This is a genomic window from Helcobacillus massiliensis (assembly GCF_014191425.1).
Lineage (GTDB): Bacteria > Actinomycetota > Actinomycetes > Actinomycetales > Dermabacteraceae > Helcobacillus > Helcobacillus massiliensis.
In genome coordinates this window covers 112,261-169,931 of the sequence record NZ_JACHWP010000001.1, presented here as the reverse complement: position 1 = coordinate 169,931, position 57,671 = coordinate 112,261, and the positions used below count along the sequence as shown (strand labels likewise).

General features: G+C 67.2%; 46 protein-coding genes (2 of these 46 only partly in view). 17 read left to right on the top strand and 29 right to left on the bottom strand.

Annotated elements, in window-relative coordinates:
- From tyrS to pheS, 12 genes are all read right to left on the bottom strand, one after another.
- Positions 1–450, bottom strand: the beginning of a protein-coding gene (gene tyrS / locus FHX50_RS00770; RefSeq protein ID WP_183373578.1) for a tyrosine--tRNA ligase. Its footprint begins 825 nt before the window's first position; only the first 450 of its 1,275 coding nucleotides appear in the window; it begins with the start codon at positions 448–450; its stop codon lies off the left edge, out of view.
- Between the two features lie 137 nt (positions 451–587).
- Positions 588–2,042 carry an argininosuccinate lyase gene (gene argH / locus FHX50_RS00765; RefSeq protein ID WP_183373577.1) on the bottom strand — a complete coding sequence of 485 codons (1,455 nt, stop codon included), beginning with the start codon at positions 2,040–2,042 and terminating at the stop codon, positions 588–590.
- The gene (locus FHX50_RS00760) at positions 2,042–3,292 is read right to left on the bottom strand and encodes an argininosuccinate synthase (protein WP_183373576.1); all 1,251 of its coding nucleotides are present in this window, start codon (positions 3,290–3,292) and stop codon (positions 2,042–2,044) included. The genes argH and FHX50_RS00760 overlap by 1 nt, the downstream gene beginning before the upstream one ends.
- A gap of 59 nt (positions 3,293–3,351) precedes the next feature.
- Positions 3,352–3,885, bottom strand: coding sequence for an arginine repressor (locus tag FHX50_RS00755; RefSeq protein ID WP_183373575.1), 534 nt, complete (start codon positions 3,883–3,885; stop codon positions 3,352–3,354).
- Entirely contained in the window at positions 3,882–4,940 is a 1,059-nt protein-coding gene (gene argF, locus FHX50_RS00750) for an ornithine carbamoyltransferase (protein WP_183375221.1), read from the bottom strand. The genes FHX50_RS00755 and argF overlap by 4 nt, the downstream gene beginning before the upstream one ends.
- Entirely contained in the window at positions 4,937–6,271 is a 1,335-nt protein-coding gene (locus tag FHX50_RS00745) for an acetylornithine transaminase (protein WP_183373574.1), read from the bottom strand. The genes argF and FHX50_RS00745 overlap by 4 nt, the downstream gene beginning before the upstream one ends.
- Complete coding sequence (gene argB / locus FHX50_RS00740) at positions 6,264–7,193, bottom strand: acetylglutamate kinase (RefSeq protein ID WP_183373573.1); 930 nt, start codon at positions 7,191–7,193, stop codon at positions 6,264–6,266. Before argB ends, FHX50_RS00745 begins: the two co-directional genes overlap by 8 nt.
- Complete coding sequence (argJ, locus tag FHX50_RS00735; protein ID WP_183373572.1) at positions 7,190–8,371, bottom strand: bifunctional glutamate N-acetyltransferase/amino-acid acetyltransferase ArgJ; 1,182 nt, start codon at positions 8,369–8,371, stop codon at positions 7,190–7,192. The genes argB and argJ overlap by 4 nt, the downstream gene beginning before the upstream one ends.
- 156 nt (positions 8,372–8,527) lie before the next feature.
- Positions 8,528–9,604, bottom strand: coding sequence for an N-acetyl-gamma-glutamyl-phosphate reductase (argC, locus tag FHX50_RS00730; RefSeq protein ID WP_183373571.1), 1,077 nt, complete (start codon positions 9,602–9,604; stop codon positions 8,528–8,530).
- Between the two features lie 277 nt (positions 9,605–9,881).
- Positions 9,882–11,939, bottom strand: a complete 2,058-nt coding sequence (locus FHX50_RS00725) for a PTS sugar transporter subunit IIABC (RefSeq protein ID WP_183373570.1) — start codon at positions 11,937–11,939, stop codon at positions 9,882–9,884.
- A 151-nt stretch (positions 11,940–12,090) separates the two neighbouring features.
- Positions 12,091–14,721: a phenylalanine--tRNA ligase subunit beta gene (pheT, locus tag FHX50_RS00720; RefSeq protein WP_183373569.1), complete on the bottom strand. Its 2,631-nt coding sequence runs from the start codon at positions 14,719–14,721 to the stop codon at positions 12,091–12,093.
- Positions 14,722–14,723: 2 nt separating this feature from the next.
- Complete coding sequence (gene pheS / locus FHX50_RS00715) at positions 14,724–15,836, bottom strand: phenylalanine--tRNA ligase subunit alpha (RefSeq protein WP_183373568.1); 1,113 nt, start codon at positions 15,834–15,836, stop codon at positions 14,724–14,726.
- An 82-nt stretch (positions 15,837–15,918) separates the two neighbouring features.
- Between pheS and FHX50_RS00710 the strand changes: the two genes are divergently transcribed.
- From FHX50_RS00710 to FHX50_RS00700, 3 genes are all read left to right on the top strand, one after another.
- On the top strand, positions 15,919–17,025 hold the full coding sequence (locus FHX50_RS00710) for an S-(hydroxymethyl)mycothiol dehydrogenase (protein ID WP_183373567.1): 1,107 nt from the start codon (positions 15,919–15,921) through the stop codon (positions 17,023–17,025).
- A 26-nt stretch (positions 17,026–17,051) separates the two neighbouring features.
- Entirely contained in the window at positions 17,052–17,684 is a 633-nt protein-coding gene (locus FHX50_RS00705) for an MBL fold metallo-hydrolase (RefSeq protein ID WP_183373566.1), read from the top strand.
- 247 nt (positions 17,685–17,931) lie between these two features.
- Positions 17,932–18,732 carry a DUF6199 family natural product biosynthesis protein gene (locus FHX50_RS00700; RefSeq protein WP_183373565.1) on the top strand — a complete coding sequence of 267 codons (801 nt, stop codon included), beginning with the start codon at positions 17,932–17,934 and terminating at the stop codon, positions 18,730–18,732.
- A gap of 23 nt (positions 18,733–18,755) precedes the next feature.
- Here FHX50_RS00700 and FHX50_RS00695 read toward each other — a convergent pair whose 3' ends face one another.
- Both FHX50_RS00695 and FHX50_RS00690 read right to left on the bottom strand, forming a co-directional pair.
- The gene (locus FHX50_RS00695; protein WP_183373564.1) at positions 18,756–19,898 is read right to left on the bottom strand and encodes a GNAT family N-acetyltransferase; all 1,143 of its coding nucleotides are present in this window, start codon (positions 19,896–19,898) and stop codon (positions 18,756–18,758) included.
- Positions 19,899–20,002: 104 nt separating this feature from the next.
- On the bottom strand, positions 20,003–20,839 hold the full coding sequence (locus FHX50_RS00690; RefSeq protein WP_183373563.1) for a protein phosphatase 2C domain-containing protein: 837 nt from the start codon (positions 20,837–20,839) through the stop codon (positions 20,003–20,005).
- 188 nt (positions 20,840–21,027) lie between these two features.
- Here FHX50_RS00690 and FHX50_RS00685 point away from each other — a divergent pair, with 188 nt between their 5' ends.
- The 3 genes from FHX50_RS00685 to FHX50_RS00675 are packed head-to-tail and all read left to right on the top strand — an operon-like array spanning position 21,028 to position 24,349.
- Positions 21,028–21,990: a carbohydrate ABC transporter permease gene (locus FHX50_RS00685; protein WP_183373562.1), complete on the top strand. Its 963-nt coding sequence runs from the start codon at positions 21,028–21,030 to the stop codon at positions 21,988–21,990.
- Positions 21,987–22,940 (top strand): carbohydrate ABC transporter permease, encoded by a 954-nt coding sequence (locus tag FHX50_RS00680; RefSeq protein ID WP_183373561.1) that lies wholly within the window; start codon positions 21,987–21,989, stop codon positions 22,938–22,940. Before FHX50_RS00685 ends, FHX50_RS00680 begins: the two co-directional genes overlap by 4 nt.
- 59 nt (positions 22,941–22,999) lie before the next feature.
- Positions 23,000–24,349, top strand: a complete 1,350-nt coding sequence (locus tag FHX50_RS00675; RefSeq protein WP_415829939.1) for an ABC transporter substrate-binding protein — start codon at positions 23,000–23,002, stop codon at positions 24,347–24,349.
- Between the two features lie 205 nt (positions 24,350–24,554).
- Here the strand turns inward: FHX50_RS00675 and speB are convergent, their stop codons facing one another.
- Together speB and FHX50_RS00665 are read right to left on the bottom strand one after the other, a co-directional pair.
- Positions 24,555–25,517 (bottom strand): agmatinase, encoded by a 963-nt coding sequence (gene speB, locus FHX50_RS00670; RefSeq protein ID WP_183373560.1) that lies wholly within the window; start codon positions 25,515–25,517, stop codon positions 24,555–24,557.
- A gap of 81 nt (positions 25,518–25,598) precedes the next feature.
- Positions 25,599–26,972, bottom strand: a complete 1,374-nt coding sequence (locus FHX50_RS00665) for an MFS transporter (RefSeq protein WP_183373559.1) — start codon at positions 26,970–26,972, stop codon at positions 25,599–25,601.
- A gap of 114 nt (positions 26,973–27,086) precedes the next feature.
- Between FHX50_RS00665 and FHX50_RS00660 the strand changes: the two genes are divergently transcribed.
- The 3 genes from FHX50_RS00660 to FHX50_RS00650 all read left to right on the top strand — a co-directional run bounded on the left by FHX50_RS00660 (position 27,087) and on the right by FHX50_RS00650 (position 34,348).
- Positions 27,087–28,646, top strand: a complete 1,560-nt coding sequence (locus FHX50_RS00660) for a PucR family transcriptional regulator (protein WP_183373558.1) — start codon at positions 27,087–27,089, stop codon at positions 28,644–28,646.
- A gap of 91 nt (positions 28,647–28,737) precedes the next feature.
- On the top strand, positions 28,738–33,594 hold the full coding sequence (locus FHX50_RS00655) for a DEAD/DEAH box helicase (protein WP_183373557.1): 4,857 nt from the start codon (positions 28,738–28,740) through the stop codon (positions 33,592–33,594).
- Positions 33,595–33,616: 22 nt separating this feature from the next.
- Entirely contained in the window at positions 33,617–34,348 is a 732-nt protein-coding gene (locus FHX50_RS00650; protein ID WP_183373556.1) for a CBS domain-containing protein, read from the top strand.
- A 95-nt stretch (positions 34,349–34,443) separates the two neighbouring features.
- Here FHX50_RS00650 and FHX50_RS00645 read toward each other — a convergent pair whose 3' ends face one another.
- The 7 genes from FHX50_RS00645 to FHX50_RS00615 form a co-directional block, all read right to left on the bottom strand.
- The gene (locus tag FHX50_RS00645; RefSeq protein WP_183373555.1) at positions 34,444–35,922 is read right to left on the bottom strand and encodes a sodium:solute symporter family transporter; all 1,479 of its coding nucleotides are present in this window, start codon (positions 35,920–35,922) and stop codon (positions 34,444–34,446) included.
- 311 nt (positions 35,923–36,233) lie between these two features.
- The gene (locus FHX50_RS00640; protein WP_183373554.1) at positions 36,234–36,968 is read right to left on the bottom strand and encodes a DUF981 family protein; all 735 of its coding nucleotides are present in this window, start codon (positions 36,966–36,968) and stop codon (positions 36,234–36,236) included.
- Between the two features lie 27 nt (positions 36,969–36,995).
- Positions 36,996–37,286: an FAD-binding protein gene (locus FHX50_RS12410; RefSeq protein ID WP_183375216.1), complete on the bottom strand. Its 291-nt coding sequence runs from the start codon at positions 37,284–37,286 to the stop codon at positions 36,996–36,998.
- 454 nt (positions 37,287–37,740) lie between these two features.
- The gene (locus tag FHX50_RS00630) at positions 37,741–39,393 is read right to left on the bottom strand and encodes a xylulokinase (RefSeq protein WP_183373553.1); all 1,653 of its coding nucleotides are present in this window, start codon (positions 39,391–39,393) and stop codon (positions 37,741–37,743) included.
- Between the two features lie 78 nt (positions 39,394–39,471).
- Positions 39,472–40,983, bottom strand: coding sequence for an L-arabinose isomerase (araA, locus tag FHX50_RS00625; protein ID WP_183373552.1), 1,512 nt, complete (start codon positions 40,981–40,983; stop codon positions 39,472–39,474).
- Between the two features lie 33 nt (positions 40,984–41,016).
- Positions 41,017–41,718: an L-ribulose-5-phosphate 4-epimerase gene (locus tag FHX50_RS00620; protein WP_183373551.1), complete on the bottom strand. Its 702-nt coding sequence runs from the start codon at positions 41,716–41,718 to the stop codon at positions 41,017–41,019.
- 18 nt (positions 41,719–41,736) lie between these two features.
- The gene (locus FHX50_RS00615; RefSeq protein ID WP_183373550.1) at positions 41,737–43,233 is read right to left on the bottom strand and encodes a sugar porter family MFS transporter; all 1,497 of its coding nucleotides are present in this window, start codon (positions 43,231–43,233) and stop codon (positions 41,737–41,739) included.
- Positions 43,234–43,375: 142 nt separating this feature from the next.
- Between FHX50_RS00615 and FHX50_RS00610 the strand changes: the two genes are divergently transcribed.
- Both FHX50_RS00610 and FHX50_RS00605 read left to right on the top strand, forming a co-directional pair.
- Positions 43,376–44,380 (top strand): LacI family DNA-binding transcriptional regulator, encoded by a 1,005-nt coding sequence (locus FHX50_RS00610; protein WP_221187069.1) that lies wholly within the window; start codon positions 43,376–43,378, stop codon positions 44,378–44,380.
- 108 nt (positions 44,381–44,488) lie between these two features.
- On the top strand, positions 44,489–45,550 hold the full coding sequence (locus FHX50_RS00605; protein WP_183373548.1) for a helix-turn-helix domain-containing protein: 1,062 nt from the start codon (positions 44,489–44,491) through the stop codon (positions 45,548–45,550).
- A gap of 21 nt (positions 45,551–45,571) precedes the next feature.
- Here FHX50_RS00605 and FHX50_RS00600 read toward each other — a convergent pair whose 3' ends face one another.
- Positions 45,572–47,017 (bottom strand): mannitol dehydrogenase family protein, encoded by a 1,446-nt coding sequence (locus FHX50_RS00600; RefSeq protein ID WP_183373547.1) that lies wholly within the window; start codon positions 47,015–47,017, stop codon positions 45,572–45,574.
- Between the two features lie 320 nt (positions 47,018–47,337).
- On the opposite strand from FHX50_RS00600, the gene FHX50_RS00595 reads away from it, so the two are divergent.
- The 5 genes from FHX50_RS00595 to FHX50_RS00575 all read left to right on the top strand — a co-directional run bounded on the left by FHX50_RS00595 (position 47,338) and on the right by FHX50_RS00575 (position 52,956).
- Positions 47,338–48,336 carry a tripartite tricarboxylate transporter substrate binding protein gene (locus tag FHX50_RS00595; RefSeq protein WP_183373546.1) on the top strand — a complete coding sequence of 333 codons (999 nt, stop codon included), beginning with the start codon at positions 47,338–47,340 and terminating at the stop codon, positions 48,334–48,336.
- Positions 48,333–48,935, top strand: coding sequence for a tripartite tricarboxylate transporter TctB family protein (locus tag FHX50_RS00590; protein ID WP_183373545.1), 603 nt, complete (start codon positions 48,333–48,335; stop codon positions 48,933–48,935). Before FHX50_RS00595 ends, FHX50_RS00590 begins: the two co-directional genes overlap by 4 nt.
- 1 nt (position 48,936) lies before the next feature.
- Complete coding sequence (locus FHX50_RS00585) at positions 48,937–50,442, top strand: tripartite tricarboxylate transporter permease (protein WP_183373544.1); 1,506 nt, start codon at positions 48,937–48,939, stop codon at positions 50,440–50,442.
- Between the two features lie 114 nt (positions 50,443–50,556).
- Positions 50,557–51,501, top strand: coding sequence for an ornithine cyclodeaminase (locus FHX50_RS00580; protein WP_183373543.1), 945 nt, complete (start codon positions 50,557–50,559; stop codon positions 51,499–51,501).
- Positions 51,502–51,888: 387 nt separating this feature from the next.
- Positions 51,889–52,956 carry a bile acid:sodium symporter family protein gene (locus tag FHX50_RS00575; RefSeq protein ID WP_183373542.1) on the top strand — a complete coding sequence of 356 codons (1,068 nt, stop codon included), beginning with the start codon at positions 51,889–51,891 and terminating at the stop codon, positions 52,954–52,956.
- Positions 52,957–52,980: 24 nt separating this feature from the next.
- Here FHX50_RS00575 and FHX50_RS00570 read toward each other — a convergent pair whose 3' ends face one another.
- The 5 genes from FHX50_RS00570 to infC all read right to left on the bottom strand — a co-directional run bounded on the left by FHX50_RS00570 (position 52,981) and on the right by infC (position 57,107).
- Positions 52,981–54,930 (bottom strand): bifunctional copper resistance protein CopD/cytochrome c oxidase assembly protein, encoded by a 1,950-nt coding sequence (locus tag FHX50_RS00570; RefSeq protein WP_183373541.1) that lies wholly within the window; start codon positions 54,928–54,930, stop codon positions 52,981–52,983.
- 81 nt (positions 54,931–55,011) lie between these two features.
- The gene (locus FHX50_RS00565; protein ID WP_239375541.1) at positions 55,012–55,842 is read right to left on the bottom strand and encodes a TrmH family RNA methyltransferase; all 831 of its coding nucleotides are present in this window, start codon (positions 55,840–55,842) and stop codon (positions 55,012–55,014) included.
- Positions 55,843–55,887: 45 nt separating this feature from the next.
- Positions 55,888–56,268 carry a 50S ribosomal protein L20 gene (gene rplT / locus FHX50_RS00560; protein ID WP_183373539.1) on the bottom strand — a complete coding sequence of 127 codons (381 nt, stop codon included), beginning with the start codon at positions 56,266–56,268 and terminating at the stop codon, positions 55,888–55,890.
- A gap of 42 nt (positions 56,269–56,310) precedes the next feature.
- A complete protein-coding gene (rpmI, locus tag FHX50_RS00555; protein WP_183373538.1) occupies positions 56,311–56,505 on the bottom strand; it encodes a 50S ribosomal protein L35 in 195 nt (64 codons plus the stop codon).
- A 32-nt stretch (positions 56,506–56,537) separates the two neighbouring features.
- Positions 56,538–57,107, bottom strand: a complete 570-nt coding sequence (gene infC / locus FHX50_RS00550; RefSeq protein WP_259923533.1) for a translation initiation factor IF-3 — start codon at positions 57,105–57,107, stop codon at positions 56,538–56,540.
- Positions 57,108–57,427: 320 nt separating this feature from the next.
- On the opposite strand from infC, the gene FHX50_RS00545 reads away from it, so the two are divergent.
- Positions 57,428–57,671, top strand: the 5' portion of a protein-coding gene (locus tag FHX50_RS00545; protein ID WP_183373537.1) for a DUF1844 domain-containing protein. The gene runs 164 nt beyond the window's last position; 244 of the gene's 408 nt are visible here — the first part of the coding sequence; its start codon is at positions 57,428–57,430; the stop codon falls past the right edge of the window.

The following is a 57,671-nucleotide window of genomic DNA, read 5'->3' as shown; positions in this document are numbered from 1 at the left end:
GCGGGACAGCATCGTGCCCATGCGGAAGTGCGAGCCGTAGTCGCGCAGGAACTCCAGCGCGTTCATACCGCCCACCCAGTCCAGGTTGTTCACCATGGTGACGCCGAACTCGCCTTCAGTGTCGAGGAACGGTTCGATCTGGCCGCGCAGCGACTCCACCCACTGTCCGACCACGTCGGCCGAGTTCATGACGCGCTCGCCCGACATGCGCGGGTCGCCGATGAGGCCGGTGGCGCCGCCGACCAGCGCGTAGGGTTTGTGACCGGCGAGCTGGAAGCGGCGCATCGTGAGCACCTGGGTCAGGTGGCCGACGTGGAGCGACGCCGCAGTCGGGTCGAAGCCGCAGTACAGAGACAGGGGTCCCTTCGCCGCGGACTCAGCGATGGCATCACGCCCCGTGGAGTTCACGAGCAGGCCGCGCCATTCCAGTTCGTCGACGATGTTCGACACCGATTGTTCTCCGTTTCGTGTGATCGCCCCGACGGGGCGGGTGGCGGATCGCCCAGGTGGGACGGGTGGCAGTGCGCCCCGTCCGGGGCGGTGACTGTCCCAGACGTTCCCGGGACAGTCACGATTGCGGGTTAAACCTACCGCAGGGGCTCAGTGAACGACCGCAGGTCCTCCAGCGCAGCCTGCGCGCGCGACACCTGCTCCGCTACTGCCGACCGGGCCGTGCCGCCCTTCGAGGACCGCGAATCGATCGACCCGAGGGTGGTCAGCACCTCCCGCATCTCGGGCGTGAGATGCTCCGAGATCCCCGCATAGTCCTCATCGGTGAGGTCCCACAGCTCGCAGTCGCGCTCCTCCGCCAGCTGCACCGCCGCACCGGACAGCTCATGCGCCACCCGGAACGGCACGCCCTGGCGCACGAGCCACTCCGCAATATCGGTCGCCAGTGCGAAGCCGCGCGGCGCCAGATGCGCCATCCGGTCCGTGTGGAAGGTCAGGGTCGCCACCATGCCCGCGAACGCCGGCAGCAGCAGCTCCAGGTCATCCGTCGCGGTGAACACCGGCAGCTTGTCCTCCTGCAGGTCGCGGTTGTACGCCAGGGGCATCGCCTTCAGCGTGGCCAGCAGGCCCGACAGCTCGCCGATCAGGCGACCTGACTTGCCGCGCGTCAGCTCCGCCACATCCGGGTTCTTCTTCTGCGGCATGATCGAGGACCCCGTGGAGAACGCATCATCCAGGGTGACGAAGGAGAACTCCTTCGTGTTCCACAGGATGATCTCCTCGCTCAGGCGCGACAGGTCCACCCCGATCATCGCCATCACGAACGCATACTCCGCGAACACGTCACGCGAGGCGGTGCCGTCGATCGAGTTCTCCGCCGAATCCGCGAAGCCCAGCTCCCGCGCCACAGCCTGCGGATCCAGCCCAAGCGACGACCCGGCCAGCGCGCCCGAACCGTACGGGGACACCGCGGCGCGCTTGTCGAAGTCGACGAGGCGCTCCACATCCCGCAGCAGCGGCCACGCATGCGCCAGCAGATGATGGCTCAGCAGCACCGGCTGCGCATGCTGCAGGTGCGTGCGGCCCGGCATCGGCGCCTCCGGGTGCGCCTTCGCCTGCTCGATCAGCGCCGCCACCACGTCCAGAACGCCCGCGGCCACGACCCGCGCGTGATCACGCAGGTACATGCGGCCGAGCGTCGCCACCTGGTCGTTGCGGGACCGGCCGGCGCGCAGCTTGCCGCCGAGTTCATCGCCCGCAATCTCCAGCAGGCCGCGCTCCAGCGCCGAATGCACGTCCTCATCCTCCAGCGAGGGAACGAATTCGCCCGAGGCGACGCGCTCATCGAGCGTGTCCAGTGCCTGCAGCATCCGCTGCAGTTCGTCCTCGTCCAGCAGACCGGCGCGGTTGAGGACGCGCGCGTGGGCGCGAGAGCCCAGCAGGTCGTAGTGCGCGAGTCGCCAGTCGAAGTCCGTGGACTTCGACAGCGCCGCCATCGCCTCCGCGGGGCCCGACGCGAAGCGTCCGCCCCACAGGCTGATGCGCCCGTCGGCCCCCTGGCCCTCCGCCTTCCCGGAACCGCTCGCGGGCATCAGGACTCGCTCCCTGCGTTGAGGCTGGAGCCGTCACCGAAGGTGGGGCCGTTGCCGAACTTCTCATCGCGTGCCGTGGACTGCTTGGAGGCCAGGCCGTAGATCTCGATGAAGCCCTTCGCGTTGGACTGGTCGAAGCTGTCGCCCTCGTCGTAGGTGGCGAGGTTGAAGTCGTACAGACCGGAGTCGCTGCGGCGGCCCGTGACGGTGGCGCGGCCGCCGTGCAGGCGCATGCGGATGTCACCGGAGACATAGCGCTGCGTGTCGTCGATGAACGCATCCAGGGAGCGCTTCAGCGGGGAGAACCACTGGCCGTCGTACACCAGGTCGGTCCAGCGGTCGGAGACCTCGCGCTTGAAGCGGGCCTGCTCGCGCTCCAGGGTGACGCGCTCCAGCTCCTTGTGCGCCTCGATCAGCGCCATCGCGCCGGGCGCCTCGTACACCTCGCGGGACTTGATGCCCACCAGGCGGTCCTCCACGATGTCGATGCGGCCGATGCCCTGCGCGCCGGCGCGGCGGTTCATCTGCTCGATCGCCTGCAGCGGCGTCACCTTCTCGCCGTCGATCGCGACTGGCACGCCCTGCTCGAAAGTGATGACGACCTCGTCGGCGACCGGCGGGAACGCCGGATCATCGGTGTACGAGTAGACGTCCTTGGTGGGCTCGTTCCAGATGTCCTCCAGGAACCCGGTCTCGATGGCGCGGCCCCACACGTTCTGGTCGATGGAGAACGGGTTGGACTTCGTGGTCTCGATCGGCAGGTTGTTGCGCTCGGCGTAGTCGATCGCCTTGTCGCGGGTGAGGGCGAGGTCGCGCACCGGGGCGATGCAGTTCAGCTCCGGGGCGAGGGAGGTGATGGACACTTCGAAGCGGACCTGGTCGTTGCCCTTGCCGGTGCATCCGTGCGCCACGGTGGTGGCGCCGAACTTCTTCGCGGCGGCCACGAGGTGCTTCGCGATGACGGGGCGGGAGATGGCGGAGACGTTCGGGTAGGCGTCCATGTACAGGGAGTTCGCCTTCAGCGCCTGCATGCAGTACTCCTCGGCGAATTCGTCGCGCGCATCGGCGATGTACGCCTCCACGGCACCGCAGTCGAGGGCGCGCTGGCGGATGACCTCGAGGTCCTCGCCGCCCTGTCCGACGTCGACCGCGCAGGCGATGACATCAGCGCCGGTGGCGTCGTGGATCCAGCCGATGGCGACGGACGTGTCGAGGCCGCCGGAGTAGGCGAGGACGATCTTCTCTGTCATGGGGTTCCTCCTCTTCGGGATGATGCTGTGGAAGTCTTCGGGGCCCGTCGGGCCGGATGTCAGGTGTTCGGGGTGCGCCCGTTCGCGAGCGACAGGAGCCTGTCCGCCAGCTCGGGACCGTCGGCGATGCTGCGGGCTATCAGCAGAATCGTGTCATCTCCTGCGATGGTGCCCAGCAGAGTCGGGATCACGGAGTGATCGAGGGCACTGGCGAGGTACTGCGCCGCCCCCGGGGGTGTGCGCACCACCACGAGGTTGTCGCTGGCCTCCGCGGACACCAGCAGCTCCTCGCAGAGCCGCGCGAGCCGAGCCGAATAGTAGTCAGCGGCCTCCTCGCCGGGGCGGAACGGCCGGTGCCGCTCCCCGCCGAGCGCCGGCAGGGTGTACACCAGCACGCCCGTGGAGGAGCGCACCTTCTCGGCGCGCAGGTCCACGAGGTCGCGCGACAGGGTCGCCTGCGTGACCGACACGCCCTCCTTCTCCAGCAGGGACAGCAGAGTGGACTGACTGGAGACCTCGTTGTGGGCGAGCAGCTGTGTGATCAGCTGCTGGCGGGACGCCTTGGTGTGCGGGGTGAGCTGCGCGTCGGTCATCGGGCGGCCTCCATGGTCGCAGTGGGGGCCGACGGATGCGCCGAGTCCCCGGGCGCCCGGGTGTCCGCCGGGCCGATGGTCGCTTCGCCGGTGCTGGCCTGGCCGGTGCTGGAGGAGGAGGCGGCGTCGGCGAGGAAGGTCATCAGCGCCTTCTGCGCGTGCAGACGGTTCTCCGCCTCATCCCACACGGCACTGGCAGGGCCGTCGATGACGCTGGCGGCGACCTCCATGCCCCGGTAGGCGGGCAGGCAGTGCAGGAACAGTGCGTCATCGCCGAGCGCCATCAGCTCCTCGGTCACCTCGTAGGGGCGCAGCGCCCGCTCGATCCGCTCGTCCTTCTCGGTGCCCATCGACACCCAGGTGTCCGTGGCGATCACCTGGGCGCCGAGGCACGCCTCGCGCGGGTCCCCGGTGACGGTGACGGAGCCGCCCGTCTCGGCGGCGATGGCGCTGGCGCGCTGCACGGTCTCCGCCGACGGCGCCCAGCCGGCGGGAGCCGCAACGCGCACGTGCATGCCGGCGAGCGCCCCGCCGATGAGGTAGGAGGCGGCCATGTTGTTCGCACCGTCGCCGCAGTAGGCGAGGGTGCGGCCGGCCAGAGCGGGACCGCTCTCCTCCAGGCCGTCGCGGCGCTGCGCGATCGTCGCGAAGTCCGCGAGGATCTGGCAGGGGTGGCCGGCGTCGGTCAAGGCGTTGATGACCGGCACGCTCGCATGCTCCGCCATCTCCACCAGGCGCTCGTGCCCGCTGGTGCGCCACACGATCATGTGGTTCATCCGCGACAGGATCCGCGCGGTGTCCGCGATCGGCTCTCCGCGGCCGAGCTGGCTGGCGCCGGTGTCGATCACCAGGGAGTGGCCGCCGAGCTCCGCAACGCCCGTGGCGAAGGAGACGCGGGTGCGGGTGGAGGGGAGGTCGAACAGCAGGGCCACGGTCTTCGGCCCCTCGAAGGGGCGGCGCAGGAACCGGTCCTCGCGCATCTGGGCGGCGAGGTGCAGCACCTGGTTCTGTTCGGCGGACGTAAGGGAGTCGTCCATCAGCATGTGTCGCATCAGGAGGTGACCTCCTCGATCAGGGCCGGCACCGCCGCGGTGAAGCGGGCGAAGTCCTCGGCCGTGGTGGTCAGGGGCGGGGCGAGCCGCAGAACGGTCGCGGTGGGAGCGTTGAGGATGAAGCCGATTCTGCCACCGGCCTCAGGATGCAGCGCCCCGGCCGCGGGGGCGCCGATGGTGGGAGCGAGGGCGGGGCGCGCCGGAGCGGCGGCCCGGTTCAGACCGGCTGTGACCAGGTCCGCTGCGATCGGCTCGTTCAGTTCGAGGCCGAGCAGGAAGCCGCTGCCGCGCACACCCGCGATCACGGGGTGCTGCAGCTGCTGGATCTGCTCCCGCACCTGCTCGGAGGTGCGCCTCACGTGCGCGAGGAGCCCGTCGGCCTCGATGGCGGTGAGCACGGCGAGACCGGCGGCTGCGGCGAGCGGCCCGCCGCCGAACGTGGTGCCGTGCTGGCCGGCGGTGAGCAGGGTGGAGGCGCCCTCGCCGAACGCGACGACGGCGCCCATCGGGAAGCCGCCGCCGAGGCCCTTCGCGAGGGTCATGACGTCCGGCTGAATGCCGTGCTCCTGGTGCGCGAACCAGTGGCCGGTGCGGCCCACCCCGGTCTGGATCTCGTCCAGGATCATCAGCGCGCCGTACTCGCGGGTGAGGATGCGCATCGCCGAGAGGTAGTCGTGCTCCAGCGGCAGCACACCCGCCTCCCCCTGGATCGGTTCGGCGATGACGGCGCCCACTCCCCCGGCCTTCAGTTCGGCGCGCAGGCGGTCGGTGTCGTTCGCCGGGATGAACTCGACCCCGCCCGGGAGCGGCTCGAACGGCTGCCGGAACGCATGCTTGTGGGTGAGGGCGAGCGCGCCGATGGAGCGGCCGTGGAACGCGTTCTCCAGCGCCAGGATGCGGGGCTTTCCGGTGCGGCGCGCGATCTTGAACGCCGCCTCCGTGGACTCCGTACCGGAGTTGGTGAAGAACACGCCGGAGCCGGCGGGGGCGTTCGCCAGGTGCAGCAGCTTCTCCGCCAGGTCGATCTGCGGCTTCGTGGCGAACAGGTTCGAGACGTGGACCATGTGCTGCGCCTGCTCGGTGATCGCACCGACGAGCGCCGGGTGGCCGTGGCCGAGGGCGTTGACGGCGATGCCGCCGAGCAGGTCGAGGTAGGTGGCGCCGGCTTCATCGGTGACGTAGGGGCCGTGGCCGTCCACCAGCACGCGCGACGGCGCGAACAGCGGCATCATGGCGTCCGCGTACCGCTGCAGCGTGGGCGCGGCTGCGGTCTCGGCGGCGCCCGGGGCTGCCGACGGGGCCTGCTGTGCGTGCTGACTGCTGAACTCAGACATAGTCGTCCCTCCGAACCATTGTTCCCACGCCCTTCTCCGTGAAGATCTCCAACAGCACCGAGTGGGTGATGCGGCCGTCGATCATGGCGGCGGTCCTCACACCGCGGTCCACCGCATCCAGCAGCGCCTGCGCCTTCGGAATCATGCCGGCTGTCAGGGTCGGCAGCATCTCCCGCAGGTCCTTCGCGGAGATCTCCGGGATCAGCGACTCGGTGCGCGGGTAGTCCGCGTACAGGCCCGCCACGTCCGTGAGCATCACCAGCTTCTCCGCGCTCAGCCCGGTCGCCAGCGCTGCCGCGGCGGTATCGGCGTTGATGTTGAGCACCTGGCCGGATGCGGTGCCGTCGGCCGTGATCTCCGGTGCGATGGAGGAGACCACGGGAATGAAGCCCGCATCCAGGATGGCCATGAGGTTGCGGAGGTTGACGCCGGTGACGTCGCCCACGAGGCCGAGGTCCACCATCTCCCCCTCGATCTCCTGCGGGGGACGGCGGCGCGCCTGCAGCAGGTTCGCATCCTCCCCGCTCATGCCGACGGCGTAGGCGCCGTGCTGGTTGATCAGCCCGACCAGTTCGCGGCCCACCTGGCCCGCGAGCACCATCCGCACCACGTCCATCGTCTCCTCGGTGGTGACCCGCAGGCCGCCCCGGAACTCGGAGTGGATGCCGAGGCGCTCCAGCATCGCGGTGATGTGGGGGCCGCCGCCGTGCACCACCACGGGGCGCAGGCCCGCGTGGCACATGAACACGATGTCGGAGGCGAACGCTGCCTTGAGCTCGTCATCGATCATGGCGTTGCCGCCGTACTTCACCACCACGATCTTGCCGTGGAGGCGCTGCATCCACGGCAGGGCCTCGATGAGGACCTCGGACTTCAGCTGGGCGCGTTCGAGGACGTCGGAGTACTTCACTGCATCGATCATGAAGAGTAGGCGCTGTTCTCTTCGACGTAGTCGTGGGTGAGGTCGTTGGTCCACATGTCGGCGCTGGCGGTGCCGGCGCCGAGATCCACCACGATCTCCACCTCTCGCGGTGTCATGTCCACGAGGTCGCGGTCGCGGCCCACTCCCCCGCCGCGGCACACTTCGATGCCGTTGACGGTGACGGAGAGGTCGTCGGCGCTGAACGGCGCCACCTGCTCCGGCACGCAGCCTGCGGCCGCCACGATCCGGCCCCAGTTGGGGTCGTTGCCGAAGATCGCGGCCTTCACGAGGTTGGAGCGGCAGATCTCCCGGGCGACTGCTTCGGCGGCGTCCTCGGTGGTGGCGGAGGTGACGGTGACGTGGACGTCATGGGATGCGCCCTCCGCATCGGCGACGAGCTGGCGGGCGAGGTCGGCGGACACCTCCCGCACCATCTGGGTGATGTCCTTCTGGGAGGGCTTCACTCCGCTGGCGCCGGAGGCGAGGAGGATGACGGAGTCGTTGGTGGACATGCACGCATCCGAATCGACCCGGTTGAACGTGGTGGTGACGGCATCGGCGACTGCCTTCTGCGCCTGCTTGTGGGTGATGTCCGCGTCGGTGGTGATGACCACGAGCATGGTGGCCAGCTGCGGCGCCAACATTCCGGCGCCCTTGGCCATGCCGCCGACGGTGATGCCGCCGCGGCTGACCTGCGCCTCCTTGTGCACCGAGTCGGTGGTCATGATCGCCTGCGCCGCGCCGGTGCCGTGCTCGGCGCTGTCCCCGGCGCTCTCGGCGGCTGCCGCGATGCCGGCGGTGAGGGCGTCCATCGGCAGGAGGGTGCCGATGAGGCCGGTGGAGCAGACGAGTGCCTGCTCGTACCCGGCACCGACGGCGGCACCGGCGGCAGCGGCCATGGAGGCGGCGTCCCGCATGCCCTGGGCGCCGGTGCAGGCGTTGGCGCCGCCGGAGTTCAGCGCCACCGTGGTGATCGGGGTGCCGGTGCGGTGCGCGGTGGCGAGGGACTCCTCGGACAGGAGGACGGGCGCGGCCTTCACCCGGTTGCGGGTGAACACGGCACCGGCGGAGAACATGGGGCCGTGGTTGATGACGACGGCGACGTCGGATTGTCCGGTGGTCTTCAGGCCGGCTGCGGTGGAGCCGGCGGTGAAGCCCTGGGCTGCTGTGACGGACATGGCGGTCCTTTCTTCTCGCACTCGCGAGGCGGGGCCGGCGCCGGGTGGCGGCGGGGCGGCGCGTGACGGTCTGGAGGGTCTGCGGGGCGGGCGGGTGGCTGCTGGGTCGGCCGGAGGGCGTGGGCGGCACCGACGAGGTGCGCCGACGCGCTCCGGCTACGGTCGCAGCCCGTCGCCGCTGAGCCCGGTGCCCTCCGGCAGACCGAGCGCCAGATTGATCGACTGGATCGCGGCGCCCGCGGTGCCCTTGACGAGGTTGTCGAGGGCCGCCATCACGGTGACGGTGCCGGACTTCTCATCGACGTCCCAGCCGAGCAGGACACTGTTCGCACCGGCTGCGCTCGCCGTGTTCGGAAACGCGCCCTCGCCGAGGAGGCGGATGAACGGCTCATCGGCGTAGGCGTCGTGGAAGGCCCGGGTGATCGCGGCCGACGGGGTCTGCGAATCAGCGAGCTTCGCGGTCACCACAGCCTGGATGCCGCGGGACATCGGCACGAGGACCGGGGTGAAGGTGAGGCGGAATCCGTCGGCCTCCTGCCCGCTGGCGGCGGCGAGGTTCTGGATGATCTCCGGGATGTGCCGGTGCTGGCCGCCGGCGCTGTACGGCACGGCGCCGGCCGCGGCTTCGGACAGCAGCAGGTGCGGCTTCGGTGAGCGTCCGGCGCCGGAGTAGCCGACGGCGAGCACCGCACCGAGCGTTATCGGGTCGATGAGGCCGCGGGCGACCAGCGGCATCAGCGCGAAGGTGACGGCTGAGGCGTTGCAGCCGGGCACCGCGATTTCGCGGGCGTGGGCGAGCTGCTGGCGCTGGGCGGTGCCGGTGGCGCGCAGCAGTTCGGGCATGCCGTAGGTCCAGGTGCCGGCGTGGGGTGAGCCGTAGAACTCCTCCCACGCAGCAGGGTCGACCAGGCGGAAGTCGGCCCCGAGGTCCACCACCAGGGTGTCTGGGGACTGCTCGCGCACCTGGGAGGCGATGGGGCCGGACTGGCCGTGCGGGAGGCCGAGGATGACGACATCGTGCCCGATGAGGTTCTCCACCGTGGTGTCGACGAACGTCATCTCCGGATCGAGGTCGAGGTGCGGGAAGTGGCCGGCGACCTTCTCTCCCGCGTTGGAGTGCGCGGTGAGGATGACAGCGTTCAGGCGCGGGTGCTGCTGGAGCAGGCGGACGATCTCTCCGCCCGCATATCCGGAGGCTCCGGCGACGGCCGCGGTGAATGCTTTCTCAATCATGCGCAAAACTATACGGGCGAGCGGGTGGGTATGCAACTACGGGTCGCGCGAGCATCAGCGTATGGCGACACCCCATGGCTTATGCGGCATCGGCCTGCCGCCATACACCCCTGCTCGCGAGGAGCAGGAAGCGCGGGGGCGCGGGGGCGCGGGGAGCACGGCACTGGGGTACGCATCGGGGCCGACGGAACCGGACATGCGAAAGGGCCGGGCGGGGACTGTGCCCCTGCCCGGCCCTGGAACTCCGGCCCGAAGGCCGTACCGACGATTCAGCCGGTCAGACGAACTCGATGGTGCCGGTCTCGCGACCCAGCAGCACCACCGGGGTGATGGCCGAGTAGCCGGCGGCCTCGACGGCCCGGCGGTCGAACCGCACCAGCGGGTCGCCCGCGCGCACCTGGTCACCCGCGGCCGCGAGCACCTCGAAGCCGTCACCGCCCATCTTCACGGTGTCCAGACCGATGTGGATCAGCAGCTCCGTGCCGTCGTTCAGCGTCATCGCCACAGCGTGACCGGTGTCCATGACCTGCACGACCGTGCCGGCGGCGGGCGCCACCACGGTGTCCTCGGTCGGGTCGATCGCAGCGCCCACGCCGAGCATGCCGGACGCGAAGGTCTGGTCCTCGACCTGGTCCAGCGGGATCACCGCACCGGCCACCGGCTGACGCAGACGCACGATCTGCTCAGCAGGAGCGGCGGCACCGGCGGCGAGGGCCGGGTCGTCACCAGCGGCGCCCGCGGAGGCGGCGTCGGCAGTGTCGGCTGCGGGAGCCGGGTCGGACGATGCGGGGGATGCGGACGGAGCCTGGCGGACACCCTCCATGATGTCCTCCATCGCGTCCTTCACGAACTGCACGTTGAGGCCGTAGATGACCTGGTAGCTGTGGCCACCGGTCTTCATCACACCGGCAGCGCCGGCGCGCTTGAGCGCCTTCTCGTCAGCAAGGGACACATCGCCGAGCTGCATGCGCAGCCGCGTTGCGCAGTTCTCGATCTCCTCGATGTTGTCCGCGCCGCCGAGAGCGGTGATGAACCGATCGGCGGTGACGAGGTACTTGTCCGTACCTGCACCCGTCGGCCCACCAGTGGCGGTATCGCCGCCAGCAGCGTGGGAGCCGAGGGCAGCAGCGGAGACCGCCGCACCGGCCGGGGCGAGACCACCGGCAGCGACACCGGCGAGGTCCTCGTCCTCCTCCACCGGGCCGCGGCCCGGGGTGCGGAGGTTCCACTTCAGGATGATCCAGCGGAACGTCACGAAGTACACGGCGAACCAGAACAGGCCCAGCGGGAACACCATCCACGGGTTCTGCGCCATCGGGTTCGCCCACTGCACCAGCAGGTCGATGAACCCGGCGGAGAACCCGAAGCCGGAGCGCACCGGCAGCAGGGTCGTGATCGCCAGCGACAGGCCCATGAACAGGGCGTGCACCACGAACAGGCCCGGCGCGAGGAACATGAACAGGAACTCCAGCGGCTCCGTCACACCCACGAGGAACGACGCGAACGCCGCGGACAGCAGGATGCCGGCGGTGCGCTTTTTGCGACCGCTGTCCGCCGTCACGTACATCGCCAGTGCCGCACCCGGCAGGCCGAACATCATGATCGGGAAGAAGCCGGTCATGTACTGCCCGGTCACACCGTAGGTGCCCTCACCGGCGAGGAAGTTGTTGAGGTCGGCGATACCGAAGCCGTCGAACCAGAACACGGCGTTCAGAGCATGGTGCAGACCGAACGGGATCAGCAGGCGGTTCAGGAAGCCGTAGATGCCGGCGCCGACGGGACCGAGCGTGGCGATGAACTCACCGAAGTGCACCAGGGCGCTGAACAGCAGCGGCCACAGCACCATCATGACCAGCGCGAACGCGATCGACACCAGCGCGGAGATGATGGCGACCGAGCGCTTGCCCGAGAAGAACGCGAAGTAGTCCGGCAGCTTCACGTCCTTGAAGCGGTCGTACGCCCACGCGCCGATGAGGCCGCAGATGATGCCGATGAAGACGTTCTTCACGTTCGCGAACGCCGGGTTGACGGCCTCGACCTCAATGCCCTGGAACTTCGCCATGGTCTCAGGCGAGAGCAGTGTGGTGACCGTCAACCAGGAGACGAGGCCGGCGAGGGCGGACGTGCCGTCGGACCTCGTGGACATGCCGATGGCGACACCCACGGCGAACAGCAGGGCGATGTTGTCGAGGAGGGCGCCGCCGGCGGCAGCGAGGAATGTGCCGACCAGGGACTCCGCGCCCACCCAGTAGCCGAAGCCGGAGAGGACCGCGGCGATGGGGAGCACGGCGACCGGAAGCATGAGCGACCGGCCGAGCCGTTGCAGGAACTTCATGAGGAGGAATCCTTCGCTTCCGGACGCGCGCTCGTCGTCGAAGCAGCGCCCGGAGAGTGGGAAGAGGGACGACGCCACTATGGTATGCCCCGGATGCACGAAGGACCGGGCGGGGAGCCCCCCACCCGGTCCTCGCGGAGTCGTCAGCGCATCAGGCGCGCAGCTCGCCTCCCATGGCCGTAGCCACAGCATCGATCGCCTGCTGGCGCAGCTGAGCGATCTGCTTCGTGTTCAGCGTGGACTCCAGCGGACGCAGACGCACCGCGAACGCCAGCGACTTCTTCCCCTCGGCGACCTGGTCTCCGCGGTACTCATCGAACAGCCGCACGGACTCCGCGGCATCGCCGAGGCCCACCAGCATGGCGGCGCGGACCGCGGATGCCGGCACGTTCTGGTCCACGACGAACGCGAAGTCCTCCTTCGCGATCGGCAGCGTGGACACCGGCCCCGCATCCACAACGGAGGGGGCCGATTCGATCAGCGCATCCAGGTCGATCTCGAACGCCGACGCCCCCGCCGGCAGCTTGAACGCCTTGATGACGCTCGGGTGCAGCTCACCGGCGTGGCCGAGCAGGTCGCCCTCTGCGGTGCGGATCTCGGCGGTGCGGCCCGGGTGGAACGGGGCGATCTCGCCCTGGACCACCTCGACCTGTGCACCGGCGGCGTCCGCGGCGCGCTTCACCGCACTGATCGCATCCGCCCAGTCCCAGGAGCGGGCCTTCCCCGCCACGCCCTCCGGCGCCACAGCACCGGCGAGGACACCGGCAAGGCGGCGTGTCTGCGGCGCGAGGGCAGCATCGATCGCTGCCAGTTCAGCATCCGTCGGCCGCGTCTCGGCCGACGGAACCGGCACCTGACCGGAGCCGCGGAAGAACACGGTGCCCGCTTCTGTGAGCGCGACCGCGTCCTCACCGCGCGCGATGTTCAGCTGCGCCGCGGGCAGCAGGGTCGCGAGGATGCTGGAGCGCATCAGCGGCTGATCGTCCTGCAGCGGGTTGAGAAGGCACACCGTTGAGCGGCGCTCATCATCAGCGGGCACCTGGAGGTCATCCAGCACCTGCTCACTCGTGAACGGCACTGTCAGCACCTCGGTGAGGCCCGACTCCGCGAGCGCGGTGAGGACGGCGCGGCGTCCGCGCTGCAGGCGGGTGAGGCCTCGGCCACCGGGCGCCTTCGGCAGCACCGACGGGATCTGGTCGTAGCCGACGAGGCGGGCGATCTCCTCCACGAGCGCTTCGCGGATCGTGAGGTCGGGTCGCCAGCTGGGCGGCTGCACCGTCAGCACCTCCTCACCGCCGGCGGCGGGAGTGGACGCGGTGACCACTGTGCAGCCGATCTGCTCCAGGCGGCCCACCACGTCCTCACGGGAGTACTGAACGCCCATGAGCCGCTCGGCGAACCCGAGCGGCAGATCGATCGGAGCGAGGGCGGGCTGCTCCTCGGTGCGGACATGGGTGCGCTGGGGTTCGATGGTGCCGCCGCCGAACTCCACGAGCATCTCGGCGGCCTTCTGCACCGCGATCTGCGGCAGCGCCGGGTCCACGCCGCGCTCGAACCGCTTGGACGCCTCGGAGGGCAGGCGGTGGCGGCGGGCCGTGCGGGCCACGCTGATCGGAGAGAACGACGCGCCCTCCAGCAGCACGCTGGTCGTGGACTCCCCCGCCTCGGTGGAGGCGCCGCCCATGACGCCGGCGAGTGCGATCACGCCGGAGTCATCGGCGATGACAAGATCCTCCTCGAACAGGGTGCGCTCCTGGTCATCGAGGGTGATGAGAGTTTCGCCCGTGCGGGCGCGGCGCACCGTGATCCCACCGGTGAGCTTGTCCGCATCGAAGGTGTGCAGCGGCTGGCCGAGGTCCAACATCACGTAGTTCGCGACATCGACGCTCAGCGAGATGGGGCGCATGCCGGCGAGGATGAGCCGCTGCTGCAACCAGCGCGGGCTCGGGGCCGACGGGTCGATCCCCGTCACCTTCTGCGCCACGTAGGCGGTGCAGCCGATCTGGCCGCGGATCGGGGAGTCGTCCTTCAGCTGAACGGGCACCGGCTCGCCGTCAGGGCCGCTGGTGGCGGCGGCATCCGTCGGCCGGGAGTCCTCCCCTGCGGCGCCGCTGAGCGCCGGGTCGGTGAACGCACCGCCGGTGGCGTGGCCGTATTCGCGGGCGACACCGCGCATGGAGAAGCAGTAGCCGCGGTCGGGCGTGACGTTGATGTCCACGACCTCCTCACCAAGGCCGAAGAGGGCGATCGCGTCATCGCCGGGCTTCGCGTCGATCCCTTCGGCGGAGCCCTTGCCGAGCACGATGATGCCCTTGGTCTCGTCGCCGATGCCGTCGCCGAGGCCGAGCTCCGCGGTGGAGCAGATCATGCCGTCGGACATGTGGCCGTAGGTCTTGCGGGCCGCGATCGGGAACGGTCCGGGCAGCACCGTGCCCGGCAGGGAGACCACAACGAGGTCCCCGGGCACGAAGTTGTGCGCCCCGCAGATGATGCCGCGGCTGGGCACTTCCTCGCCGGGCTGCGGGTCCTTCGGGTTGTCCTTCTCCTCGTTGTGCTCATCGCCCACGTCCACACGGACCCAGTTGATGGTCTTGCCGTTCTTCTGCTCCTCCTTCACGAGGTCGAGAACGCGGCCCACCACGAGGGGGCCGGTGACCTGCGCGGGGATGATCTCCTCTTCTTCGAGGCCGACGGAGACCAGGCGTGCAGCGACGCTCTCCGCCGTGGCACCGGGCTCCAGCTCCACATGGTCGGCGAGCCAGGTCAGGGGGATGCGGGGCATTCTCAGATCTCCGTTCCGAAGTGCTGGGAGAAGCGGATATCGCCCTCCACGATGTCGTGCATGTCGGGCACTGCGCTGCGCAGCATGAGGATGCGTTCGATGCCGAGACCGAACGCGAAGCCCTGGTACTCCTCCGGGTCCACCCCGCAGGCGCGCAGCACGGCCGGGTTGACCATGCCGCAGCCGCCCATCTCGATCCAGCCGGTGCCGCCGCACACCCGGCAGGCCGGGTCGGCGTCATGGTCGATGCCGGCGCGGGCGTCGCAGGAGAAGCAGCGGAAGTCGATCTCCGCGCTCGGCTCCGTGAACGGGAAGTAGGAGGGGCGCAGGCGTGTGATCGGCTCCCCCCCGAACACGGCGCGGGAGAACTCGTTCAGGGTCCCCTCCAGGTGAGCCATGGTCAGGCCCTTGTCGATCGCCAGCCCCTCCACCTGGGTGAACACGGGCGCGTGGGTGGCGTCCAGCTCGTCGGTGCGGAACACGCGGCCCGGGCACGCGATGTACAGCGGCACACCGCGCTCCAGCAGGGTGCGGGCCTGCACCGGGGAGGTGTGGGTGCGCAGCACCTGACCGGACCCCTCGGGCGCCACGTAGAACGTGTCCTGCATCTGGCGCGCCGGGTGGTCCTCATCGAAGTTCAGGGCATCGAAGTTGAACCATTCCGCTTCGAGCTCGGGGCCCTCCGCGATCTCCCAGCCCATCCCGACGAAGAAATCGCTGATGCGGTCCCCCAGGGTGGACAGCGGGTGGCGGGCACCGCGCGGCAGGCGGTCCTGCCAGGTGGTGACGTCCACCGTTTCGCTGCGCAGAGCCTGCTCGAGCTCCTCCGCGGCGATCTGCTGCTGGCGCTCAGCGAGGGCCTTCTGCACCTGGCCCTTCGACCCGCCGATCAGTTTGCCGGCGGCGGCCTTCTGCTCCTTCGGCAGGTCGCGGATGCCGCGGTTCGCGATCGACAGCGGCGCATTGTCGCCGACATGGTCGATGCGCACCTGCTTCAGCTCCGCACTGCTGCTCGCCTGCCCGATCGCGGCGAGGGCGGCGTCCACAGCCGCTCGGATCTCCTGCTCGGAGGGGAACTCCTGGGTGGGGCTCACGGAATCACACGCTTTCTCCATCGTGGGAAGTGACTGCACTTATCCTACGGGCCGGATAGGGTCAGGACCGAGCCATGCACACCGTGAGAACAGGAGAATCACCATGAGCTGGAATGTGACCGGTGTTGTCGCCCGAGCTGCGAAGGAGCCCACCGAACTGACCACCATCGTGGTGCCGGACCCCGGCCCGAACGATGTCATCGTGGATGTGCAGGCCTGCGGGGTCTGTCACACCGACTTCGCCTACCGTCAGGGCGACATCCACGACGGGTTCCCCTTCCTCCTCGGCCATGAGGCCGCGGGCGTGGTCGCCGAGATCGGTGAGGACGTCACCCATGTGGAGAAGGGCGACTTCGTGGTGCTGAACTGGCGCGCCGTCTGCGGCCAGTGCCGCGCCTGCCGCAAGGGCGAGCCGAAGTACTGCTTCGACACCCACAACGCCTCAAAGCAGATGGAGCTGGAGGACGGCACGAAGCTGGAGGCCGCGCTCGGCATCGGCGCATTCCAGGAGAAGACCATCGTGCATGAGAAGCAGTGCACGAAGGTGAACCCCGATGCCGCCCCGGAAGCCGTCGGCCTGCTGGGCTGCGGTGTGATGGCCGGCATCGGCGCGTCCATCAACACCGGCGAGGTGAAGCGCGGCGAGACCGTTGCCGTGATCGGCCTCGGCGGGGTGGGCTGCGCTGCCGTGGCGGGCGCGAAGCTCGCCGGCGCCACCACCATCATCGCGCTCGACATCGATGAGCGGAAGTTCGACTGGGCGAAGACCTTCGGCGCCACCCACACCGTCAACACCAAGGGTCTCGAGCCGCAGGAGGTGGCTGAGAAGATCCGCGAGCTCACCGGCGGCTTCGGCGCCGACGTGGTGGTGGACGCCGTGGCCCGCCCGGAGACCCTGGAGTCGGCGTTCTTCGGCCGCGACCTCGCCGGCCGCGTGGTCCTGGTGGGCGTGCCGAACCCGACGGACACCTTCGAAGTGCCCATGATCGAGATCTTCGGCCGCGGCGGCGCCACGAAGTCCTCCTGGTACGGCGACTGCCTGCCGGAGCGGGACTTCCCGTACCTGACGGACCTGTTCCTGCAGGGGCGTCTGCCGCTGGATGAGTTCGTGACCGAGACGATCGCCGGTGATGCGATCGAAGCGGCGTTCGAGAAGATGGGCCGCGGCGAAGTGCTGCGCTCTGTTGCCCTGTACGGAGATGGGGCCTGAGGCCCGGACTGAGGAGGAGACACGCCATGACCCTGCGCATCGACCATTCCACTGCCGCCGGCACGTTCTCGCTGGACGGCGAGACCCATGAGGTGGAGAACAACATCTGGGTGATCGGCACCGACGATCAGTGCGTGGTGATCGACGCCCCGCACGACATCGACGCCGTGAAGAAGGTCGTGGACGGCCGCGAGGTGCTCGCGCTGCTGCTCACCCACGCCCACGATGACCATGTCCGCTTCGCGCCTGAGCTCGCCCAGGAGCTGGAGGCGGCGATGCTGCTGCACCCGGACGACGAAGAGGTCTGGAAGCTCACCCACGGCGACCTCGAATGGGATGAGGATCTGCAGGAGGGCTCCACGTTCACCCTGGACGACACGGAGATCTTCACGCTCCACACCCCGGGCCACTCCCCCGGTTCCGTGTGCTTCTACATTCCGTCGCAGAACGTGCTGTTCTCCGGCGACACCCTGTTCGAGGGCGGTCCGGGCGCTACCGGCCGGTCGTTCTCGTCCCGGGAGCAGATCGAAGAGACGATCCAGCGCCGCCTGTTCACGCTGCCGCGCGAGACGACGGTCAACACGGGCCACGGCCCGTCCACCACGATCGGCGCTGAGATCGACGCTGCGAAGAAGGACGGCTGGCTGAAGGACGACTGATGTACGGGACCCCTTGGCCCCGCGGTGACGCTCTGCCTGCTGGAAGAGATGAGGGCCCGCGCTGCTGATGCAGTGCGGGCCCTCTTCGTCAGGCGGCGCGGCGATGAGCTGGCCCGCTTCGGCGAGCTCCAGTTCGTTCTCGAGGTCCAGTGCCCGCATCACAAGGGTCCGGCCGCCGGCAGCGACATGGGCAGTGCGGGGAGTTCGGCCCTTTTCGCCCGATCTGTCCCGTAGATACTGTGACGGCATGAACACAGCCACCAGTTCCAGTTCGGTTGACGCCTTCCCGCTGATCGCGTGCATCTTCGGCGTAGCCGTGGGTCTCTTCCTGGTCATTGCGCCGCGCACAGCGCTCTACTACCAAGAGGCGTGGCACTTCGCCGAGGGCAGGAAGATGAAGCTGAACCCTTCCGCTGTGGAGCTCTATCGCATGACCGGCGTCGTCATCCTGCTCGCCAGCATTGCCGGCGGGGTATGGTCAGTCGAACTCATGCAGAAGAACCAGGCCCGGGAGGCGGAGAAGGCGGCACACGATCGCCAGGTACAGGAGGAGCTCGCCGACCTGGAAGAGAGGAAGCGCACGCGGGCACAGGACGCCCCGAAGGTGGGGACGATCGAGAAGGACCTCCAGCTGGACGCGGATGAGGCGCAGATCGCTGATCCGTCGCTCATCATCCCGGTGGACGAAGTCCCGGCTGAGTCATCCCGGACCTACCCCTGGGTGAGGGTGGACCCGGACGCCCAGCACCCCGCCTACCTGTGGGACCTTCCGGTGACCACGTTTCGGTTCCCGCGCACGGCCAGCACCGAGGGGCCGCCGGCCTCGACTGATCTCGCGGTGGCGGCCCCCGCCATCCCGTACACGGTTAAGAGCGCCTGTGTCGGGGTGCCGGTGCACGTGTCGGAGAGCGCCGACGAGGTCGTGGTGACCATCGGCGAGCCGCAGGCCGAATCCGGGGACCCGTGCCCTTCCTCCGAGGTCAGAACCGGGGTGATCCCGATCGATCTGAAGGACCCCATCGGGAACCGGGACGTCACGGTCCGCTGACCCTCAGGGTGCTGCCGCGACTGTCAGACCGCGCGACTGTCCCCCGCCGGGCCGTCCAAGCGCTCCGGCACCGGTCCCTGGAAAATGTATTCGCTGCCGATGCGCCGGTACCCGAGCTGCTCGTTGATATGGATCATCGAGTCGTTGATGTGAGAGTTGTAGGTGATGATGCGCGTCAGGTGCGGAGCGATCGTGGCGAGCTCACGATGCAGGGCGAGCTTCACCGCGCGAGCAAGCCCCCGCCGGCGATGCTCCGGCATCACCAGGGTGTTCTCCTGCCGCGCCAGCGTGGTCTCCGGGTGGTCGGAAAAATCGATATAGGTGTGGGCGACGGCGCGGCCCGTCTCGATGTGCCGTGCGATCGCGGTGACCCGACGGACGCCGCCGTCGGCGCGGCGCTTCTCCGAAGCCCGGATCCGCTCCGGCGTGTAGGTCGGCACCTCAGCTTCGTAGTCCTCATCCGGGTCGTCGATGTCGAGCTGGGCGAGCATCGCGCCCCAGTCCTCCAGCAGGTCCTCGGGGATGGGGTCCTGCACGATCTCGATCGAGTACCCATCGGCCTGCTCCCCGATCGCGTCCTGCATGCGGGCGAGGGCGTCCTCACTGATAGGGAGGTCGCAGACGCGCACTCCGGCGGTGGAGACGTGCTTGAGGCCGGCGCGGCGCGCGAGGATCACACCCGCTTCCAAGTCCATGTCCTCGCCTTCACGAACGGTGGCGAACACCGATGTCTTCGTGCGGCCGGTGGCGTGAGCGATGTCCAGCGCGTACTGGGCGAGGGCGCGGCCGATTCCTTGGCGGCGCATCGCGGGGTGCACGACCTGGTGGCTGAAGATCGTGTCGGTGTTGTCCAGGCGCGGCGCGAACACGGTATCGAAGCCCACGATCTGTGTGCCGCCCTCGAGCATCTCCATTTCGGCGACCACCGGCAGCATGTGCGCCATCGGGCTGGACTGGAGCAGGGCGCGCCGCTGCGCGATGGTGTGCCTCTCGGCGGCGCCGGTGAAGGCGAGGGAGTCGGCGATCTCGATGTCGAGGATCTGCTCCACGTCGGCATCGCTCTTCAGATCTGCGGGGCGCAGGGTGATGACGGGTCCCTCGGGGTACAGCGGGAAGGTGACGGCGGCGGCTGCGGCGAAGGCGTCGGCTGTGCGGTCGGAGTTCATGGGGTTCAGTGTCGCCCTGGGCCGACGGGCGCCGCAATCGAAATAGCCCGCCCCTCCCTCTTCTTTCCATACTTCAGCAGAATGCCGCACGTATGGAGCGCCGTTCAGGTGCGGGATGCTGCTGAAGTCTGGGAGGGGCGGGCGAGGATGACGGCGGTGAGGTCGTCACAGCGGCCGTCGCGGTCGATGATGCGCGGGGCGAGCTCGCGCAGCGCCGCCGCGATCGAGACCAGGCCGGAGCGGGGCCCGAGGCCGGAGTCGGACGCGGGGTCGGAATCGGGCGTGGGGTCGGGGTCAGACGAGGAGTCGGGGCCGAGCAGCGCCCAGGCGTCAGCGGCGGTGGGGATGAGACGGCCGATCTCGTCAGCGACTCCATCGGTCATCAGCATCACCCGGTCCACCCCGGGCAGGTGCCGGGTGACGGCGCGGTGCGCGGCCGACGGCTCCCCGCCGGCGACCCAGAACCCGCCGTCGGCGTTGCGCGCAGCGTCGATCGTGGCGAAGCCGCCGAGGTCGCGGCGGAGGTTCGCGAGGCGGTCATCGCGCAGCAGCTCCTCCCCCACGAGCACGCCCGAGTCGCACAGCACGAGCACGTCCGCGCCATCGTCGGTGAGCCGAGCGATGGCGGCGGTGCCCGACGGGTGCGGGGCGTCGGGCGGGCCGGGTCGATCCGCGGCGGCGATGGCGCGTTCGAGGACGGTGGTGAGCGGGGCCGTCGGCGCACTGTCCAGTTCGCGGCGGATGCGGGTGCTGAGGTCGGCGACCCACGCGGCGACGGCGTCGTTGTCGGAGTCGGTGCGCCGGGTGGCGCCGTCGATCACCCAGGCGCAGTTCCCGGTGCTTCCCCACGTGTCCTGAAGGATGTGGTCGGTGCCGGCGATGCTGGCGCCATGAGCAGTGACAGGTGGCAACGGGCGTCCGATGGGTGAGAAACGAGTCATCTGCGTCACTCCTGAAATGAACGTTATATGAAGCCTGGTCAACGCCCGAGACAACCCCCGCGGGGACCTGAGCCGCTAGCGTTATATATGATGCCAGTCACCGCGAACCGGTGAATCCCATGCGACCGTGACCGCCCTACCCGGGCGGAGCGGGAGCCCCTTCCTCTTCGTCCCCGAGGTCCTCGACCATGTCAGTCTCCGATCAGGCCGCCCCGGCTTCTCCGCCCGCCGCGCGCGGGGCCGCTGAGGGCACCCCTGCCCGCCGCCGGCGCTTCTCCGCCCGGTCCCGCCGTGATTTCTGGGTGTTCCTCGCGTTCGCCGCGCCGAACCTCATCCTCATCGCACTGTTCACGTACCGGCCGCTGCTGACGAACCTGAACTATTCGCTGCTGGACTGGACGCTCGGCTCCACCACCGCGCAGTTCATCGGTCTGCAGAACTACATCGAGTTCTTCACCAGTGAGGGTGGTCGCCGCACCATGCTCATCACTCTGATCTTCACCGTCGCCACGGTGGGCGGGTCGATGGTGCTGGGTCTGCTGTTCGCCGTGGCGATGAACCGGAGGCTGCCGGGACGCACCGTAGCGCGCACCGCGATCTTCGCGCCGTATGTCCTCTCCGGTGTGGGAGTGGGCCTGGTGTGGCTGTTCATCTTCGACCCGAACTTCGGCGCCCTGGCCTGGGTTCTGCGCCAGGTGGCGCTGACGAGTCCGCAGTGGGTGAACGACCCGAACTGGGCGCTCGTGATGGTGATCATCGTGTACGTGTGGAAGAACCTCGGCTACTGCGCGATCGTGTACCTGGGCGGCCTGCAGTCCCTGCCCACGGAGGTGCTGCAGGCGGCGGAGCTGGACGGTGCGGGCCCGGTGCGGCGCTTCTGGTCGATCGCGCTTCCGCTGCTGTCCCCCACAACGTTCTTCCTGCTCATCACCACGATCCTGAACTCCCTGCAGGCGTTCGACATCATCCGCATCATGACCCCGGCGGGCCGCGGCACGAACGTGATGATCTTCGAGGTGTACCTGCAGGCGTTCGGCGGCTACTCCCGCGCCGGCTACTCCGCCGCCATCGCCGTGATCCTGTTCGTGTTCCTGCTGCTGATCACCGTGATCCAGATCCGCTACGTGGAGAAGAAGGTGCACTACGCATGAGCACAGCCACCGCATCCCACTCCCCCAGCAGCGCCGCGGGGAACCGTGCCCCGCAGGGCCCCGTCGGCGGGCGCTCCCCGCAGCGCTACCGGCACCGCAACACCGGGCCGTTCTCGAAGCAGAACCTCGTGGGCACCCTGGTGGGCGGCTACCTGCCCCTGATCATGGCGACCCTGGTGGTGGCGCTGCCGCTGCTGTGGATGGTGATCTCCTCGTTCAAGTCGCCGCATGAGCTGGTCACGCAGGACCTGGTGGTGTGGCCGGAGGATCCGTCGCTGGCGAACTACCGGACGGCGATGAACACGGTGCCGATCCCGCGGTTCTTCTTGAACTCCGTGATCGTGACGGTGATCGGGTCCGTCATCAAGATCGTGCTGGCGATCTTCACGGCGTACGCCCTGGTGTTCGTGCGCTTCCCGTTCAAGCGGGTGATCTTCGTGCTGATCCTGGTGGCGCTGATGGTGCCGCCGCAGGTGGCGATCCTGCCGAACTATGTGCTGATCGCGCAGCTGGGCGGGGTGAACACCTACTGGGGGATCATCGTGCCAGGCCTGGGCACGGCGTTCGGAACGTTCTTGCTGCGCCAGCAGTTCCTGTCGATCCCGCCGTCGATCCTGGAGGCCGCGACCCTGGACGGCGCAGGCCACTGGAAGTCCCTGTGGCGGGTGGTGGTGCCGATCTCGGTGCCCTCGATCGCGACGGTGGCGCTGGTGACGATCGTGACCGAATGGAACGACTACATCTGGCCGCTGATCATCGTCACGGATTCGCACATGATGACCCTGCCCGTCGGCCTGACTGCGCTGGCCAACTCCGAGGGCAACACCGGGTCCGGCTGGGGCATCCTCATGGCCGGCGCGGTGCTGATCATCATTCCGATCCTGGTGGTTTTCGCGATGCTGCAGCGCTACATCGTCTCCGGCCTCACCCAGGGCAGTGTCACCGGCTGACCTTCACTCTTCCTTCCATCCATCACTCACCCATCACCCTGAAACGAAAGAGATTGACGATGACCTCACCTCTGCGCACGGGCCTGTCCCGCCGCACCCTGCTGTCCCTGTCCGGCCTCGGCGCCGGCGCGTTCGCCCTGGCTGCCTGCGGCGGCCCCACCGTGGGCGGCGACTCCTCCAACGACAAGGCGAAGGAGGTGGACTTCGAGGGCGTGAAGCCGGCGAAGAAGATCGACTTCTGGTCCACCCACCCGGGCGGTGCGAAGGAGATCGAGACGAAGCTGATCAAGGACTTCACGGACAAGACCGGCATCGAGGTCAACCTGGTGACCGGCGGCCAGAACTATGAGGAGATCGCGCAGCGCTTCCAGACGGCGCAGGCGGCGAACTCGGGTCTGCCCGCCGTGGTGGTGCTCTCCGACGTGTGGTGGTTCCGCTACTTCATGAACGGCAACATCATCCCGCTGGACAACCTGCTCAAGCAGCTGGACTTCCAGCTGGATGACTACCGCGAGACCCTCGTGGAGGACTACCAGTACGACGGCAAGCAGTGGGCGATGCCGTACGGCCGCTCCACCCCGCTGTTCTACTACAACCGTGACCACTTCAAGGCCGCCGGCCTGGAGGACCGCGCCCCGAAGACGTGGGACGAGTTCGCTGAATGGTCGAAGAAGCTCACCGAGGCGGATACGCCGTTCATGTACCCGGACCTGGCAGGCTACGCGGGCTGGACTCTGCAGAACGTGCTGTGGGGCCGCGGCGCGGAGTACTCCCACGAGTGGGATCTGAAGCTGACGGAGCAGAAGTCGGTGGAGGCGTTCCAGTGGGTGCAGGATTCGGTGCACAAGGAGAAGTGGGGGCAGGTGGCGTCCTCGGATTCGGCGGATTCGTTCGCCGGTGGGGTGTGTTCGGCGACGATCGCCTCCACCGGGTCCCTGGTGGGCATCCTGGAGGCCGCGAAGTTCGATGTGGGCGTGGGCTTCCTGCCCGCGGGCCCGGTTGATGGCCCGGTGTGCCCGACGGGCGGCGCCGGCCTGGGCATTCCTGCGGCGATCAAGCCGGAGGAGCAGCTCGCTGCGGCGGAGTTCATCAAGTTCATGGGTGAGCCGGAGAACACGGCGCAGTTCTCGGCGGCGACCGGGTACATGCCGAACCGGAAGAGCTCGGACATGTCCGCGATCATCAAGGAGACCCCGCAGATCGAGACGGCGATCAAGCAGCTGGAGCACACCCGCAAGCAGGACTATGCGCGCGTGTACCTGCCGGGTGCGGATCAGGAGATCGCGAAGGCTGTGGCGTCGATCCTGAACGACAAGGCGGATGTGAAACAGTCGCTGGAGGGCCTGCAGAAGAACCTGCAGGGCATCTACGACAAGGATGTGAAGCCGAAGATCGAGAAGCAGAAGTGACCTCTCGGCTCTGAGGCTTGTTGGGGCGCCCGGTTCCCGCCGCGAGGTGGGGCCGGGCGCCCTGCTCTGTGCGGGCGGAGGTTGTGTCCGCGGGTGGGCGGCCGACGGGTGCCGCGCTACGCGTCGGTTCCGAGCCTGTGGTCATCGCGAGGCGAGGGCCGCCCGCTGGTCAGCGTGCGGCCCTCTTCGTGTCGTTGTGAACGGGTCAGGAGCTCGCCCACTCCTTGTTGGACAGCAGGCCCATGATGTCGAAGACAAGTGTGGCTGCAGCCAGAGACGTGACGTCCGCATGGTCGTAGGCCGGGGCGACTTCGACGATGTCCGCGCCGACGATGTTCAGGTCTCCGAGTCCGCGGAGCATCTGGAGCAGTTCGCGGGATGCGAGGCCGCCCATCTCGGGGGTGCCCGTTCCGGGGGCGAACGCCGGGTCGAGCACGTCGATGTCGATAGAGAGGTAGACCGGGGTATCGCCGATGCGGTCAAGGACGCGCTTGATAGCGCCGGTAGCTCCGATCTCATCGATGTCCGAACAGCGGATGATCTGGAACCCGAACTCGTGGTCGCGGATGAAGTCGTCCTGGTCGTAGACCGGACCGCGGATTCCAACGTGCATCGACTTGTTCTCGATCAGGAGGCCCTCTTCGAAGGCTCGGCGAAACATGGTGCCGTGAGTGACGGGCTCGTCGAAGTACGTGTCCCAGGTGTCGAGGTGTGCATCGAAGTGGAGCAGCGCAACGGGGCCATGGGCCTTGGCTGTGGCCCGCAGCATAGGCAGTGCAATCGTGTGATCACCGCCGATAGCGATGACGCGCTTGTCCTTGCCCACCAGCTTCTCGGCTTGGTCTTGGATTTGAGCAACCGCCTTCTGGTTGTCGTAGGGGGTGCACGCGATGTCCCCGGCATCCACGAGCTGGAGCTTGTCAACGGGGATTGTGTCGAGTTCGACGTGGTAGCCAGGACGCAGCAGGCGGGAGGCCTCGCGGATCTGCGACGGGCCGAATCGGGCCCCGGGACGGAAAGACGTGCCGCCGTCGAACGGGACTCCCACGACTGCGACGTCGTAGTCGTGAACATCGGTGATCTGAGGGAGACGGGCGAAGGTGCCGAGGCCTGCGTATCGCGGCACCTTGGTTGCTTCAACGGGGCCGACGGGCTTGTGGGACACCATGATGGTTCCTTTCGTTGGGGTGTGGTTGGACCGAGGGTGGATGGGTGACAGTTGAGGTGAGGGGAGCCGGCGCGCGTCGGGTCAACGGGTGACTCTAGTCTTGGCGCTGACGACAGGGACCTCACCGGTGGCGGTGTCCTTGAGCGAGCGCCCCATGGTCTCCTCACCGAGAAGGATGGTCACGAGCAAACCGGCGAGCGCGATGACCGCTCCTGCCATCAGTGACTTAGATGCACCGAAGTTCAGGATCATCAGCGGCATCAGGTAGGTGCTGACTGCACTGCCGATGCGGGAGAGGGCGGTGCCCACGCCGACAGCGGTGGCGCGCACCTCAGTCGGAAAGAGTTCGTTGGGGTAGACGATCTGGAGGAAGTTCGCTGCGCCCGACGAGATGGCAAAGATTGCGAGCGCCGTGAACAGGATCTCGGCGGGAACGTTGGGGATGAAGAACGGAATCGCAAGTGCAACGGCTCCGATCGCGAATGTCCCAGCAAGGAGTGACTTGCGGCCAATTTTCTCAACCAGCCAGAGCCCAGGGATGCCACCGACGACGAAAAGGCTGGAGATCAGCAACGAGCCGCCGTAGAGGTTGGCATCGCCGTGCATGCCGAAGGACTTCAGCAGGTCCGGTGCGAAGGTATAGACCGCGAACATCGGGATGACCTGGAGTGTCCAGAACAGGGCGACGAACAGCGTGCGCTTGAGGAACACGCCCTGGAAGATCGTCTTGAACGTGGCGCGCGGCGCGGCATCTGATTCGTCAACCTCGCCGAGGTTTTCCAAGTCGAAGTCTGGCCCCCAGACCTTCTTGATCACGGCGCGGCATTCCTCGAAGCGACCCTTAGAGTAGAGCCAACGCGGGGATTCGGGCGTTCCCAGACGGAACAGTAGCGTGATGATGGCGAACAAGGCGGGTGAGGCGAGGAGCCAGCGCCATGCATCGGGACCGATGTCCTTCAGCATGAATCCCACTGCGTAGGCGGCTGCTGCGCCCACCGCCCAGACGACAAATGAGGCACCGAGAAGCCGTCCGCGATACTTCCGCGGCAGGAATTCGGCGAGCAGCGAGGTGGCGATTGGGTAGTCCGCTCCGATGGCAACACCGAGTAGGAATCGTGCCGCGATGACGTGCCAGGTTTCGGTGGCGAGTCCTGAGGCGATGGAGAAGACGGCGAGGGCGATGAGATCGACGATGTACATCGTGTGCCGACCGACCTTGTCCGTGACCCAGCCGAAGACGCCGCCGCCGACAAAGATTCCGATCAGCGTGGATGCTCCGAGGAGACCGACCTCGGCTGCGCTCATGCCCAGGGCGGGCTGGAGCGTGAGCAGAGCGATGCCGAGGACGGACAGAGCGTAACCGTCGATGAAGGGTCCACCGGATGAGAATGCGGTGAGTTTGATGTGGAACCGGTTGAGGGGAACCTCGTCCACCATGGTGGCGGTGCGTGCCATGGTGACCTCCTTGTCTAGCTTGTGACATCCAGTGAACGCTTCGACGCACAGATGACACAGGTCACAGAGGTATACACTTATTTTTCCCAATAGACATTTGTATAGGGAGGATTGATGGCCATCACGGTGGGCGACCTGGTGGATGCCCCGCAACTTGGGCTCACGCTGCTTGCCGGCCGGGCGGGGCTCGGAGGGACTGCGAACTGGGCACACACATGCGACTTGCCCGACCCATGGAACTGGGTTGGTGACGGCCATGTACTGCTGACGAACGGCCCCTCAATCCCTGCTGATGCGGCGGGCCAGAAGGACCTACTGTCGAGGCTCCACCAGGCGGGCATCGCGGCTATCGGGGTAGGGGCCGATATGGGAGCCGCGGGGCTCGTTCCAGATGCGCTGCGGCTTGCTGATGAACTGGGCGTCCCGGTGTTCTCGGTCCCGTATCCCCTGCCGTTCATGGCCATCGCTCAGACAATCGCTGAAGCGGCTTCAGCTGCGCAGGCGCGTCGGATCCAGACAACCGTCAAGCTCTACAGCAGGCTCACGGACGCTTCGTTGAACAGCGTCGGCCTTCGCCCCTTCACCCAGGCGATCGGCCGTTTAATCGGATTCGAGTGCGTCGTCGTCGATTCGAACTGCCTGCACCCCTGGTCGCCGGCGATCGATCCCCCTTCCTGGTTGAAGGGGGCTTCACCACTCGCCCGCCGCGGCAGCGATGGGATCGCTTCGCTTTGGGAAAACGATGCCGGGGAGGTACTCCACTCGCTTCCGATCCAGACGGTCCCCAGTTGCATGGCGTTTTTTCGCCCCCGAGAGCGCATTGAACAAGACACCACGCAGCTGCTCCATGCTGCTTCCGTGCTGGGAGCCTTTCTAGGGCAGCAACATCATTCATCGGTGCAGCGCAATCGACGGGCTGTGGAATTTGTCGACCGGATCTTGAATGAGGGTGGCCGTACAGTCGGAGTCCCGGATGATTGGACTGCTGAGCTCGGTCTCGGTCGGACGGTCAGAGGAGCCGTTATCCAGGGCGGTTCGGCTGATGACCAGGATGGGCTCGTGCATCGATTGCAGCGGCACGGAGCCGGACTTGCTGCCACGATGCGGGACGGCCGGCTTCTCTGCATACTCCGGGCGGGCGCTGACGAGGATTCGTCGGATCACCTTGTGGAGAAGATTCGACATTGCATGGAAGGACCGATCCAGATCGGCCTGGGCAGTGAAGTTTCAAGCACTGCCATCCGCGAGTCTCTGATGGAGGGAGTCTGGGCCCTGGAGTTTGCGCAATGGCACGGCGGGGAGCACTGTTCGAGTGCTGATTTGCAGCAAACCGAGTCAGAGCGCAACTTGCACGTCTTCACTCCGCACAGAACCTGGATGGGGTTCGGCCGGCCGGAGCAGGGCCGCGCCTTCGTGCATGAAGTGTTCGGACCGTTGATTGCCAAGGATCCGGCTATCAGCGAGCTGCGCGCTACACTCGCCGCTTACCTAGAGAATGACCGGTCGCCGCAAAGGACCGCGACCGCCCTCCATCTTCACCGCCAGACCGTGAATCAGCGGTTGAAGAAGATCGAACACGCTCTTGGGCGCGAGCTGCGCTCGACGGAGACCGTCGCCCAGCTGTGGTTGGCACTCCGACTTTATCGTGCGTCCGGAGGGCATCTCTTCGACTGAGCCGAAGCGAGGCCCAGGGGCAGCGATTCATCGGTGCTGGTCAGCGCTGGATATGCTGAGCGTGTCCGTGTGTGCGTGAGGGAGTCCGTGTATGTCTGCACAGCAGCAGTCGTCGTTCGAAGATGTCTTCGCCCGGTTCCGGGCGGTCGGGCCGAACGCCGCCCGCGGCGAGAAGTTCGAAGAGCTGATGGTGCAGTACTTCCAGCAGGACCCGACCCTCGCCTCGAAGTACACGGACGTGTCCCGCTGGATCAACTGGCCCCACCGCGAAGGCACGGTAGATACAGGCATCGATCTGGTGGCCCGGAGCATCGATGACGGCTCCTGGACGGCGATCCAGTGCAAGTTCTTCGAGCCCAAGACCTACCTGCAGAAGGGCCAGATCGACTCGTTCTTCACCGCCTCCGGCAAGAGCTGGGACGGTGTCTCGTTCACCAACCGCATCATCATCTCGACCACGGACCGGTGGTCGTCCCACGCTGAAGCCGCGCTGGAGAACCAGATCATCCCGGTGCAGCGGATCGGATTGTCCGAGATCGCCGCTTCCCAAGTGGACTGGCTCCAAACCGGCGGTGATGGGCTCTCGTTCCGCATCACGGAGGCGGAGAAGTTCGAGCCGCGCCCGCACCAGTCCGAGGCGATCGAGAAGATCCTGCAGGGCTTTGAGAAGAACGACCGCGGCCAGTGGATCAGTGCTTGCGGCACCGGCAAGACGTTTACGAGCCTGAAGTTGGCGGAGCGCATCGCTGCCGAGCGCGGTTCAGACACGGACTTGCGGGTGCTGTTCCTCGCGCCATCAATCCAGCTCGTGTCGCAGACTCTGCGGGAGTGGACGGCACAGACACAGCTGCCGCTGCGCCCGAACGTGGTGTGCTCCGATACGAAGGCTTCCCGCGTTACGGAGGACCTGGCCTCTCACGACCTCGTACTGCCCGCAACTACGGACCCCTCGCTCCTGTTCGAACGTTTGAAGTCGGGCCGCCGTGCGTCCGGCCTGAATGTCGTCTTCTCCACCTATCAGTCGATCGACGTGGTCGCCGAAGCGCAGCACCTCGGCGCACCGGAGTTCGATCTGATCCTCTGCGATGAGGCGCACCGCACCACGGGTGTCACCCTTGCCGGCGAGGACGAATCGCACTTCGTTCGAGTGCACGACAACGACTTCATCCGCGGCGCCCGTCGCCTCTATATGACCGCGACCCCGCGCATGTTCGGTGACGCCGCGAAGGGCAAGGCGAAGGACCATTCCGCTGAGCTTGTGTCGATGGACGATGCCGCCAAGTTCGGTCCGGTGTTCCACCGGCTCGGGTTCGGTGAATCGGTAGAGCGGGGCCTGCTCACCGATTACAAGGTGATGGTGCTGATGGTCGATGAGGACCAGATGAGCGCACCGCTCCAGCAGATGATCGCAGGCTCCACGGATCCAGAGTCCCGCGAGATCAAACTCGATGACGCTGCAAAGATCATCGGCTGCTGGAATGGCTTGGCGAAGCGGACCCGTCTCACCAGCACCCGCATGGCGTTCCCACCGAATGCAGTGCCGATGAAGCGTGCGGTCGCCTTCCTCCCGGACATCAAGAGTTCGAAATCGGTGGCGTCGGCGTTCCCCGAACTCGTGTCAGCCGCGAATATCGAGGCCGATGAGACCCTGACGATCCAAGCGGAGCACGTAGATGGCTCCATGAACGCGCTGGAACGCGCCTCGAAGCTGAGCTGGTTGAAGGCCCCGGTGGAGGACGGCGACTGCCGCATCCTGACGAACGCGCGATGCTTGTCGGAAGGCGTGGACGTCCCGGCCTTGGACGCAGTGCTGTTCATGTCTCCGCGCAACTCGCAGGTGGACGTAATCCAGGCGGTGGGCCGCGTCATGCGCCGCTCCCCTGGTAAGGACTACGGCTACATCATTCTGCCGGTCGCGGTGCCGGCCGGCGTGGAGCCGGACGAAGCTCTGAACAGCAACAAGCGCTTCAAAGTCATCTGGGACATTTTGAACGCTCTTCGTGCCCACGATGACCGGTTCGACGCCATGATCAACTCGATCTCCCTCAACACCGCGGGTCCGGGCGAAGACGGCGCCGAGGGCGGGTCGGGCAGCGACCAGCTGCTGACCGGCACCGCGTCCGGGACGGGTGAGATCGGGGCCGACGGGGGCGACGGTGACACAAAGCCGAAATCGCAGCAACCTGCACTATTCAGTCTCCACCAGTGGCGCGACTCGATCTATGCGCGGATCGTCCGCAAGGTCGGCACCCGTGAATATTGGGATCAGTGGGCGAGCGACGTCGCGGAAATGTCTCATGCCCAGACCAAGCGCATCAACCAGCTGATCGACTCGGGCCGCGCGCACGAGGAGTTCGAGGTCTTCCTCGCCGGGTTGCGAGGGAACCTCAATGACTCGATCACTCGGGATGATGCTGTATCGATGCTGTCGCAGCACCTGATCACAGCACCTGTTTTTGATGCGCTGTTCGGCCAGTCGTCGTTCGCGCGGCAGAACCCGGTGTCGCAGTCAATGGAGCAGATGCTCCAGAAACTGGAGGGCCAGGGGCTCGAGGCGGAAACGGAGAACCTGGAACGCTTTTACGAGTCGGTGCGGGTGCGCGCGTCAGAGGTTTCGAGCGCGGCGGGCCGCCAGCAGGTTGTGCATGACCTGTATGAGAAGTTCTTCAAGAACGCGTTCCCCCGCCAAGCGTCGGCTTTCGGTGTCGTGTACACACCGGTGGAGATTGTCGACTTCATGCTCCGCGCCGCAGATGACGTGTGCCGCGCAGAGTTCGGCTATGGCCTGACCGATGAGGGCGTGCATGTGCTCGATCCGTTCACGGGGACGGGCACATTCATTGTGCGACTGCTGCAGTCGGGCATCATCAAGCCGCATGACTTGGCGCGAAAGTATGCGGGCGAGCTGTGGGCGAACGAAATCATGTTGCTGGCGTATTACATCGCGTGCGTAAACATCGAGTCGACGTTCCAAGCGGTGGTTCCGGACTCGACGGAGTACCTGCCGTTCCCGGGTGCATCGATGACCGACACCTTCCAGATCACGGAAGACGGTGACCGTGCCGATACGTCGCTGATCCCGCAGAACAACGAGCGAATCGAACAGCAGCTCTCCACGGACATCCGCGTGATCGTCGGCAACCCGCCGTACTCAGTGGGCCAGACCTCAGCGAATGACAACAACCAGAACCTGAAGTACCCAACTCTGGATCGCCGGATCGCCGAGACCTACGCGGGTCGCTCGACGGCAACGAACAAGAACTCGTTGTACGACTCGTACATCCGAGCCTACCGGTGGGCCACGGACCGACTGGGGGATGACGGCGTGGTGGCGTTCGTGTCGAACGGCGGCTGGCTGGATGGCAACACTGCCGACGGGCTCCGCCTGTCGATAGCCGATGAGTTTTCGAAGGTGTACGCCTTCAACATGCGCGGGAACGCCCGCACCTCGGGTGATCTCAGGCAGAAGGAGAAGGACAACGTCTTCGGCCAGGGCAGTCGCGCCACGGTGGTCGTGTTCATCGGCGTGAAGAAGAAGTCCCACGACGGGCCGTGCCAGATCTACTATCGCGACATCGGTGACTATCTGACTCGGGAGCAGAAGCTCTCCATCGTAAATACCGCCCAACTCACCGACGCCGACTGGGACCTGATCAAGCCGAACCAGTTCGGTGACTGGCTCAGCCAGCGCAGCGAAGCGTTCACTACGTTCCCCGCGATCGGCGAGTCCCGCGAGCCCGAGCCAATCACCTACTTCTCCAGCAACTCGCGTGGCGTGGAGACCACTCGGGATGCATGGGTCTACAACTTCTCCCGCGAGCGCGTGGCCGAGAACGTCACGCGCATGATCGACGAATATAATCGTCAAGTCGCGGCCCGGCCAGCCACCGCCGACGACCTTGAACGGGACCCTACTAAGATCAAGTGGAGCAGCAGCTTGATCCCCAACGCGCTGAAGCATAACCAGATTCAGGTCTTCAAGCGCTCCGTCACTTCGGCCACATATCGACCATTCTGCAGGAACAGCCTGCACTTTGACCCGATGGTTAACCATCGAACAGGGAAGATGGCACATTATTTCCCTACCTCATCGCACTCGAATCTCGGATTTTACGTCGTATCTCCTGAAGCCAAAAAGCCATTCTCGGCGTTAATGACGACATCGATCGTAGACCTAGCTCTGTACGGCTCCAACAGCGGTCAGTACTTCCCGCGCTTCACCTACCGCAAGGCGCCGACTCACGCGGCCCCCTCTGACCTGTTCGACGGCTTGAGCCAGGGCGAACCTGACGAGCACGGCTACATACGTGAAGACAACATCACCGACGGCATTCAAAAGGAGTTCGAGACAACTCTCGGCTCCTCCGTCACCAAAGATGACATCTTCTTCTACGTCTACGGACTCCTCCACTCCCCCGCCTACCGGGCCGAGTTTGAAGCCGACCTGAAGAAGATGCTGCCGCGCATCCCGGTTCCAGGTAATCTCGAACAGTTCCGCGCCTTCGCTGATGCCGGACGGCAACTCTCGGACCTTCATGTGGGATACGAAGAGGTCGAGCCGTATCCGCTGGAGGAGCACTGGAAAAGTAAGCCTCCGTCGGCCGACAACGAGCCCGAGAGGTTCCGGATCCAGAATATGAAGGTTCCACGAATCAACAAAGAGCCTGACCGCTCTCGCATCGTGGTGAACAGCCACCTCACGTTGGCAGGGATCCCCGAAGATGCCCACCGGTACATGCTCGGTTCCCGGTCCGCCCTCGAGTGGATCATCGACCGATACCAAGTGAAGACCGACAAGGCTTCTCAGATCGTCAACGACCCGAACGATTACTCCGACGAGATCGGCAACCCCCGCTACATCGTCGATCTCATCAAGCGGGTAACTACAGTTTCTATAGAGACGATGCGCATCGTTGACAGCCTGCCCACAATCAATTTCGCTCGATGAGCCTAACCCACACGAAAGAACAATGCCGGACAACGCAGCGGCCGCACGATACGAGCGATTCATTCAGGCAACCGAGGAAATCAAGGTTGAACTTGGCAAGAAATATCGCACAAACTTTACTGGCTTCGGGGCGGCGCTCCACGAAGCACGAAAGCGGCGACAGCCTGTCGTCAGCCACAACTGGGACACCCTGGATGTTCTGATCAGCCTCAGGAACGTTCTCCAGCATTCCGCAACGCGCGGCGGGGAGGCTATTGCTGCTCCGCGTCAAGACACCGTGGATGCCATCGAACGTATTCGGGACCAAATCCGGAGCCCGACGCCCATCAAGGACTTCGCCCAGACACCATTGACGCTTGCGCCAGACGACCCGCTCGCGGCCGCAGCTCATCTCATCGTTGAGCGTAACTTCTCCCAGGCTCCCGTTTACGACGGCTCCACCTACACAGGTCTCTTTACGACGAACGCTATGGCTCGGTGGCTTTCTCGCACGCTCCTCGACGACGAACTGCTCCTCAACGCCCCGAGCGCGACCGTCGCCGATGTCCTGAAATGCGCCGAAGAGCATGAGCGACCGATCTTCCGCAAGCCCACTGCTTCGCCCTTGGAGGCATGTGAGGACATGGCAAAATCGGATGCTTCGCGTCCGATTCTGGTGACGACAGACGGCACAGATCGAGGAGCCTTGCAGGGGATCGTCACGTCGTTCGAGATCCCACGCATCCTGCACACCCTCAGTTTTTCACTGAGCTGATCATCTGCCCGAGCCGCCTCATCAGAGTGCCTCGGTCCCGCCGATCCTGCTGCTCAACCACTCCGACATGTTCGACGCCCGTCCGAAGGTCAGCGTCACGCTCCCGTGCCGACATCTGCAACTCGCCGTAGCGACAGCAGCCCGCCCACGGCGAAGGTGACGAGCACGCCCAGCAGCGGGTACCACTGCCACGCTACCCACACGTCGCCCACAACGTACTTCTCCATCACGAAGAAGAACGCGTTCACTGCGACCGCGACGGCGAACGCGATGTTCGCGTCGGCCGCGCGGGCACGCTTGTTCACGATCCCGAAGATGAACGCGCCCAGCAGGCCTCCGTACGTAATCCCTGCGATGCCGAGCGCGAGGATCACGATGCTGCCCTCGTCCGAGGTGAACACCGTGGCCGGGAGGATGAACGCGACACCCCACGCGATCGTGGCCCACCGGCCCACACGCAGGCCCTGCTCCTCCGTCAGCGGATCCCGCCGGAACCGGGCCACCACATCCGTCACCGTCGAGGACGACAGCGCCGACAGGGACGACGACAGAGTCGACATCGCCGCCGCCAGGATTCCTGCCAGCAGCAGACCCGACAGCCCCGCCGGCAGTCCCTCGATGATGAAGTGCGGGAAGATCTCGTCATCCCGGGTCAGCCCCAGCTCGGCCGGCGACTTCTGCTGGTAGTAGCCCCACAGGGCGAGGCCCACGGCGAGGAACACCGCGAACTGCACCACCACGACCACGCCCGATGCGATCAGCGCCTTCTGTGCCTCCGCCTTCGTGCAGCACGCCAGCAGGCGCTGCACCACCAGCTGGTCCGAGCCGTGAGACGCCATCGCGAACACGGTGCCGCCGATCAGCGACGGGATCAGCGAATCCGCACCGGAGATCGGGCTCCCCTCCAGCACCAGCAGCTGGGTCTTGCCCTCGGCGATCGCGTCAGTCAGCCACGAGCCGCCGATCGCCGACGTCACCACCACCAGTGCGATGATGCCGCCCACCACGTACAGCAGCATCTGCGCCACATCCACCCAGACCACGGCCCGGATGCCGCCGATGAACGTGTACAGGATCGTGACCAGAGCCAGCACCACGATGATCACGAAGTAGCTGGCGTGCACTCCCAGCCCGTCGAGGATCACCTTCAGCGGGATCGCCGCGGCGAGGACGCGGACCCCGTCGGCCAGCAGACGGGTCACCATGAACGTGATCCCCGCGGTGGCCTGCGTGGACTCACCGAACCGTTTGCCGAGGTAGGCGTAGGCGGTGACCATCTCACCGTCGTAGTAGCGCGGCAGCAGCAGGGCCGCCACAATGACGCGCCCGAGGATGTAGCCGAGCCCCAGCTGCAGGTAGGAGATGTTCCCGAGGTAGCTCATCACCGGGATGCCGATGACCGTCAGGGCGCTCGTCTCCGTCGCCACCACAGACAGGCACACAGCCCACCACGGCAGGTCACGGCTGCCGAGGAAGTAGTCGCGCACACCCGTCTGCTTGCCGGACAGCTTCAGGCCGAGCCAGGCGGTGGCAAGGAGGTACAGAACGATGACGGCGATGTCGAGCAGCTGCACGGCGGGATCCTCACGGAGACAACACGGGACCCCCATTGAGACACAGGTCACCCGCGCGGGGCAACTGACCAATCGGTGGACTCCCAATGTCTGCGGGCCAAGCTTGGCCGCATCCACCGCGCTCCGGAATGATCACACCCGCCGATAAGGCCCCGCCCCTAAAGGCCCCGGATCATCTCCCTGCCTCGGTAAAGATGGTTCGACTATTCGCCACAAGGGACTACCCAAGTCACCGAGTTGCTCGATCCCGGGCTGACTGGGCCCTCAGCAAATGAAGCTCAGGAGATGAGCTCGGCTGCTTGCCGCTCCGCTCACCTGAGCCCCATTTCGATTTCATTGGAGATCATGCCTACGTGCGTGTAGTAATTAAGCGCCCCGAACAGCAGCCAGAACACACCGGGGACGGCGAGCATCCAGCCAACAGCTCTGAGCAGACCGCTGGGACGCACAGCACCGCTGTCCGGAGACTGGGAGGCGGTGCTCTTGAGCGCCGTTGGCAACAAAACGAGGGCGAGGCCGTTGATGCCGTACAGGCCAGAGATGATGAATGCTTCGAGCCAAGGCCACTGGGCAAACGCACCGCTGATCGGCTCGTGCGGCGGGGCGGCGAACAGTTGGAAAATGTTGCCCACGAAGAACACTGCGATCAGGGCGAGGCCCAAGCCGATAAACCAAAAACGGAACGGACCGAGCACCTGCGCCAGATGCACACCGGGGTCCGGCATTTCCGCCAATTCACTTCGACGACTCCAGATGTAGAAGGAAGCGGCCAGCAGCAGGAGACCGAACGCCAGCGACGGCTCCCCGAAGATGATGTTGTCAAACGGGAGCGCGTTCAAAGGCCAGGTCAGGGTCATGTGAAGCCCAGTGACGGTCAGGATCACCCCGAGGATGCCGAAGATTAGCGAGTAGCCATCGAGCGACGCCCTCCCTGCGATGGTCCCCGTGGGATTCGGCTCCCCCGTAAGCACGGTACGCCCGAACTGGATCAAAGTCAGCAACGCTGCACCTACGGCCAGCGCCATGATGGTGTTGTAAATGATCATGCAACCAACCGTACGCTCGTATGTAGTTTAAAGTTGAGTTGTCCAAATCTGGCCCAGGGTCCGTCCAGTCGTAGGCCACGATTCAGATGCCCCCACCAGACCAGGCGCCATGGTGGCACCAGCACCCGGGTAGACCTCGCCGAAGATGTTCGCGGCGGCGTTACCCTGCGCATGTAGGCACCGAATCGGTTCACCCGCTTCGGTGAGGCCACGGCCCTGCGCATCTGTCATCGCGCTGCTGCAGGAGCCGAGATCCGAGACCACGATCTTCACCGTAAACTGCCCGCCCTCCAGCGGCGGCAGGCACGGGTTCGGGATGTTTGTGGGATCGCCTCATAAGTGCTGCGGCCCCGGCCGAAGTCTTCATCGTTCCCTGCGGCGGCGAGCCGGTTGACCCCCTCGTTCGTTCTGCGCAGCGCGACAGTGTCTACACCGATCGCGGTTTCGAGGTCGTCGGGGTGCCGGCGCGGGGGACGACCCCGGCGTCGTACCACGCCGCCGGCAGCGGTACGGCGGGCGCGACCGACAGGAACCACCACGCCTGCTCCATGAACCCGAGCTGCCCGCCGGCGCGGCGATAGAGCCGCCGACGGTTGCCGTCTTCTCCACGACCACCACGCTGAGGCCCTACTTGTGCGCGGCGAGCGCTGCCGCTAGGCCCGTGCCGAAGCGGACGGGACCGCTCCGGGATGGGGATCAGCAGCGGAACCATGAGCGGGGAGCAGGCCAATAGTGCCCCACTATTCCACTCGGCCGCAGCCGAGGACAGGGGTCAGAGAACCTCCGCTGCGAGGCGCTCCACGGACAGGCCGGCGCGGTACCGGTCCAGCCAGGCGGAGTACCCCGCGGCTCCCTCGGGGTCCGGATCCACCGTCACCAAGGGGAAGTCCGCGAAGACCCGCTCATCGAGGAAGCGCTCCAGCGACTGCGCATCCGCAACACCCTCGGTGCGGGCGTGGGCGAACGCGGCCAGGACGGCCATGCCCCATGCACCGCCCTCACCGGCGGTCTCGCCCACCGCGACGGACGCACCGATCGCATCGGCCAGTACCTGCTGGGCAACGCCGGCGGTCAGGAAGATGCCGCCGTGGGCGAACATGCGGTCCAGGCGAACCTGCTCCTCAGTGAGCAGTACCCGCATTCCCGAGGCGAGGGCACCGAATGCGCCGTACAGCTGGGCGCGCATGAACGAGGCGAGGCTCAGCTCGGAACCCTGGCCCCGCACCATCAGCGGTCGGCCGGCGGGAACGTTCGTCTGGTGCTCACCGGACATGTAGTTGTACACCAGGATGTCCGCAGCGTCTGCGGGGGCGGTCATACCTTCGGTGAACAGCAGGTGGTACAGCCCGGTGGAATCCACGGAGCCGTCGAGGAGCTCAGCAAATCGGCGGAACACCCCCACCCAGGCATTGAGGTCCCCAGTGCAGTTGTTCGTGTGGATCATAGCCACCGGGTCACCGGACGGGGTGGCGACAATGTCGATCTCCTTGCGGGCGGTCGCCAGAGCATCGTCCAGCACCACCATCGCGAACGCGCTGGTGCCGGCGGAGACGTTGCCCGTGCCCGGCCTGATGCTGTTGGTGGCGACCATGCCGGTACCCGCATCGCCTTCCGGCGGCGCCATCAGCGACCCCGCCCGCAGGCCGCCCGACGGGTCCAGGAGAAGCGCACCCTCGTCGGTGAGACGGCCTGCGTCCTCCCCTGCGGTGAGGATCTCCGGCAACAGGTCCCTCAACCTCCACGAGTAGGCGCTGACGTCCCCCATGCGGTCGAACAGATCCAGGCGCTCCGCATCGTACTGACCGGTCTGCGCATCCACGGGGAACATGCCGGACGCGTCACCCACTCCCAGGACCTTCCGGCCCGACAGCTGCCAGTGCACGTACCCGGCGAGCGTGGTCAGGAAGCGAACCCGATCCACGTGCTCCTCGTTCTGAAGGGCGGCGTGCATCAGATGGGAAACGCTCCACCGCAGCGGAATGTTGAGGCCGAAGCGCTCGCTCAGCAGCGCACTAGCCGTGGTGGTAAAGGTATTGCGCCAAGTGCGGAACGGCACGAGGAGCTGCTCGTCCTCGTCAAAAGCGAGGTAGCCGTGCATCATGGCGGAGACACCGAGGCCCGCGAGGGACCTCAGTTGCTCGCCGGTGCGCTTCCTGACATCGCCGCACAGCTCAGCGAAGCAGGTCTGCACACCTTCCCACAGGTGGTCGAGGTCGTAGGTCCAGATGCCGTCGACCATGGCATTCTCCCAGTCGAACGCCCCGTTGCCCGCCACCTCGCCGCGGTCGTCGATCAGGACGGCCTTGATGCGGGTCGAACCGAGTTCGAGGCCCAGCCAAACCCGGCCCTCTTGGACGGCCTGCTGCGTCGCGGCCGACGCGGTGCTCGCGGAGCCGGACTGTACTGAGGGTGAATGGTCGGACATAAGGTTCCTCCGATGTGGGGGGCAGGGGCGGTCGGGCAGCACGGCACCGCGGGCCGCTGGGGCCCGCGGCGCACGGGATCAGAGTCCGTCGGACAGGTGATGGACCACCTGCGCCAACTGGAGCTCGCGGCGGAAGCCCCGCGTCGTGGTGTCCTTGTCGATGACGGCCAGCTCTACACCAGCCATCTCGGCGAGGTCCTCGAAGGCTTCAAGGTCGAGTTTCGTGGTCATCACAGTATGGTGAGCGCCACCAGCGGTCAGCCAGCACTCCGCCGAGACGGCGAAGCTGGGCTGCGGCTCCCAGACGGCGCAAGCCACCGGGAGATTCGGCAGAGGCGCATCGGGCTCCACCACGCGGACGCGGTTGGCGACCATCCGGAATCGGGTGCGCATGTCCATCAGCGCCACGACCAGACCGTTCTCCTCCGGTTCGGCGGTGAAGCGCAGTCGCACCGGGTCCTCGCGGTCGCCAATACTCAGCGGGTGGATTTCCAGGGAGGGCTTCGCCGAGGTCAGGCTCGGGCAGACCTCGAGCATGTGTGCGCCGAGGATCTTCTCCCTGCCCGGTGTCATCTCGTAGGTATAGTCCTCCATCAGGGAAGCTCCACCGCCGAGGCCGTAGGACATCACCTTCGCCGTGCGCACCAGCACCGCGGTCTTCCAGTCGCCCTCGGCGCCGAAGCCGTACCCATCGGCCATCAGCCGCTGCACCGCGAGGCCGGGCAGCTGCCGGAGGCCGCCGAGGTCCTCGAAGTTCGTGGTGAAGGCGGTGAAGCCGCCCTCCTCCAGAAAGCGGCGGATGGCGATCTCCTGGCGGGCGCCGTAGCGCAGGGACTCGCGGCGCTCACCGACGTCCCCGAGCTCAGGAGCCACGTCATATAGCTCGTTGTACTCCGCGAGCAGCGCGTCGACGTCGGACTCTGCCACGGCGTCCACAGCGGCGACGAGGTCGTTGACGGCCCAGGTGTTGACGGAGACGCCGAGGCGCAGCTCCGCCTCGGTCTTATCGCCCTCGGTGACGGCGACGTTGCGCATGTTGTCGCCGAAACGGCACACGCGCATGGAGCGCATCTCGGCCCAGCCGGTGGCGGCGCGGGCCCAGGTTCCGATACGGGCGGTGACCGCCGGGTCGGAGGCATGGCCCACCACGGTAGTACGGTTCACGCCGAGGCGGGTCGCGATGTACCCGAACTCGCGGTCGCCGTGCGCGGCCTGGTTGAGGTTCATGAAGTCCATGTCGATGGAGTCCCACGGGAGGGACTGGCCGGCCTGCGTATGGAAGTGCAGGAGCGGCTTGTCCAACGCGTCCAGGCCCACGATCCACATCTTCGCCGGAGAGAAGGTGTGCATCCAGACGATCACACCCACGCACGAGTCGTCGGCGTTGGCCTCGAGGGCAAGGCGGCGGATGGAGTCGCGGTCGGTCAAAACGGGCTTGTGCTCGATGGCCACGGGTATCGAGTCGGCGGCGTCGAGCATCTGCGCGACATTCGCGGACTGCTCGGCGACCTGCCTCAGCGTCTCGGGGCCGTAGAGGCCTTGACTGCCGGTTAGGAACCAGATCCGGCGGTTCTCAAATGGGTTATTCATTGGTGTCTCCTCTGGTCGGGCTCGTGCTCCGGGTCACTGCCCGTAGACGTTCTGGTAGCGGTCGTTGAGCGCGGCGATGGTGTCGCCGGGGATGTCGATGGGCGTGCCGAGCTGGCGGGCGATGGTCACCGAGCGGGCAACCTCCTCGACCATGACCGCCGCTTTCACGGCCGCCTTCGCGTCCCGTCCGATGGTGAACGGGCCGTGGTTCTGCATAAGAACCGCCGGGGAGCGGGAGTCGCGCAGCGTCTCCACAACCCCCTGGCCGATGGAGTCGTCGCCGATGATCGCGAAGGGGCCGATCGGGATCTCTCCGCCGAATTCATCGGCCGCCATCGTGGTGACGCAGGGGATGGGCTCCCCCACGGTCGCCCACGCCACGGCGTAGGTGGAGTGGGTGTGGACCACCCCACCCACGTACTCCATGTGGCGGTAGACGTAGGCGTGCGCAGCGGTGTCTGACGACGGCTTGAGGTGCTCGGGGGTGCCGTCGGCGATCTTCTCGCCCTCGAGGGTGCAGACCACCATCGATTCCGGGGACAGCTCGTCGTAGGACACGCCGGACGGTTTGATCACGAAGAGGTCCGCACCGGCGACGCGCTCGGACACGTTGCCGGCCGTCCATACCACCAGTCCGTTGCGGGGCAGTTCGGCGTGCAGATCGCTCACGCGCTGCCGCGCGGCCGCGACCGCGGACTGGACATCGGCGGGAAGGTCGTGCAGAACGAGGGTCATGGGGTTGGTCTCCTTGGGTCAGTGGGTGAGGGCGGGAACGGGAGCGCTGCGGCGATGGGCGGCCGCCTCCTCGATCTCCTCGAGCGTGCGTCCGGCGGTTTCGGGAACCACGGTGCGCACGAAGACGACGCCCAGCAGGCAGATCGCACCGAAGATCGCGAACACCACGGGCTGCGGCATCGCCATCGTCATCAGCGGGAACAGCAGGCCGACGGCGAAGGACCCCAGCCAGTTAAAGGACGAGGCGAGGCCGGCGCCGCGCCCACGGATGGCGAGCGGGAAGATCTCGCCAACGATGACCCAGGTCAGGGGCGCCCAAGTGAAGGAATAGAACGCCACGTAGATCGACAGGAATACCACGATCAGCATCGGGTCGGCGCCCGGGGCGATCCAGCTGATAACGGCGGGCAGGATGAACGAGACCCCCATGACGGTGCCGCCGACGGCCAGCAGGGTGCGCCGCTTGAAGCGGTCGGCGATAACCAAGAACACCAGCGAGCCGAGCACCAGGATTACTCCCTGGATGATGGGCCACATCAGCGCGTTGCTAGCGGAGGTACCGCTGGCCTGCTCCACGATGAGGGGGATGTAGTAGAAAATGGCATTCGCGCCCTGAAACTGCTGGAAGGCGGCCACGCCCACGCCGGCGATGACGAGCCAGCGGTAGCGGGAGCTCATCAGGCTCGCCCAGGTGGTGCGGCTCGAGGCGTTGTGCTCCACTTCGGCGGTCTCGCGGATCTCCGCCAATTCGGCGTCCACGGCGTCCGCCGGACGGATCATGGTGAGCACGTGGCGCGCCTCGTCGATCCGGCCCTTGCGGACCAGGAAGCGCGGCGACTCCGGCAGGCGCTTGACGCCGAGGTAGAGGATTACCGCGGGCACGGCCGCCATGGAGAGCATGGTCCGCCATGCCCATTGCTGTGGCAAGTCCTTCAGCAGGAAGTCCACGATGTACGAGAGCAGCATGCCGGAGACGATCATCGTCTGGTTGAGCCCGGAGAGGCGGCCGCGCAGACCAGCCGGTGCCATTTCAGACATATAGGCCGGCACGAGGGCTGATGCTGCACCTACCGCCATTCCAAGAAGCATCCGGACTAGGCATAGCAGTAGCACCCCTCCGGCATTCGGCACCGCTCCAGAAAGGATCGATCCGACCACGAATATCGCTGCAGCGATCAGGATCGACTTTCGGCGCCCTAGCCGATCGGCAACCATGCCAGAGAGCGCGCCTCCCATGATCGCTCCAAGCATGAGGGACGACGTGATCCATCCGATTGCAACCGCATCGCCGTGTAGCTGCCAGTCCGACTGGAGGAATGGCAGGGCACCGGTCATCACACCGATGTCGTACCCGAAGAGGATCCCTCCGAAGGCGCCGAAGAAGTAGATGAACTTGGCGGGGATCTTCCGCTGTTGCTGGCCCACTCGCGCTCCTGACCGGGCTCTTGCCCTGATGTCGCCGTTGACGTCGCTCGACTTCGAATCAGTCGAGCACAATAATGTTAGCGCTAACATTTTGGAGTGGCAAGGCCCGCCACTTCGGTCCCTGGCTCGCTGTAAGGATTGGACCTCCTCGTTCCAGGCAGAATGGTCCCGCTAGTAGATGACCTCAGCCGCCTATCGGAGGACAATGCCGAAGCAAGTACGCCCGCCCGGGATGGTTGACGTCGCCAAGCTCGCAGGTGTTTCTCACCAAACGGTCTCTCGTGTGCTGAACGCGCCGAACATGGTCAGAGCGAGCACTCGCGAAAAAGTCGAGCAAGCGATCGCCGAGTTGGGCTATCAGCGGAACCTGGCCGCTCGCACTCTCGCGACTCATCGCAGCAGGCTCATCGGGGTTATCGTCGCCAACTCCGATTTTCATGGACCAGCTGAGACCGCGCTCTCCGTGCAGAGTGCCGCCCATGAATCGGGTTATGCCGCGATCCAGGCCGCAGTTCGAAGTGCCGACCCGAAGGAGTTGGGGTCCGTGGTATCGATGCTCCTCAACCACTCAGTGGAAGGCATCGTCGTCATTGCTCCACAGGAACAACTCGTCCGAGAGCTTCAGCGAACCGCTGCCCGGGTCCCCATGGTCGTTGTCGCCGACAGCCCAAGGCCGCTGGACGGAATGCATGAAGTATGCGTGGACCAGCGGGACGGAGCTCGCAAGGCGGTAGAGCACCTAATTGCGACCGGCCACAGAACCATTGCCCATATCGCGGGCCCCCCAACCTGGCTCGACGCGACACAGCGCCGTAGAAGCTGGCTTGAAACCTTAGCCAAGCATGGTCTGCCACCAGCCACTGAGCACACCGGTGACTGGAGCGCACAAGCTGGCTACGAAGCGGCCGCTCTACTCATCACCGAAGGCGCGCTTCCCGAAGCGGTGTTCTGCGCCAACGACTTGATCGCGATAGGTGTCGCGGCCGGGCTCAAAGATGCAGGGATTTCCATCCCAGAAGACATCTCGATAGTAGGGTTCGACGACATCCCGAGCGCTCCCTACCAACGGCCGGCGCTGACGACGGTTCGGCAGCCCTTCAAGGAACTTGGACGTGCCTGTATGGAAGTCCTGAGCGCCGGCATCGAGGGGGTTGAGCCCGGTCCGCGGCGAACGATTTCTGCCACCTTGGTACAGCGTTCATCCGTCCAGGTCCACCGCAACAAAACTTCCTCCTGAAATCGCCAGTCCGGCGCATTCTTGACCAGGACGAAAATCACGCTGCTCCACGCCCTGGCCGACACCGGAGTTCACCTGCCCGTCACCTGCGCTTCGTATGCTGGGACCATGAGCAGCTCTGGGCGCACCACAGAACACGGCGGAACGATCGGCAGCAGGGTCCGTGACGCCATCCGCGCCGCCCAGGTGACGCAGAAGGTCACCGCCGCCTCCGTGGACATGACACCGGATGCTCTGTCCCGCTCGGTGAACGACAAGCGCGCCTTCACCTCCTCGGAGCTGGTGCGCATCGCCGACTTCCTCGGCGCGGACCTCCGCCACCTCGTGACCGGTGACAGGTCCGACCGCCGTGAATGGCGCGGCCAGCCGAACCCGCAGAACACGAAGCTGCCCCGGTTCGAGGACGACGAGGTCTTCCTCGACCAGCTGCGCCATGCCTACACCCAGTCCGGCACCATCCACCCCACGCCGCCGCTGCCGCGCACTCCGCACGAACTGCGCGTGGGCCTGGGCCCTCAGTTCCTCGAAGCGCTCGACAACCGCCTCGGTCAGATCGGCGTGGACGTGATCCGCGCCCGCGAACTCATGCGCCCCCACCACCTCGATGTGGAGGGCCGCATCATCATCGCCATCCCCACCAGCGCCGACTGGACCCAGTCCAACGTGGACATCGCCATGCACCTCGCCATGGCCGCCGTGGGCCGCGACAACCCCACCGACCAGGACGTCATCTCCGTGGCGGATGAGCTGCTCATGCCGGAGAACGAACTGCGCTCCATCGATTGGAACAGCATCTCCCGCGCCGCTCTCTGCCGCATCCTCCGCCGTTGGGGCGTGCCCACGCGGGCGCTCGGCACCCGCCTCGAGCAGCTGCGGATCCGCACCCCGAAGCGGGTGCGCCGCAACCTCGCCATGAGCACCAGTGACCTGTTCCGCCTGCAGTCCGAAGCGGACCGCACCGAAGCCGACCGCGGCAAGCGCTCCGCACGCGCGGAGAAGAAGGGCCTTCCGTTGACGGACCTGCTCATCGCCTCCTCCGCCCGCACGTTCCCCCGGTGGCTGATCAACGCCCACCTGCAGCAGGTGCTGCAGGGCATGCTGCCGCCCACCACGCTCGCGTGGATGCTCGACGTGGACGTCGACACCATCGAACTGCCCGTCGCGTCCTGACGGGCGGCCGACGGGTCCCGCTCACCCGTTCAGTTCGGACGCCACCTCAGCGCGCACATGATCGACCACGCGACGGTTCGCCGCCAGCTCCGGCGACAGCAGCTGCAGAAGCACCCGCACCTTCTCCGCCGCTGATTCCGCATCGGTCTCCCAGTCCACATCCGAGGTGAACTGCCCATCCACCCCGGCGAGGGCCCGCTCAATGCGGTCGGACTGGGCATCCGGGTCCGCCGAGCCCGTCAGCCAGCGCTCCACCCACGCGGCGATCGCCGTCAGTGCCCCCTCCGGGAGCCGGCCGGCGCGCAGCTCCAGCAGCGCCACCGGCACGATCCGGTCCTTCAGCTTCTGCAGGGAGTCCACCGCCATGTCCGCGAGCGCCGGGTCGATGCGGCTGTTCTCGTACCTGTCCGCGAGCGCATGCCGGTACGCCTGCGCATCCACGCTCGCCGGCAGGTGCCGCTCCGCCTCGTTCCACCACTGCTTGATCGCGCGGTGCACGAAGTCATCGGCCATCGCGTCCGCCGGGGACTCGCAGCCGAGCTGCTGACCGAGGTTCGCCATCAGGATGCCGGCGCCGTCGTGCAGCCATTCGCGCAGGCGTTCGAACGGACCCAAGTCGTCGGTGAACACGGCCCCGGCCTTCTCCCACGCGGGCCGGCCCGCCGGGAAGTCACCCTCGATGATCCAGGAGAAGAACGGTTCGCACACCGCCGGCGCGGCGTCGCGCAGACCCGTCACCGCCTGCACCTCCTGTACGTCCTCATCGGTGGCGGGCGGGGTGGTGCGATCCACCGAGGTGGAGCAGAAGGAGACGTTCTGGCTGATCCAGTCGGCGAGCTCGCCGGAGCGGGCGCGCGCATAGGTGAGGACCGCCTCGCGCGTGACGGGGCCGCTGTTCGTGATCGAATCGCACGGCACTACCGCGATCGGGCCGGCGCCGGCGTCCATGCGGGCCTGCAGGCCCAGCACGAGGCGCGCCAGCGGCCCGGCGGGCGCTGCGGATCCGTCGGCCAGCGCCGTCAGGTCCGCCACCACCCGGTCGTCCTCGGTGTCCAGGGCGTCGTCGGCGGTGAGGGGGTAGCCGTCGCGGGTGATCGTCACCGTCACCACCGCCACCTCCGGGTCGGCGAGCAGGCGGGTGAGGGCGTCGATGTCGGCGCCGTCATGCGCGGCGGAGACCGACGAGATGATCTCCGCGTCGTCCCCCTGGTCGCCGCGGATCAGCAGGGTGAACAGGCCGTCCTGGTCGGTGAGGATGTTCGCCTGCTTCGGGGAGCGGCCCGTGAACGCGGCGATGCCCCATTCGCCCTCCGGGTCGGCGTGGTCGGTGGCCCAGGCGACATGGGCGCGGAAGAACGCACCGGCGCCCAGGTGAACGATGCGGATCGGCCGGGCCCTACCGGCCGTGGAGGACACCCCCACGCGGCGAGTGCGGGCCTGAAGGTTCTCGCGAGTCAGGGCGGTCACAGCTGTCTCCTCTCCATCGCGGCGCGACTCTGCGCCGCAGCGACGAGGCCGTGCCCGGCACCGCCGCAGCCTCCCCGCCGACGGGGCCGGCGGGCATACCGCCACTGTATTCCTCGGCACTGGCCTGCACCAGGGAACGAAGGCCCTGGGCCGCGGCGCTCGGCCCGACACTCATCCTGTGACCCAGTTCGCAACACCGTTGCGCATCGATATACGATGCTCGTCATTCCCTTCCGCCGGGACTCGACCGGGCTCCCCCGCCGCGCACCGACGCGCGGCAGCACCCGTCGGCCCCCCGCACCCCATCCCCAGGAGAGACCATGAGCTCACCCGCTCCCACCCCCACCCGTCGCACACTGCTGCGCGGTGTCGGCGGGCTGGTCGCCGCAGGCACGATCGGCACCGCCGCCTACGGATCGTTCACCTCCGGCAGCACCGGCGACGACGTCCGCTCCGCCCTCACCATCATCGCGCCCGCAGCAGCCGGCGGCGGCTGGGACGCAGTCGCCCGCACCATGCAGCACGCCCAGCGGGCGAACTCCATCATCAACAACACCCAAGTGGTGAACATGCCCGGAGCCGGCGGCACCATCGCCCTCGGCAACGTCGGCAGCCTCACCGGCGATGCGCACACCATGCTCGTGGGCGGCACCGGCCTCCTCGCCGCCACCATCCAGTACGACTCCCCCACGAAACTGCCCGACATCACCAACCTCGCCACCCTCGTGGAGGAGTTCGATGTCATCCTCGTGCCCGCCGATTCCCCGCACCAGAGCCTCGAGGACCTGGCGAAGGCGTGGACGGCGAAGCCCGGCGCCCTCCCCTTCACCGGCGGCGGCTCCTTCGACCAGCTCGTGGTCACCGACCTCGCCCTCAAAGCCGGGCTGCGCGGCACGGACGTCAACTACATCTCCTCCGACGGAGGCGGCGAAGCCATGGCCGCACTACTGAACGGCACCGCCGGCGCAGCCGTCAGCGGCCTGCCGGACTCCATCGACCAGATCGAATCCGGCCGCGTGCGCGCGCTCGCCCTCGTCGCCGAAGAGCCGGTGGACGGCATCGACATCCCCACCACCGTGGAGCAGGACTTCGACGTCACCCTCACCAACTGGCGCTCCGTCTCCGCCCCGGCGGGCCTCGACTCCGGGATCGTCTCCGACCTCGAAGCCGTGGTGCAGGAGACCTATGAGACCGCCGAATGGCAGCAGGCGATGAAGGACTACGCGTGGGCGCCCGCCTTCCGCCAGGGCGAAGAGCTGCACCAGTTCCTCACCGACCAGACCGACCGCATCACCGCCCTGTACAAGGAGATGGCATGAGCAGAACCAGCCAGCTGCGGCACGCGCCCGCCTCCCCCAAGCGCCTCATCGGCCAGCTCCTCGTTCCGGCCGTGATGATCCTGTTCGCCGTCATGCTGATCATCGGCATCCTCACCATGGAGGTCCCCTCCAACGCCACGTTCCCCGGGCCGCAGTTCCTGCCCACCATCGTGGCGGGGGCGCTGCTGGTGCTGTCCGGTGTGCAGATCGCCGCCACCGTGCGCGAGCACAGGCACGGCGAATCCGAACTCGTCCTCCCTCGCGACACCCGCGGACTGGGCGAAGTTCCCCTGCCCGGTGAGCGCCTGCGCACCGCCGACCAGCCGGTTCTGAACGAGGAGGCGCTCGCCGCGCCTGGGTTCCGCCTCGCCCCGTTCCTGTGGATCACGGTGGCGTTCGCACTGTTCGCAGTGCTGCTGAAGCCCCTCGGCTGGATCCTCGCCGCCGGCGCCCTGTTCTGGTGCGTGACCAGAGCGTTCGGCTCCCGGCACGCACTTCGCGATGCGGTCATCGGCCTCACGGTGTCCTCAGCCGCCTACATCTTCTTCGACATGATCCTCGGCCTGAACCTCCCCTCGGGCCTGCTGGGAGGGCTCTGACATGGACCAGCTGACGCTTCTCGCCGAGGGCTTCGCCTCGGCCATCACCCTGGAGAACCTCTTCTTCGTGCTCCTCGGCTGCCTGCTCGGCACCGCCGTGGGCGTCATGCCCGGCCTCGGCTCCTCCATGGCCGTGGCGCTTCTGCTGCCGGTCACGTTCGCCCTCGAACCGACCGCCGCGTTCATCATGTTCGCCGGCGTGTACTTCGGCGGGCTCTTCGGCGACTCCACCATGGGCATCCTGATGAACACCCCCGGTCAGGCATCCGCCATCGCCTCTACGTTCGAAGGGCACCGGATGGCGAAGGCGGGGCGGGCGCCGCAGGCCCTCGCCACCGCAGCCATCGGTGCGTTCATCGGCGGCATGGTGGCCTGCGCCCTGCTGGTGTTCATCGCGCCGTGGCTCGCCGCGGTCTCCACCAGCTTCGGACCCGCCGAGTTCTTCGCGCTGGCGATCTTCGCGTTCATCGCCACTTCCACCGTGGTCACCGATTCGGCGGTGAAGGGCCTGATGTCCCTCGCGCTCGGCATCGGCATCGCCCTGATCGGAGTGGACGGCGTCACCGGCGCACCCCGCTTCACGTTCGGCGCACCCCAGCTGCTGGACGGCATCTCCATCGTCACCGTCACCGTAGCCGTCCTCGCCCTCGGTGAGGTCATCTATGTCGCCACCGCCGGCAAATACGGTGTGCACGGTCAGATGATGGAGGCGAAGGGCCGCTGGTGGCTCTCGAAGGACGAACTGAAGGAGGCCGCTCCCGCGTGGGCGCGCGGCACCGCGATCGGCCTGCCGTTCGGTGTGGTGCCCGCCGGCGGTTCCGAAATCCCCACGTTCCTCGCGTTCGGTGCAGAGCGGCGCCTGGATGCGCGGCGCCCGGACCCCCAGTTCGGCAAGGGCGCCATCCGCGGTCTCGCCGCACCGGAGGCGGCCGGCAACGCCACCACGGGTATGGCGATGGGTGCGCTGCTGGCGCTCGGCCTGCCGATCTCCGCGACCGCGGCGATCATGCTGGGCGCGTTCCGCCAGTACGGCCTGCAGCCGGGACCGCTGCTGTTCGAGCGGGCACCGGACCTGGTGTGGGCGCTGCTCGCCAGCTTCTTCGTGGCGATGATCGTGCTGCTGATCATCAACCTGCCGTTCGCGGCCCTGTGGGCGAAGCTGCTGCTGATCCCCGCGCCCTACCTGTACGCCGGGATCACCGTGTTCTGCGCCCTCGGCATCTACGCCTCGAGCTCCTCCTGGTTCGATCTGCTGATCCTGCTGGCGGTGGGCCTGGTCGGGTTCGTGATGCGCCTGTTCGACTACCCGCTGGCGCCGATGATCATCGGAATGGTGCTCGGTCCCCTCGCGGAGACGTCTCTGCGCGATGCGGTGCAGTCGGCCGACGGGTCCTTCGCCTCCCTCGTGTCCGGACCGATCGTGCTGGTCATGTGGGGCCTGATGGCGATCGTGCTCGTTGGCGCCATCATCGCGAAGCTGAAGGGCCGCACCGGGCTGAACACCTGAGTCCCTTCGCCCTCCTCAAACTTCAGGAGAACCACATACCTGAAACGCACGCTGCAGGTACTTTCTTCTGCTGAAGTTTGGGGAGTGGTCCGCACCCCTCGCTACGGTGGAGGCATGCAGCATTTCTCTGACGCCCAGGTCCGTGAGCTCCTCCCCTCCCCCGCCGAATCGATCGATCTGATGCGCGAGGCGCTGATCGCGCTGGCGAACGGTGAGGGCTCCGTTGTGCCGAAGACCCAGGTCACGCACGATGTCGGCGGCGACACCGCCGACGGGTTCGCCAACGCCATGCCGGCGTCCTGGCCCGAGCGCGGCCTGCTCGGCATCAAATGGGTGACGATCACCCCCTCCAACCCGCCCCAGGGACGGCCGATGACCGGCGGCATCATGGTGCTCTCCGACGGCGCCACCGGCGCGAACCGCTGCACCATGGACGCGGGTGAGCTGACCGCACTGCGCACCGCAGCCGTCACCGGCGCCACCCTCGCGCTCGACGACCGCCCCATCACGTTCATCGGCGCCGGTGTGCAGGCACGCTCCCACGCCCGCGTCATCGACGCACTCGCTGCCCGCGACCGCGAACAGGGCCGCACGGCCCGGGGCCCGCTCACACTGTGGGCCCGTCGGACCGAAGCTCTCACCGAATTCGAACAGTGGGCGGCCGAGCACGTCCCCGACCTCGAGATCCGCACCACCACCGACCGTGCCGCCGCGGTGCGCGACGCCGGCGTGATCGTCTCCGGCCTCCCGATCGGGCTGCGAGGCTCCGAGCTCGACCCCGCAGAGATCCAGGCTGACGCCACCGTGCTGCCGCTCGACTACGCATCGGTGGCGGGCCGTGCCGTCGCACAGCGGGCGAGCCTCGCCGCCGACGACCCCGAGCAGTTCGAGACGCTGCGCGCGATGAAGCTCGGAACGGACTACCCGCAGGCAACCGCATACACGGGCGAGTGGCTGCAGAAGGGCCGACCGGATGGGCTCGTGGTGGTGCAGAACCTCGGTTCTGCGATGGGTGACCTGCTGATCGCGGATGCCGTCGCCCGCGCCGCCGGCATCTGAGGAGCAGCGCCGCCGGAGCTGAGGGACTCATCAATCCGTCGGCTCCGCGCAGGCATCGCCGATGTGACGACGATTCTGATGAAGCCGCCGCCGTCGATGAACTCCACGACGATCAGCTCCGAGGTGGCGGCGCACTTGCCGGCATTCGTCAGCGCCTCCTGCAGGAACAGGGAGCAGGCGGTTTCCGCAGAGTCCACGCGCAGGGAGGGAACGTGAAGCGCTTCGGTGACGGGGGTGCAGCCGAAGGTGGGGTCAGTGATGCGAAGAGTCATGATGCGCCCTGCTGGTTCGGGAACGGTGGTCGGGAGGAGGGGGCCGACGGGACCCCCGCTTTCCATGTTTCGGACATGCCGTTCACATGGTGGGCACGGGACGTAGTCTCCCTCCATGTCCACGAACCCCACCCCGAACAACGACCGCCCCGTCGGCCCCACCGGCGGCACCACGGCGCATCCCGACCCCGTCGGCCCCACCGACCCCGGCTCCCCCGCGTCCGGGAGCGCCACGGCGGCCGCCCGCGCCCGCGAGGACCGCTCCGCCCGCATCGCCGTCACCGTGTTCCCCGCGATCATCATCGCCGCCGCCCTCCTCGGCTTCGTCGCCCCGCCCGTGGGACTCGCGCTCGCGCCATGGGTGTCCGTCTTCCTCGGCGTCATCATGTTCGGCATGGGCCTCACCCTCACCCTGCCCGACTTCGCCCTGGTGGCGCGTCGCCCCTTGCCGGTGCTCATCGGTGTGCTCGCACAGTTCGTGATCATGCCGCTGGTGGGCCTTGGTGTGGCCCTGTTGCTGCAGCTGCCGCCGGAGCTCGCCGCCGGTGTCATCCTCGTGGGCTGCGCCCCCGGCGGCACCAGCTCCAACGTCATCTCCTACCTCGCGAAGGCGGACACGGCGCTGTCGGTGACGATGACCTCGATCTCCACCCTGCTCGCGCCCCTGTTCACCCCGCTGCTCACCGTGTGGCTCGCCGGCACGTACATGCCTGTCGACGCCGCAGCCATGGCCATGAGCATCGTGAAGATGGTGCTCGTTCCGGTGGTGGGCGGCCTGCTCATCCGCCTGTTGGCGCCGCGCCTGGTGGACCGCATTCTGCCGGCCCTGCCGTGGATCTCCGTCGCCGGAATCTCCCTCGTGGTGGTCGCGGTCGTGGCGGGCAGCGCCGACACCGTAGTCAGCGCCGGCCTCATCGTGTTCGCCGCCGTGGTGCTGCACAACGCCGCCGGGTACCTCCTCGGCTACGGCACCGCCAAGCTCGCCCAGCAGAGCGAGGCTGCGTCCCGCACCACCTCCGTTGAGGTCGGCATGCAGAACTCGGGTCTCGCGGCCACGCTCGCTGCGCAGTACATGAACCCGGCCGCCGCACTTCCAGCCGCGGTGTTCTCGATCTGGCACAACATCTCTGGCGCGATCCTCGCGATGATCTACCGCCGCAGCGCCGACCGCAGCGGCTGCTGAGCACCGCCGCACCAGGGCGGGCCATCAGCTGCGGCTCTGCTCCCGCAGCGTCCGCAGGTACTCGTTGTACGCCTCCAGCTCCGCACCCTGATCGCGCTCGGCCTTCCGGTCGTACTGGCGGGCGGTGCGGTCCTCGGCGCGGGTCCACTGCCACGTCATCACGATCGCGTACAGCAGGGTCGGCACTTCGGACACGCCCCACATGATGGAGCCGCCGCGCTTCTGCCAGAACATCAGCTGCTCGGCATCGGCCATGCCGAGCGCGTGGTACCAGTCGCCGCCGATGATCCAGGAGGCGGAGATGACCGCGAGGCCGAAGAACGCGTGGAAGCTCAGAGTCACCAGCAGCGTGACCAGCTTCAGGATCGGGTTGATCGGCCGGCGCGACGGGTCCACGCCGATGATCACCCATGCGAACAGGTACCCGGACAGCAGGAAGTGGATCGTCATGAACGCGTGCCCAGCGTGGGTGAACATCGCCCAGGTGAACAGGGGCGTGAAGTAGAACGCGACGAGGGACCCGGCGAAGATGAACCCGGCCACGGGCGCGGAGGACACCACGTCCCCGTACTTGGAGTGGAGGATCGCCAGCACCCATTCGCGCATGCCGCGGGACCCGTCCGTCCTGGGCGTGACGGCGCGGGACATCAGCGTGACGGGGGCGCCGAGCACCCACAGCGGCGGCACGATGATCATCAGCGCCATGTGCTGCACCATGTGGCCGTCGAACTGGACGCGGCCGTAGGTGCCGGGACCGCCGCTCATCACCCAGATGAAGAGGGCGCTGCCGGCGAGGAAGAACGCCGTGCGGTGCCACACCCAGGCATCGCCGCGCCGCTTCAGCCGCACCACACCGGCGATGTACAGCGCGGCGATGGTGAGGGAGAAGCCGAGGGCGAGCCAGTCGATGTGCCACTGGGTGAACAGGGTGGGGACGTCGAACGGGGCGGTGGGCGGTTCGAAGCCGACCAGCGAGAGGACCTTCAGTTCGGCGCTGTCGCGGGAGATGAACTGCGGCACCGGCGGCTGGGAGCGGCCCAGCGCGATCGACAGACCGATGATGGCGGCGGCCACGGCGATCTCAACGATCGCGAGGCGGCGGAACGGGGCATCGGCTACGAGCTTCCTGCGCTGCGAGGCACCGGCGAGCGCAATCGCAACCAGGCCGATCGTCTTCGCGAGCACGAGCAGACCGTACCCGGTGGTGACCAGGTCGCTGATGCTGGACAGGCGGATGAGGCCGTTGACGAGGCCGGAGAATGCGAGGCAGGCGATGGCGAACACGGCCCACGGGGAGAACCGCGCCAGCACGGTGCGGATCACCGCCGCGTCAGTGCGGCGAGCAGCGAGGTGGACCAGGACCAGCAGGGGGCCGAGCCACAGCGCCATGCCGAGCAGGTGCAGCAGCATCGCGTTGACGGCGTTGTTGTGGTCGATGGAGGCGCCGGCGTGGCCGAGGAAGCCGAGCGCGACGATCGCGGCGACGAGCGCGGCCATCGCCCAGCCCATCCAGAACTGTCGGCGACCGAGCGCGAAGAGCAGCGCGGCGATCGCCATCAGGACGATCCCGTTGACGCTGATCTCGCCGACGTCGGTGCTGGAGGCGAAGAACGCGAGGCGGGAGAAGTCGGTGCCGGCGGCGTCGATGTAGCGCAGCAGGAGGGTGCCGGCCATGAGGACGATGGTGGCGAGGCTCGCCAGGAGCGCACCGGTGCGCAGGCGGTTCTGGTCCGCGGTGAGCGGGAACGGCTTGTCGCCCTTCTTGGCGCGGCGGGTGCGCCCCTCCCCGGGGTACAGCAGCGTCAGAGTGAAGCCGTAGCCGAACGCGGCGGTGATGGCGAGGTACATGCCGCCTTTGATGAGGCCGGTGGTGACGCCGAGCGCGGCGGTGTCGGCGATCGCGCCGGTGGCGGCGAGGCCGACCGCGGTGGTGACCATGACGATGAGAAGGAACAGTGCGCCGATGGCCGGCATGGGATCGAGCCCTCCAAATGCTGTTGTGGGGACCGGGGTGGGTGTCGGTACGGCCGGGTGGTGCCCGGCGGGCCGACGGAGTCAGCGTCTGCGTGCTGATTCGAAGAGGCAGAGAGCGGCCGCGGTGGCGAGGTTGAGCGATTCCGCGCGGCCGGAGAGGGGAATCGCGATCGAGAGGTCGGCGCGCTGCAGCAGGTCCTCGCCGAGGCCGCGCGCTTCGTTGCCCATCAGCCAGGCGATGCGGACGGGCAGGTCGGTGCTGAACAGGCTGGTGTGGGCGTAGCCGCTGGTGGCGGCGGTGGTGATGCGCCGACGGGTGCATTCGGTGAGCAGGTCCGCGAGGGGCACGCGGCGCGCGAACGGAACGTGGAAGAGGCTGCCGGCGGTGGAGCGGACGGTCTTCGGGGCGTAGGGGTCCACGGATCCGTCACCGAAGAACACGGCGGCGGCTCCGGAGGCGTCGGCTGTGCGCAGCAGTGTACCGGCATTCCCGGGGTCCTGCAGACGGTCGGCGGCGACGATGGTCACCGGGGATCCGTCGGCCTCTCCCCCGCTGCCGGCGGCCCGCTCGAGCAGCTCCAGCCACGGGGTCTCGACGATGCGGGCGGTGGCGATGACGCCCTGGGGGCTGACCACGGACTGCTGGCCCTGGTCGCGGACCATCGCGGTGATCACTTCGGCGGTGACGGGGGTGATGGGCAGGCCGATCTCGGCGGCGAGGCGCACGAAGTCGGGGTGGTCGGTGCGGGCGGCCTCGGTGAGGAACAGGGCGGTTGCCCAGTCACCGCGCGCCTCGAGCAGGGAGCGGACGGCCTGGGGGCCCTCCACCCGGAACTGTCCGTGCTTGGAGCGTGCAGAACGCCCGGACAGTGAGGCGACCAGGCGGACTCGATCGGAGCGAGTCGACGTCACTGGTGCCCTGTCCGGGCGTTCTGGAGTGCTCATCGGCGGCAGCAATCAGGCTGCGGGTGCGTTGACGTCCTCGGGCAGGGCGTTCTTCGCGGACTCGACGATGGCGGCGAAGGCAGCGGGCTCGTTGACGGCGAGCTCGGCGAGCATGCGGCGGTCGACCTCGATGCCGGCCAGGTTCAGGCCCTGGATGAAGCGGTTGTAGGTCATGCCGTTGGCGCGGGCGCCGGCGTTGATGCGCTGGATCCAGAGGCGGCGGAAGTCGCCCTTGCGCTTGCGGCGGTGCTGGAAGGAGTAGGTCTTCGAGTGAAGGACCTGCTCCTTGGCCTTGCGGTACAGGCGCGAGCGCTGACCGCGGTAGCCGGAGGCCTCTTCGAGGATCTCACGGCGCTTCTTCTTGGCGTTCACGGACCTTTTGACGCGTGCCACTTTGTTCTCCTTAGAAGTTCAGATTGAGAGCGATGCGCCGGATCAGCGGCCGAGCATGCGCTTGAGGGTCTTCACGTCGGCCTTGGCCACATCGGCCACGCCGGCGAGGCGGCGCTTGCGGGCCGAGCTCTTGTGCTCAGCCTTGTGGTAGGCGTTCGCGCGCTGGCGCTGCAGCTTGCCCTTGCCGGTGATGCGGATGCGCTTCTTGGCACCGGAATGAGTCTTGTTCTTCGGCATTGTGCCTTTTCTCCTTCAGTTGCTCGCCGAGGTCACTCGGCGTTCGACTTCGCAGCTGCCTTCTCCGCATCGCTCTTGCGCTTGCGGGCTTCGGCACGTGCCTGAGCCTTCTTCTTGTGAGGACCGATCACCATCACCATGGTGCGGCCGTCCTGGCGGGGGCGCGTCTCCACGAACCCGAGCTCAGAGACGTCCTCAGCCATCCGCTGCAGCAGCTTGAAGCCCATCTCCGGTCGGGACTGCTCACGGCCGCGGAAGCGGATCATGACCTTGACCTTGTCACCGGCGGACAGGAACTTCTCGACGTTGCGCTTCTTGGTCTCGTAGTCATGCGTATCGATCTTCAGACCCATCCGAATTTCCTTCAGCTGGGTGTTGACCTGGTTCCGCCGGGATTCCCGGGCCTTCAGATTCGCTTCGTACTTGAACTTGCCGTAGTCCATGAGGCGGGCGACCGGCGGGCGTGCGCCGGGTGCCACCTCGACCAGGTCGAGGTCTGCCTCGGCGGCGAGCCGCAGGGCGTCCTCAATGCGGACTTCACCGACCTGCTCGCCGTTCGGACCCACGAGAAGGACCTTGGGAACTCGGATCTGCCCGTTGATGCGCTGTTCGCTGATGACTGCTCCTCACAATCGATTCTGGTGTGAGCACACAGCAAAAGGCCCCTGCTCATGCAGAGGCCTCAGAATCACACGGCACATCGACTCGCGATGCGCCGTGGGCGCTGACCCGACGATCTGTGCCGCCGAAACGGGTGACGATCGCCCAGGTGGGAGTAGGCCTCCACTTGGTGGGAACAGGTGTGCTCCGATGGACAACTCTACCAGCAACCGTCAGGAACTGAAGCGCCCTGTGATGCACACCGCCGCGCCGCCGGCTGAGCGGGCGGGCCGACGGGTGCCGCCGACCTAGACTGGGGCGCATGAGCACCGACCACACCGGCGCAGGCAGCGCCCCTCAGCCCGGCGCCGACGGCGCATCCCACCGGCACGCCGATGACGCCTCCGGCTTCACCCGCGACATCGCCGACGTCTCCGCAGTCGAACTGATCACCACCACCGCCGTCCACCTGATGAGCGCCGCCGCGATCAAGGTGGGCCTGGCGGAGGATGAGGAGACCGGCCAGTACAAGGACCTCGACGAGGCCCGCAAGGTCATCAACGCCC

Bases quoted from the DNA above. Each gene is read 5' to 3' on its own strand.
- argH (WP_183373577.1), bottom strand. From the start codon at position 2,042: ATGCCCGCGAGCGGTTCCGGGAAGGCGGAGGGCCAGGGGGCCGACGGG.
- FHX50_RS00760 (WP_183373576.1), bottom strand. From the start codon at position 3,292: ATGACAGAGAAGATCGTCCTCGCCTACTCCGGCGGCCTCGACACGTCC.
- FHX50_RS00755 (WP_183373575.1), bottom strand. From the start codon at position 3,885: ATGACCGACGCGCAGCTCACCCCGCACACCAAGGCGTCCCGCCAGCAG.
- FHX50_RS00745 (WP_183373574.1), bottom strand. From the start codon at position 6,271: ATGTCTGAGTTCAGCAGTCAGCACGCACAGCAGGCCCCGTCGGCAGCC.
- argB (WP_183373573.1), bottom strand. From the start codon at position 7,193: ATGATCGATGCAGTGAAGTACTCCGACGTCCTCGAACGCGCCCAGCTG.
- argJ (WP_183373572.1), bottom strand. From the start codon at position 8,371: ATGTCCGTCACAGCAGCCCAGGGCTTCACCGCCGGCTCCACCGCAGCC.
- argC (WP_183373571.1), bottom strand. From the start codon at position 9,604: ATGATTGAGAAAGCATTCACCGCGGCCGTCGCCGGAGCCTCCGGATAT.
- FHX50_RS00725 (WP_183373570.1), bottom strand. From the start codon at position 11,939: ATGAAGTTCCTGCAACGGCTCGGCCGGTCGCTCATGCTTCCGGTCGCC.
- pheT (WP_183373569.1), bottom strand. From the start codon at position 14,721: ATGCCCCGCATCCCCCTGACCTGGCTCGCCGACCATGTGGAGCTGGAG.
- pheS (WP_183373568.1), bottom strand. From the start codon at position 15,836: ATGGAGAAAGCGTGTGATTCCGTGAGCCCCACCCAGGAGTTCCCCTCC.
- FHX50_RS00710 (WP_183373567.1), top strand. From the start codon at position 15,919: ATGAGCTGGAATGTGACCGGTGTTGTCGCCCGAGCTGCGAAGGAGCCC.
- FHX50_RS00705 (WP_183373566.1), top strand. From the start codon at position 17,052: ATGACCCTGCGCATCGACCATTCCACTGCCGCCGGCACGTTCTCGCTG.
- FHX50_RS00700 (WP_183373565.1), top strand. From the start codon at position 17,932: ATGAACACAGCCACCAGTTCCAGTTCGGTTGACGCCTTCCCGCTGATC.
- FHX50_RS00695 (WP_183373564.1), bottom strand. From the start codon at position 19,898: ATGAACTCCGACCGCACAGCCGACGCCTTCGCCGCAGCCGCCGCCGTC.
- FHX50_RS00690 (WP_183373563.1), bottom strand. From the start codon at position 20,839: ATGACTCGTTTCTCACCCATCGGACGCCCGTTGCCACCTGTCACTGCT.
- FHX50_RS00685 (WP_183373562.1), top strand. From the start codon at position 21,028: ATGTCAGTCTCCGATCAGGCCGCCCCGGCTTCTCCGCCCGCCGCGCGC.
- FHX50_RS00680 (WP_183373561.1), top strand. From the start codon at position 21,987: ATGAGCACAGCCACCGCATCCCACTCCCCCAGCAGCGCCGCGGGGAAC.
- FHX50_RS00675 (WP_415829939.1), top strand. From the start codon at position 23,000: ATGACCTCACCTCTGCGCACGGGCCTGTCCCGCCGCACCCTGCTGTCC.
- speB (WP_183373560.1), bottom strand. From the start codon at position 25,517: ATGGTGTCCCACAAGCCCGTCGGCCCCGTTGAAGCAACCAAGGTGCCG.
- FHX50_RS00665 (WP_183373559.1), bottom strand. From the start codon at position 26,972: ATGGCACGCACCGCCACCATGGTGGACGAGGTTCCCCTCAACCGGTTC.
- FHX50_RS00660 (WP_183373558.1), top strand. From the start codon at position 27,087: ATGGCCATCACGGTGGGCGACCTGGTGGATGCCCCGCAACTTGGGCTC.
- FHX50_RS00655 (WP_183373557.1), top strand. From the start codon at position 28,738: ATGTCTGCACAGCAGCAGTCGTCGTTCGAAGATGTCTTCGCCCGGTTC.
- FHX50_RS00650 (WP_183373556.1), top strand. From the start codon at position 33,617: ATGCCGGACAACGCAGCGGCCGCACGATACGAGCGATTCATTCAGGCA.
- FHX50_RS00640 (WP_183373554.1), bottom strand. From the start codon at position 36,968: ATGATCATTTACAACACCATCATGGCGCTGGCCGTAGGTGCAGCGTTG.
- FHX50_RS00630 (WP_183373553.1), bottom strand. From the start codon at position 39,393: ATGTCCGACCATTCACCCTCAGTACAGTCCGGCTCCGCGAGCACCGCG.
- araA (WP_183373552.1), bottom strand. From the start codon at position 40,983: ATGAATAACCCATTTGAGAACCGCCGGATCTGGTTCCTAACCGGCAGT.
- FHX50_RS00620 (WP_183373551.1), bottom strand. From the start codon at position 41,718: ATGACCCTCGTTCTGCACGACCTTCCCGCCGATGTCCAGTCCGCGGTC.
- FHX50_RS00615 (WP_183373550.1), bottom strand. From the start codon at position 43,233: ATGTTAGCGCTAACATTATTGTGCTCGACTGATTCGAAGTCGAGCGAC.
- FHX50_RS00610 (WP_221187069.1), top strand. From the start codon at position 43,376: ATGGTTGACGTCGCCAAGCTCGCAGGTGTTTCTCACCAAACGGTCTCT.
- FHX50_RS00605 (WP_183373548.1), top strand. From the start codon at position 44,489: ATGAGCAGCTCTGGGCGCACCACAGAACACGGCGGAACGATCGGCAGC.
- FHX50_RS00595 (WP_183373546.1), top strand. From the start codon at position 47,338: ATGAGCTCACCCGCTCCCACCCCCACCCGTCGCACACTGCTGCGCGGT.
- FHX50_RS00590 (WP_183373545.1), top strand. From the start codon at position 48,333: ATGAGCAGAACCAGCCAGCTGCGGCACGCGCCCGCCTCCCCCAAGCGC.
- FHX50_RS00585 (WP_183373544.1), top strand. From the start codon at position 48,937: ATGGACCAGCTGACGCTTCTCGCCGAGGGCTTCGCCTCGGCCATCACC.
- FHX50_RS00580 (WP_183373543.1), top strand. From the start codon at position 50,557: ATGCAGCATTTCTCTGACGCCCAGGTCCGTGAGCTCCTCCCCTCCCCC.
- FHX50_RS00575 (WP_183373542.1), top strand. From the start codon at position 51,889: ATGTCCACGAACCCCACCCCGAACAACGACCGCCCCGTCGGCCCCACC.
- FHX50_RS00570 (WP_183373541.1), bottom strand. From the start codon at position 54,930: ATGCCGGCCATCGGCGCACTGTTCCTTCTCATCGTCATGGTCACCACC.
- rpmI (WP_183373538.1), bottom strand. From the start codon at position 56,505: ATGCCGAAGAACAAGACTCATTCCGGTGCCAAGAAGCGCATCCGCATC.